At 67.7% G+C, this 45,059-nt stretch carries 45 protein-coding genes, 3 tRNA genes and 2 riboswitches (1 of these 50 running past the window's edge); of the genes, 31 read left to right on the top strand and 17 right to left on the bottom strand.

Going from position 1 to position 45,059, the window contains the following annotated elements:
- The 3 genes from DC347_RS07675 to DC347_RS21800 all read right to left on the bottom strand — a co-directional run.
- Nucleotides 1–1,431, bottom strand: a 1,431-nt coding sequence (locus DC347_RS07675; protein ID WP_240617727.1) for an HNH endonuclease signature motif containing protein, incomplete at its 3' end; no start/stop codon positions are given.
- 215 nt (nucleotides 1,432–1,646) lie between these two features.
- A complete protein-coding gene (locus tag DC347_RS07670; RefSeq protein WP_026265047.1) occupies nucleotides 1,647–2,285 on the bottom strand; it encodes a VOC family protein in 639 nt (212 codons plus the stop codon).
- Between the two features lie 101 nt (nucleotides 2,286–2,386).
- The gene (locus DC347_RS21800) at nucleotides 2,387–4,357 is read right to left on the bottom strand and encodes a S8 family serine peptidase (protein ID WP_240617726.1); all 1,971 of its coding nucleotides are present in this window, start codon (nucleotides 4,355–4,357) and stop codon (nucleotides 2,387–2,389) included.
- A 269-nt stretch (nucleotides 4,358–4,626) separates the two neighbouring features.
- A riboswitch (SAM riboswitch) is annotated at nucleotides 4,627–4,741 on the top strand.
- Between the two features lie 43 nt (nucleotides 4,742–4,784).
- Here DC347_RS21800 and DC347_RS07660 point away from each other — a divergent pair.
- The 3 genes from DC347_RS07660 (at nucleotide 4,785) to DC347_RS07650 (ending at nucleotide 8,710) form a co-directional block, all read left to right on the top strand.
- Nucleotides 4,785–6,110 (top strand): bifunctional o-acetylhomoserine/o-acetylserine sulfhydrylase, encoded by a 1,326-nt coding sequence (locus DC347_RS07660; RefSeq protein ID WP_109044959.1) that lies wholly within the window; start codon nucleotides 4,785–4,787, stop codon nucleotides 6,108–6,110.
- Nucleotides 6,111–6,209: 99 nt separating this feature from the next.
- Nucleotides 6,210–6,325: riboswitch (SAM riboswitch) on the top strand.
- 12 nt (nucleotides 6,326–6,337) lie between these two features.
- Entirely contained in the window at nucleotides 6,338–7,453 is a 1,116-nt protein-coding gene (locus tag DC347_RS07655) for a homoserine O-acetyltransferase (protein ID WP_018763400.1), read from the top strand.
- A 120-nt stretch (nucleotides 7,454–7,573) separates the two neighbouring features.
- Nucleotides 7,574–8,710 (top strand): alcohol dehydrogenase catalytic domain-containing protein, encoded by a 1,137-nt coding sequence (locus tag DC347_RS07650; protein ID WP_109044958.1) that lies wholly within the window; start codon nucleotides 7,574–7,576, stop codon nucleotides 8,708–8,710.
- Between the two features lie 20 nt (nucleotides 8,711–8,730).
- Here DC347_RS07650 and DC347_RS07645 read toward each other — a convergent pair whose 3' ends face one another.
- Entirely contained in the window at nucleotides 8,731–9,321 is a 591-nt protein-coding gene (locus DC347_RS07645; RefSeq protein WP_109044957.1) for a hypothetical protein, read from the bottom strand.
- Nucleotides 9,322–9,370: 49 nt separating this feature from the next.
- Nucleotides 9,371–10,240, bottom strand: a complete 870-nt coding sequence (locus tag DC347_RS07640; protein ID WP_018763402.1) for an SGNH/GDSL hydrolase family protein — start codon at nucleotides 10,238–10,240, stop codon at nucleotides 9,371–9,373.
- A 77-nt stretch (nucleotides 10,241–10,317) separates the two neighbouring features.
- Here DC347_RS07640 and DC347_RS07635 point away from each other — a divergent pair, with 77 nt between their 5' ends.
- The gene (locus DC347_RS07635; RefSeq protein ID WP_018763403.1) at nucleotides 10,318–10,968 is read left to right on the top strand and encodes an alpha/beta hydrolase; all 651 of its coding nucleotides are present in this window, start codon (nucleotides 10,318–10,320) and stop codon (nucleotides 10,966–10,968) included.
- Between the two features lie 31 nt (nucleotides 10,969–10,999).
- On the opposite strand, the gene DC347_RS07630 is transcribed toward DC347_RS07635, so the two are convergent.
- Complete coding sequence (locus tag DC347_RS07630) at nucleotides 11,000–11,233, bottom strand: RNA-binding S4 domain-containing protein (protein WP_018763404.1); 234 nt, start codon at nucleotides 11,231–11,233, stop codon at nucleotides 11,000–11,002.
- Nucleotides 11,234–11,265: 32 nt separating this feature from the next.
- On the opposite strand from DC347_RS07630, the gene DC347_RS07625 reads away from it, so the two are divergent.
- From DC347_RS07625 to DC347_RS07615, 3 genes are all read left to right on the top strand, one after another.
- Nucleotides 11,266–12,261: a DMT family transporter gene (locus tag DC347_RS07625; protein WP_109044956.1), complete on the top strand. Its 996-nt coding sequence runs from the start codon at nucleotides 11,266–11,268 to the stop codon at nucleotides 12,259–12,261.
- Between the two features lie 127 nt (nucleotides 12,262–12,388).
- A complete protein-coding gene (locus DC347_RS07620) occupies nucleotides 12,389–13,774 on the top strand; it encodes a glycine--tRNA ligase (protein ID WP_018763406.1) in 1,386 nt (461 codons plus the stop codon).
- A 2-nt stretch (nucleotides 13,775–13,776) separates the two neighbouring features.
- Nucleotides 13,777–14,826 carry a GNAT family N-acetyltransferase gene (locus DC347_RS07615; RefSeq protein ID WP_109044955.1) on the top strand — a complete coding sequence of 350 codons (1,050 nt, stop codon included), beginning with the start codon at nucleotides 13,777–13,779 and terminating at the stop codon, nucleotides 14,824–14,826.
- Between the two features lie 75 nt (nucleotides 14,827–14,901).
- Here the strand turns inward: DC347_RS07615 and DC347_RS07610 are convergent, their stop codons facing one another.
- Complete coding sequence (locus tag DC347_RS07610) at nucleotides 14,902–15,729, bottom strand: 1-acyl-sn-glycerol-3-phosphate acyltransferase (protein WP_109044954.1); 828 nt, start codon at nucleotides 15,727–15,729, stop codon at nucleotides 14,902–14,904.
- Nucleotides 15,730–15,740: 11 nt separating this feature from the next.
- A complete protein-coding gene (locus DC347_RS07605) occupies nucleotides 15,741–16,523 on the bottom strand; it encodes an alpha/beta hydrolase (protein ID WP_018763409.1) in 783 nt (260 codons plus the stop codon).
- A gap of 140 nt (nucleotides 16,524–16,663) precedes the next feature.
- Here DC347_RS07605 and DC347_RS07600 point away from each other — a divergent pair, with 140 nt between their 5' ends.
- From DC347_RS07600 to DC347_RS07550, 11 genes are all read left to right on the top strand, one after another.
- Entirely contained in the window at nucleotides 16,664–18,109 is a 1,446-nt protein-coding gene (locus DC347_RS07600; protein WP_109044953.1) for a YibE/F family protein, read from the top strand.
- Between the two features lie 107 nt (nucleotides 18,110–18,216).
- Complete coding sequence (gene dusB / locus DC347_RS07595; protein ID WP_018763411.1) at nucleotides 18,217–19,395, top strand: tRNA dihydrouridine synthase DusB; 1,179 nt, start codon at nucleotides 18,217–18,219, stop codon at nucleotides 19,393–19,395.
- A gap of 64 nt (nucleotides 19,396–19,459) precedes the next feature.
- A complete protein-coding gene (locus DC347_RS07590) occupies nucleotides 19,460–20,719 on the top strand; it encodes a deoxyguanosinetriphosphate triphosphohydrolase (RefSeq protein ID WP_196803370.1) in 1,260 nt (419 codons plus the stop codon).
- A gap of 123 nt (nucleotides 20,720–20,842) precedes the next feature.
- Nucleotides 20,843–21,157 carry a hypothetical protein gene (locus tag DC347_RS07585; protein WP_109044952.1) on the top strand — a complete coding sequence of 105 codons (315 nt, stop codon included), beginning with the start codon at nucleotides 20,843–20,845 and terminating at the stop codon, nucleotides 21,155–21,157.
- Between the two features lie 76 nt (nucleotides 21,158–21,233).
- Nucleotides 21,234–22,295 carry an FAD:protein FMN transferase gene (locus DC347_RS07580; RefSeq protein WP_240617725.1) on the top strand — a complete coding sequence of 354 codons (1,062 nt, stop codon included), beginning with the start codon at nucleotides 21,234–21,236 and terminating at the stop codon, nucleotides 22,293–22,295.
- Entirely contained in the window at nucleotides 22,288–22,845 is a 558-nt protein-coding gene (locus tag DC347_RS07575; protein ID WP_240617724.1) for a ferric reductase-like transmembrane domain-containing protein, read from the top strand. The genes DC347_RS07580 and DC347_RS07575 overlap by 8 nt, the downstream gene beginning before the upstream one ends.
- The gene (locus DC347_RS07570) at nucleotides 22,842–24,098 is read left to right on the top strand and encodes an NADH-ubiquinone oxidoreductase-F iron-sulfur binding region domain-containing protein (protein WP_109044950.1); all 1,257 of its coding nucleotides are present in this window, start codon (nucleotides 22,842–22,844) and stop codon (nucleotides 24,096–24,098) included. The genes DC347_RS07575 and DC347_RS07570 overlap by 4 nt, the downstream gene beginning before the upstream one ends.
- Nucleotides 24,095–24,355: a ferredoxin gene (locus tag DC347_RS07565; RefSeq protein WP_018763417.1), complete on the top strand. Its 261-nt coding sequence runs from the start codon at nucleotides 24,095–24,097 to the stop codon at nucleotides 24,353–24,355. Before DC347_RS07570 ends, DC347_RS07565 begins: the two co-directional genes overlap by 4 nt.
- A gap of 15 nt (nucleotides 24,356–24,370) precedes the next feature.
- Entirely contained in the window at nucleotides 24,371–26,305 is a 1,935-nt protein-coding gene (gene dnaG, locus DC347_RS07560; RefSeq protein WP_109044949.1) for a DNA primase, read from the top strand.
- 86 nt (nucleotides 26,306–26,391) lie between these two features.
- Nucleotides 26,392–26,464, top strand: a tRNA-Asn gene (locus tag DC347_RS07555).
- A gap of 122 nt (nucleotides 26,465–26,586) precedes the next feature.
- Nucleotides 26,587–26,659 (top strand) — tRNA-Asn (locus DC347_RS07550).
- An 85-nt stretch (nucleotides 26,660–26,744) separates the two neighbouring features.
- Here DC347_RS07550 and DC347_RS07545 read toward each other — a convergent pair.
- From DC347_RS07545 to DC347_RS07535, 3 genes are all read right to left on the bottom strand, one after another.
- Nucleotides 26,745–27,152, bottom strand: coding sequence for a hypothetical protein (locus tag DC347_RS07545; protein ID WP_018763419.1), 408 nt, complete (start codon nucleotides 27,150–27,152; stop codon nucleotides 26,745–26,747).
- 64 nt (nucleotides 27,153–27,216) lie between these two features.
- Nucleotides 27,217–27,396: a glycine zipper 2TM domain-containing protein gene (locus tag DC347_RS07540; RefSeq protein ID WP_018763420.1), complete on the bottom strand. Its 180-nt coding sequence runs from the start codon at nucleotides 27,394–27,396 to the stop codon at nucleotides 27,217–27,219.
- 37 nt (nucleotides 27,397–27,433) lie between these two features.
- Nucleotides 27,434–28,657 carry a multidrug effflux MFS transporter gene (locus DC347_RS07535; protein ID WP_026265056.1) on the bottom strand — a complete coding sequence of 408 codons (1,224 nt, stop codon included), beginning with the start codon at nucleotides 28,655–28,657 and terminating at the stop codon, nucleotides 27,434–27,436.
- A gap of 181 nt (nucleotides 28,658–28,838) precedes the next feature.
- Here DC347_RS07535 and DC347_RS07530 point away from each other — a divergent pair, with 181 nt between their 5' ends.
- The 6 genes from DC347_RS07530 (at nucleotide 28,839) to DC347_RS07505 (ending at nucleotide 34,101) form a co-directional block, all read left to right on the top strand.
- Nucleotides 28,839–29,696, top strand: a complete 858-nt coding sequence (locus DC347_RS07530) for a phage holin family protein (protein WP_026265057.1) — start codon at nucleotides 28,839–28,841, stop codon at nucleotides 29,694–29,696.
- Between the two features lie 63 nt (nucleotides 29,697–29,759).
- Nucleotides 29,760–30,383 (top strand): CDP-alcohol phosphatidyltransferase family protein, encoded by a 624-nt coding sequence (locus DC347_RS07525; RefSeq protein WP_109044948.1) that lies wholly within the window; start codon nucleotides 29,760–29,762, stop codon nucleotides 30,381–30,383.
- Nucleotides 30,383–31,291, top strand: coding sequence for a DMT family transporter (locus tag DC347_RS07520; RefSeq protein ID WP_109044947.1), 909 nt, complete (start codon nucleotides 30,383–30,385; stop codon nucleotides 31,289–31,291). Before DC347_RS07525 ends, DC347_RS07520 begins: the two co-directional genes overlap by 1 nt.
- A gap of 112 nt (nucleotides 31,292–31,403) precedes the next feature.
- The gene (locus DC347_RS07515) at nucleotides 31,404–32,600 is read left to right on the top strand and encodes a glycosyltransferase (protein WP_018763425.1); all 1,197 of its coding nucleotides are present in this window, start codon (nucleotides 31,404–31,406) and stop codon (nucleotides 32,598–32,600) included.
- 74 nt (nucleotides 32,601–32,674) lie between these two features.
- Nucleotides 32,675–32,748, top strand: a tRNA-Ile gene (locus DC347_RS07510).
- Between the two features lie 162 nt (nucleotides 32,749–32,910).
- Complete coding sequence (locus DC347_RS07505) at nucleotides 32,911–34,101, top strand: acyl-CoA dehydrogenase family protein (RefSeq protein WP_018763426.1); 1,191 nt, start codon at nucleotides 32,911–32,913, stop codon at nucleotides 34,099–34,101.
- A gap of 23 nt (nucleotides 34,102–34,124) precedes the next feature.
- Here the strand turns inward: DC347_RS07505 and DC347_RS07500 are convergent, their stop codons facing one another.
- The gene (locus tag DC347_RS07500; RefSeq protein ID WP_109044946.1) at nucleotides 34,125–34,769 is read right to left on the bottom strand and encodes a M23 family metallopeptidase; all 645 of its coding nucleotides are present in this window, start codon (nucleotides 34,767–34,769) and stop codon (nucleotides 34,125–34,127) included.
- Between the two features lie 451 nt (nucleotides 34,770–35,220).
- Here DC347_RS07500 and rpsB point away from each other — a divergent pair, with 451 nt between their 5' ends.
- From rpsB to DC347_RS07470, 6 genes are all read left to right on the top strand, one after another.
- Nucleotides 35,221–36,093, top strand: coding sequence for a 30S ribosomal protein S2 (gene rpsB / locus DC347_RS07495; protein WP_109044945.1), 873 nt, complete (start codon nucleotides 35,221–35,223; stop codon nucleotides 36,091–36,093).
- A gap of 127 nt (nucleotides 36,094–36,220) precedes the next feature.
- Complete coding sequence (tsf, locus tag DC347_RS07490) at nucleotides 36,221–37,057, top strand: translation elongation factor Ts (protein WP_018763429.1); 837 nt, start codon at nucleotides 36,221–36,223, stop codon at nucleotides 37,055–37,057.
- A gap of 145 nt (nucleotides 37,058–37,202) precedes the next feature.
- A complete protein-coding gene (gene pyrH / locus DC347_RS07485) occupies nucleotides 37,203–37,940 on the top strand; it encodes a UMP kinase (protein ID WP_018763430.1) in 738 nt (245 codons plus the stop codon).
- Nucleotides 37,941–38,066: 126 nt separating this feature from the next.
- Nucleotides 38,067–38,624, top strand: a complete 558-nt coding sequence (gene frr, locus DC347_RS07480) for a ribosome recycling factor (RefSeq protein ID WP_018763431.1) — start codon at nucleotides 38,067–38,069, stop codon at nucleotides 38,622–38,624.
- Nucleotides 38,624–39,544 carry a phosphatidate cytidylyltransferase gene (locus DC347_RS07475; RefSeq protein WP_018763432.1) on the top strand — a complete coding sequence of 307 codons (921 nt, stop codon included), beginning with the start codon at nucleotides 38,624–38,626 and terminating at the stop codon, nucleotides 39,542–39,544. The genes frr and DC347_RS07475 overlap by 1 nt, the downstream gene beginning before the upstream one ends.
- Before the next feature lie 147 nt (nucleotides 39,545–39,691).
- Nucleotides 39,692–40,276, top strand: coding sequence for a DivIVA domain-containing protein (locus DC347_RS07470; protein ID WP_018763433.1), 585 nt, complete (start codon nucleotides 39,692–39,694; stop codon nucleotides 40,274–40,276).
- 22 nt (nucleotides 40,277–40,298) lie between these two features.
- Here the strand turns inward: DC347_RS07470 and DC347_RS07465 are convergent, their stop codons facing one another.
- From DC347_RS07465 to DC347_RS07445, 5 genes are read right to left on the bottom strand one after another with little or no spacing between them, the layout of a single operon-like run.
- Nucleotides 40,299–40,988, bottom strand: coding sequence for a hypothetical protein (locus tag DC347_RS07465; protein WP_043424430.1), 690 nt, complete (start codon nucleotides 40,986–40,988; stop codon nucleotides 40,299–40,301).
- Between the two features lie 19 nt (nucleotides 40,989–41,007).
- Nucleotides 41,008–42,480: a cation acetate symporter gene (locus tag DC347_RS07460; RefSeq protein ID WP_109044944.1), complete on the bottom strand. Its 1,473-nt coding sequence runs from the start codon at nucleotides 42,478–42,480 to the stop codon at nucleotides 41,008–41,010.
- A gap of 34 nt (nucleotides 42,481–42,514) precedes the next feature.
- Nucleotides 42,515–42,886 carry a membrane protein gene (locus DC347_RS07455; RefSeq protein ID WP_018763436.1) on the bottom strand — a complete coding sequence of 124 codons (372 nt, stop codon included), beginning with the start codon at nucleotides 42,884–42,886 and terminating at the stop codon, nucleotides 42,515–42,517.
- The gene (locus DC347_RS07450) at nucleotides 42,883–43,599 is read right to left on the bottom strand and encodes a LytTR family DNA-binding domain-containing protein (protein ID WP_018763437.1); all 717 of its coding nucleotides are present in this window, start codon (nucleotides 43,597–43,599) and stop codon (nucleotides 42,883–42,885) included. Before DC347_RS07450 ends, DC347_RS07455 begins: the two co-directional genes overlap by 4 nt.
- A 33-nt stretch (nucleotides 43,600–43,632) precedes the next feature.
- Complete coding sequence (locus tag DC347_RS07445; protein ID WP_109044970.1) at nucleotides 43,633–44,814, bottom strand: sensor histidine kinase; 1,182 nt, start codon at nucleotides 44,812–44,814, stop codon at nucleotides 43,633–43,635.
- Between the two features lie 207 nt (nucleotides 44,815–45,021).
- Between DC347_RS07445 and DC347_RS07440 the strand changes: the two genes are divergently transcribed.
- On the top strand, nucleotides 45,022–45,059 hold the beginning of the coding sequence (locus DC347_RS07440; RefSeq protein ID WP_018763439.1) for a DUF485 domain-containing protein. 343 nt of this gene lie beyond the right edge of the window; the window shows 38 of its 381 coding nt (coding positions 1–38); it begins with the start codon at nucleotides 45,022–45,024; its stop codon lies off the right edge, out of view.

Here is a 45,059-nt window from a genome sequence, read left to right as displayed (position 1 = left end):
GGGGTCGTGTTGTTCGGGTTTGTAGTGGCGGCCGGTGGGTGAGGTCCAGCCGGGTGGTTTGTTTTTGGTGGCTGGGTCGGGGGTCCAGGTGCTGTGGTGTTTGAGGCGGTGGTGTCGGGGGCAGAGTTGGGCCAGGTTGTGGGTTCCGGTGGTGCCGCCGTGGTGCCAGGGGTTGAGGTGGTCGGTGTCGTTGTCGGGGGTGTGGTTGGTGCAGCCGGGGAAGGTGCATTTGGTGTCCCGCAGCCGGAGCCATTGTTTGATGGTCTCCGGGAGCCGGTAGCGGGTACGGCCGATGTCCAGGGGTGCCCCGTCGCGGGGGTCGACCAGGACCCGGTAGAACGATTCCGCCCCGCCGGCGACGAGCTTCCGCGCCATGGATGCCGGGACCGGCCCGAATCCGTCCAGCACCGCCGGCTCATCGGTGAGGCCGAGCAGCGAGAACACCGGGACCGTGACCAGGACATCCGCCCGCGGCGTGGGGATCTTGCCGATGTCAGTGGAAGCACATCCCCGACCTGCGTCATTACCGGAACCCGCAGCAGCGGCGGCGGGTTCGGTGTCGGCGGCCGCGGCGGTGTGCTTGGTGGTGGGCTGCAGCCCGGCGCCGAGGAGCAGTGACGCGGCGACGTCGGCGCGGAGCTGGGTGAGGGTGCGGGGCTCGTCGGGGGTTTGGAGGCCGCGGGCGGTGGCGGTGCTGCGGTTCCAGATCGCGCACGCGGTGTCCCCGGGCAGGTAGAGCGAGAGCCAGGCCATCCCGTCGCGGTCCGGGGCGTAATCCATCCGCCGGTCCGCCACCCCCTTGGCGTGGCGTTTTTCCAGGGTTTCGGGGTGGTGGCGTTCCCGCCAGGCCCGGACCTTCGCCCGGAACCGGGACGGGACAAGGTCACCGGGGGCCGCGCCGCGGGCGGGGTTGGGTGCGTCGGGGTCGAAGAAGTGCGCCACCAACCCGTCCGCCCCTGCAGGGGTGAGGCCTTCGGTTTCGTCGGCCACGATCCGGGCGTGCTGCCACGACATCGCACCCGTCGACAGGGCCTCGACCACAGGCGGCAGGGAGCAGACCCGGCGGGACTGCTCCACCAGCGCCCCGGAAACCCCCGAGCTGATGGTCAGGATCCCGGCGATCTCCTCCACCACGGACATCTCCGCGAACGTGCGCTCCTCCACCGGGGCGTCCGGCGGAAGCAGAGCATGCTGGATCTCAAAGGCATCCGCCACGTCCCGCGCCTTCACCGCCGCCAGCTGGGCCTCCAACCGGGCCACCACCTCCAGCCGCCCCAGACATGACTCATACCGCCGCTGCAACACATCCACTTCAGCACCAACATCGGCGCCGGAACAAAGCGCAGCATCCTCCCGAACCAGCCCGCTGAGCGCAGCGACAGAGGCAGAGACACCCTCCATCACCACCGCCAGATCCGCACCGATTCCCATAAAGAAATCATCCAACCAGGGTCCGACATTTATGGAGGAGGCTTGTGGTTCAGCGCCCTTCCGCATAATTCAGCGATCCTCCCCGGGAACGCTTAAATGAATTCGGCCGCCATCGGGTGGTGACGCCGTTGTCACCACCCGATGGCGGCCGAAGCTTTTTGGGCGCACGCCCCTAAGGCCCTCTCCGGAACTAAGCCGGAGAGCGCAAGGGATGGTCAGATGGTGACGGCCCCGTTGGCGGTTTCAAATGTGACGGACAGGATGCCGGGAGTGCCGTGCGGCGCTACCCACTCGACCGCAACGTCTTCAAGCGGTTTCTCCACCGGCTCGCCCAGCCACTCGGTCACCCGCGACGCGGAGCCGGCAATGGTCAGGCAGCTCATCTTGAGGTTGCTCTCGTAGGCATTGGAGGGGTGCAGGGACGGGTCGCCTTCCCATTTGAGCATGTAGGGGACCTGGGGGTCTGCAATAAGGCCCAGGATGCCTATCTGCTTCCACACGAGTTCGCGGCCATCCGGGAACTTGCGGTTGCCGTTTACGGCAGCTCGGCCCAGGCGTTCCTCGAACGGGGCAAGGTCGTCCACTTCGACGCACCAGCCCATCCAGCCGCCGCCCGCAGCGGAACGGGCACGAACTGCCTGTCCGAACGGTGCTTTGTCCGAAGCCGGGTGGTCCAGGACCTCCACAACTTCGAGGTATTTGTGCCCGGCAAGGGGGATGATCATATTCCGGGTGCCGAACCGGGGGTGGACCCCGCCCTTCACTGCCTCAACGCCGAGGGCAGTTGAAATACGTTCGGTAGTGGCCGCGAGGCCATCGTGTTCACAGGCGTAAGAGACGTGATCCATGCGCATGGCAACATCTTGGCACTTTGTGATCGGGCTCTCAGCTAAGGGTGCCCTTACTTGGATTTGCGTCCCTGGCAGTGGTTGAAGAAGCCCCCGGCAGGTCGGGTTCAGCTTGCGATGTAGTAGCCGAAGGTGTCGGCGATGAGTTGGACGGTGCCGGCGGAGTTGTTGGTCAGGGCGATGGTTCCGTCGGCGGCGACGGGGGTGATGACCAGGTTGGGGGTGGTTTGGTCGGTGTTGAAGTTGAGGTTGGAGGTTCCGGGGGTGGGGGTGCCGCCGGCGTGGACGGTGATGTTGCCGAAGCTGGTGGGTGAGGTGACGGTGACGTTGACGGCGACGGCGGAGACTCCGGTGGTGGGGATGCCGCCGTGGCCGGTGACGGGGACGCGGATGGTGGCTCCGGGTGCGACGGGGCCGCTGGCTCCGCCGGTGCCGTAGCGGGTGTCCAGCTGCCGGAAGGGCGCCTGCGACGAGAAGGTGCCAGGGTCTACCGGGGCACCTGCGATGTAGTAGCCGAAGGTGTCGGCGATGAGTTGGACGGTGCCGGCGGAGTTGTTGGTCAGGGCGATGGTTCCGTCGGCGGCGACGGGGGTGATGACCAGGTTGGGGGTGGTTTGGTCGGTGTTGAAGTTCAGGTTGGAGGTTCCGGGGGTGGGGGTGCCGCCGGCGTGGACGGTGATGTTGCCGAAGCTGGTGGGTGAGGTGGCGGTGACGTTGACGGCGACGGCGGAGACTCCGGTGGTGGGGATGCCGCCGTGGCCGGTGACGGAGACGCGGATGGTGGCTCCGGGTGCGACGGGGCCGCTGGCTCCGCCGGTGCCGTAGCGGGTGTCCAGCTGCCGGAAGGGCGCCTGCGACGAGAATGCCCCCGGCAGGCGCGGGCTGGCAGGCACGTGCAGCAGTTTGTTTGGCGTTCCGGCGCCGGCACCGGCGATGGTTCCCGGAACAGCCGTCGACAGGACGGTGTCCGTGACCTGCGCAGGCGTGAAGAGCGGGTGCCGGGAGAGGATGAGGGCTGCCGTGCCGGCAACGTGCGGTGAGGCCATGGAGGTCCCGCTCAGCGATGCCGTGGCCGTCGACGACGTGTTCCAGGTGGAGGTAACGCCCACCCCCGGGGCGTAAAGGTCCACGCACTGGCCGTAGTTGGAGAACGAGGCCTGGTGGTCCGAGGAGTCGCTCGCGGCCACCGTCAAGGCGGACGGGACCCGGGCGGGCGAGGACGTGCAGGCATCCGTGGCCGAATTCCCGGCCGCGACGACGACGGAAATTCCATCGTCGACGACATTCTGGACTGCGGTGTCAAGGAGGCTGCTGACCGGTCCGCCAAGGCTCATGTTCACCACGGCCGGAGTTCCTGCGGCATGGTCCCCGGCAATCCAGTCGAGTCCGGCGATGATGTCCGAGTAGTAGCCGGACCCGTCGCAGGCCAAGGTCCGCACGGGCACGATCGTGGCGGATTTGGCCACGCCGTAGACGGTTCCGGCGATGATCCCCGAAACGTGGGTGCCGTGTCCGTTGCAGTCACTTGTCCCGCCGCCGTCGGAAAGTGCCGTCCATCCCGCGGCAACCCGTCCGCCGAAATCCACGTTCGAGGGGAGAACTCCGGTGTCAACCACATAGGCGCGGACACCGAGGCCGGAAGCGTCATACGTGTAGGCGCCGGACAGTGGCAACGCCTGCTGGTCCAGCCGGTCAAGACCCCAGGGCGCGGGTTTTTCCGTGGCGGAAATCGTCGATACCGCATCGGGTTCCACGGCTGTTGCCTTGCCGGACCGCAGCAGTGCGGCGGCTTGCGCCGCCGTGGCTTTGATCGCCGCTCCGTGCAGGGCCTTGCTGAACGTGTGGTCGACGGCGACCCCCTGGGAACGAAGGTCGCGCGCCGCCGTTGGGACGTCAGTTCCCGCCGGGAACTGGACCAGGTAGCGGCCATTGGGGCTGTCGGGAGCGGACGAGGGAGCGGCGGCGGGCGCGGTGGCTGCCGCTGGCGGCGCCGAGGCTTGCACTGGTGTACCGCTTGAGCAGAAGGCGACGGCGGACAACAGTGCGGCGGCAAGGGCCAGGCGCAAAGACTGGGGCAACGGAATCGAATTCCTTTGTGCGTGGTTGGGGGCGACGGGATAACGTCGTCCGGCTTCCACGGTATCCGGGCCAGGACGGCTGGCGGCCAAACCTCGGGCGATCCTTCGCATTATTTGTGGAACCTTGGAAAACCTCCACATCGGACTGCCATCGCGCCCGGATCCGTCCCCCGCCCGTCGGCTGAGACCCCCACGGCCCGCACACAGCGGCAAGACCATGTTCGTCACAATGCTGTCCCGGCCGGAGTGATGTTCCTACACTGGGCGCAGGTCATGAGTGCCAGCGTTAAGCCCCGGCTCGCTGGCCGGCAACCCTCCATCCGCGGTGGGGTGCCCCGGGTGAGGACCAGGCTGTCCGGCAATTGCCGGAAGCAAGCGCGGCCCGTGGTGCTCCCAGCATGCCGGGCCCATGTCATAGGAGACTGAGATGTCCAACGGATGGTCCTTCGAAACCCGCCAGATCCATGCAGGCCAGGAGCCTGACAGCGCCACCGGGGCCCGCGCCCTTCCCATCTACCAGACCACGTCCTTCGTGTTCCCGAGCGCCGAGAGCGCAGCCAACCGTTTTGCGCTGGCCGAACTGGCGCCGATCTACACCCGCATCGGCAACCCCACCCAGGACGCGGTGGAGCAGCGGATCGCCAGCCTCGAAGGTGGCCTGGCCGCTTTGCTGCTGAGCTCGGGGCAGGCCGCGGAAACCTTCGCCGTCCTGAATATCGCCGAGGCCGGGGACCACATCGTGGCCAGCCCCAGCCTGTACGGCGGCACCTACAACCTGTTCGCCCACACCCTGAAGAAGTTCGGCATCACGGTCACCTTCGTGGAAGATCCGGACAACCTGGATCAGTGGCGGAATGCCGTTCAGCCCAACACCAAACTGTTCTTTGGCGAGGTGGTATCCAACCCGCGCCAGGACGTCTTGGACATCGAAGGCATCTCCCAGGTGGCCCACGACGCCGGCGTTCCCCTGATCGTGGACAACACCCTGTCCACGCCCTACCTGATCCGGCCGCTGGAGTGGGGTGCGGACATCGTGATCCACTCCGCCACCAAGTACCTGGGCGGTCATGGCTCGGCGATTGCCGGCGTCATCGTCGACTCCGGCAAGTTCGATTTCGGCAAGGACCCCGGCCGGTTCCCCGGTTTCAACACCCCGGATCCCACCTACAACGGGCTGGTCTACGCCCGGGACCTTGGCGAGGGCGGCGCACTGGGCGCCAACCTTTCCTACATCCTCAAAGCCCGTGTCCAGTTGCTGCGCGACCTTGGCTCGGCGGTTTCGCCCTTCAACGCCTTCCTGATTTCGCAGGGCCTGGAAACGCTGAGCCTGCGGGTGGAACGGCACGTTTCCAACGCCACGGAGGTGGCGCGCTGGCTGGAGGGAAGGGACGACGTCGAATCGGTCGCCTACGCGGGGCTGCCGTCCAGCCCCTGGTACGAACGGGGCCGCAAGTACGGGCCCAAGGGGACCGGCGCCGTCGTCGCTTTCAACCTGGCCGGGGGCGCGGAGGCGGGCAAGCGCTTCGTCGACGCCCTGGAACTGCACTCGCACGTGGCCAACATCGGCGACGTCCGTTCGCTTGTCATCCACCCGGCGTCGACCACCCACAGCCAGCTCTCGCCCGAGCAGCAGGTGGTGGCCGGCGTCAATCCGGGGCTGGTCCGCTTGTCGGTTGGCTTGGAGCACATCGACGACATCCTGGCCGACCTGGAGGCCGGTTTCCGCGCGGCCAAGGGCGGCGCCGACGCCTGACCGCCGGCACGCCGGGGCGCTGCCGGCCGGCAGCGCCGGGAAGTCACAACCAGTCACACTCTTGGCCTGGACCGGGGGGTGTTTCGTACACTCGAACCAGGTCATGAGTGCCAGTGACAGCCCCGGCTTGCTGGCCGGCAACCCTCCTTCCGCGGTGGGGTGCCCCGGGTGAAGACCTGGCCTGCCGGTCAAATGACGGCAGGCAAGCGCGTAGAAGAGGTCTTGCCATGACGGTTACCGTCGCCCGTACCACCATTCCCGAACACGGAGTTGTCCGCTACGCCTCCATCGGAGGACTCGAGCTCGAGGGCGGCGGCTACCTGCCGGATGTCACCCTGGCGTACGAGACCTGGGGCACGCTGAACGCGGACGGCAGCAACGCCATCCTGATCGAGCACGCCCTGACGGGCAGCACCCACGTGACCCGGGGCGACACCGACGAAGAGGGCTGGTGGGAACAGCTGGCCGGTCCTGGGGCGCCCGTCGATACGGACAGGTTCTTCGTGGTGTCCGTCAACATTGTGGGCGGCTGCTACGGGTCCACGGGCCCGTCGTCGGCCGCCCCCGACGGAGCACCCTGGGGCTCACGCTTCCCCCTGGTCACCCTGCGGGACAGCACTGTTGCCGAGGCCCGGCTGGCGGACCAGCTGGGCATCGGGAGCTGGTACGCCGTCCTTGGCGGTTCCATGGGGGGTGCCCGCGCCCTGGAGTGGGCGGTGACCTACCCTGACCGGGTGCAGCGCTGCGCCGTCATCTCGGTCGGCGCTGCCAGCACGGCTGAACAGATCGCTTTCGCCCAGGCCCAGACCCTGGCCATCCGCCAGGATCCGAACTTCAACGGCGGCGACTACTACGGCGGACCGTGTCCGGAAGACGGACTGGCCCTGGCACGGCGGATCGCCCACATCACGTACCGGTCCGCCGCGGAACTGGAAGGGCGCTTCGGCCGGGAACCCCAGGCCCCCGAGTCGCCCCTGCACGGCGGACTGCTGGCAAACCGCGGACGCTACCAGGTGGAAAGCTATCTGGACCACCAGGGCAGGAAGCTCGTCCGCCGGTTCGACGCCAACAGCTATATCGCCCTCACCGAGGCATTGATGAGCCACGATGTCTGCCGTGGCCGCGGGCCGCTGGCCGAGACCCTGGCCTCCGCCACCGCCCGGTTCTTCGTTGCCGCCGTGGACTCCGACCGGCTCTACTTCCCGTCCCAGTCCCGCGAATTGGCCCAGGCCCTGCCGGGTGAGGTTGACGTGCATATGATCTCGGCACCGATAGGCCATGACGGCTTCCTGACCGAGATCGGACAGCTGGGGAACCAGCTCCGGACGACGTTCCTGGCCTAGCTGCGCCCGTCCCGGCAGCGGCCGGCTGCTGCCCTGCGGTGCTTCCGGTGCACGCTGCCGGTGGACGCCGCGGTGCCACAGTGCGGCAGGCCCGGGGTGGAAGTACGGCATGATCGTGTCATGAAAGCCGCCGTCCTGTATTCGACCGTTCCCGCCGCCGGACAGGCATCGGGAAACCCCACCTACGCTGACGCGAAACCGTTGGTCGTTCAGGAGCTGGACCAAGCACAGCCGCGCGCCGGTGAGCTTGGGGTTGCCATCACCTATTCGAGCCTGTGCCATTCGGACCTGTCCGTGGTGGACGGCTCCAGGGTCCGGCCGCTTCCGATGGCATTGGGCCACGAAGCGGTGGGACGGGTGGTGTCCGTGGGCGACGGGGTAGCCGATGTGTCCGTGGGAGACCACGTGGTGCTCGTTTTCGTGCCCAGTTGCGGCCATTGCCGGGCCTGCCGGGCCGGGAGGCCCGCGCTTTGCCACCGCGCTGCGGAGGTCAACGGCTCCGGTGACCTGCTGCATGGGCCGGCCTTGCTGCGCACGCCGGCGGGGGAGCGCATCAACCACCATTTGGGCGTCTCGGCGTTTGCGGATTACGCCGTGGTGGCGCGGGAGTCGGTGGTGGTGATTGACGACGACGTCCCGGACACCGTCGCGGCGATGTTTGGTTGCGCCGTGCTCACCGGAATGGGGGCCGTGCTCAATACGGCAGGCGTCAGTCCGGGACAGTCCGTGGCTGTCTTCGGCATCGGCGCAGTAGGCTTATCGGCCGTCATGGCGGCCCGCCTCGCCGGGGCCGCCGGAGTGATTGCCATCGATCCGAATCCGGGCAAGCACCCCTTGGCCCTGGAGGCCGGTGCCACGGCGGTGGGAACGCCTGCGGATGCGGCCCGTCTTGTGGCCGAGGCTGCCGGTGACGGGGTGGATGTGGCCGTCGAAGCAGTCGGCTTGGCCGGCGTGATCGCAACGTGCCTTGATCTGGTGACGCGGGGCGGCGCGGTTGTCTCGGTGGGACTGCCCCATCCGTCTGCTGAACTGTCCGTTCCGGCACTGCAGTTCGCAGGCGCGGGCAAACGGCTCCTCGGCTCCTACATGGGCGACGCGGTTCCCCGCCGAGACATCCCGGCGTACCTGGGCTACTGGCGGGAAGGCAGGCTTCCGGTGGAACTGCTGCACACCGATACCCGGCCGCTGGCGGACGTCAATGAAGGCCTGGATGCGCTGGCGTCCGGGCAGGTGGTCAGGCGGCTCTTCCGGGCTTGAGGCGTGGCGGCGGCTGGGGCTCAGCCGTTCATGATGTCGCTGCGGCGCTTCATGTAGTCCTCCATGGACATTTCGCCGTTGCTGTACTGCTGGTCCAGTTCTGCGAGCTTCCGGGCACGGAATCCCTGGGGCGCTCCCGGCGGGGGAACGGCCGGGCCTGGAGGCGGGCCGGCCGGCGTGTGGCCGGTACCCTGCTGCTGGCCGGGGAACTGCTGGCCCAGACCCTGCTGGCCCAGACCCTGCTGGCCCGGGAACTGCTGGAACGGCGGTTCCTGGGGCGCGCCGTAGCGGGGGTCCGGCATGGGGGGCTGCCCGTACTGGTAGGGCTGTGGCTGTGATTCACCGGCCGGGGTGGGCTGGCGGAAGCCGCCGGAGTAGTAGTCCTGCTGGGTGTAGCCGTCGCGGGGCTGGTTGCTCTGCGGCCCCGCGGACCCGGGAAACTGGCCGGACCCGGGGAACCCGCCCGGCCCGTACTGTCCCGGAAACTGGCCAGGGTACTGGCCCGGCAAGCCTTGGTCCCGGTCCCGCCGTGCCATGGACCGCCGGTACATCCGCATGGCCATGGGGACAACGAAGGACAGGATGATGATCCACAAAAACAAGCTGCTCACGGTGCCGCGCCTCTCAAAGGTTGTCCCTCCAGCGTAACCCCGTGCGGTCCTACCGGCGGCTGGGTTCCGAGGTTCCCAGCGGACCCTCGCCGGACCCCAACGGAACGCCCGGGCCAAAGACGGGACCCGGCGTCGGCCGTTTCGCCGTGACGCCGTCACCGGAGGACTGGTGCCGGAGCCGGCGCAGGACCCAGGGCACGAAGTATTCGCGCGCCCACACCAAGTCCCCGGTCCTTGCCTCGCGCCAGGTCCGGGGCGGCAGATCCTTGGGCTGGAGGGGTTCCAGCGAATGTTCAACGTTAAGAGAATCCAGCACCATGGCCGCGATGGTGTGGTGCCCCAACGGGGAGAAGTGCAGCCTGTCCTGGTCCCACATCTGCGGATCGCTCAGTTGCCGGAGGGACCACATGTCGGCGATGACGGCGTCGTGCCGGGCCGCGACAGTCCGCAGGTTCTCGTTATAAATGGCCACCTTGCTCCGGATCCTGCCCAGGACCGAGGAGCCTGTGTCCGGACCGTTGAACAGGACCACGGTGGCGCCGCCCATGGACAGGATCTGGACCACGGAATCGAGCTTTTCGGCCAGTGCGTCGGGGTCGCCGCCCGGGCGGATGAGGTCGTTGCCGCCTGCTGACAAGGTGACCAGGTCCGGCTTCAGGGCCAGGGCCGGGGCCAGCTGCTGGTCCACGATCTGCTGCAGGAGCCGGCCCCTGACGGCGAGGTTGGCGTAGGCGAAGTCCGGCTTGGTGCGGCCCAGTTCTTCGGCCACCCGGTCGGCCCAGCCGCGGTGGCCTCCGGGGCTTGCGGGCTCGGGGTCGCCGATGCCCTCGGTAAAGGAATCGCCCATCGCCACGTACCGGCTCCAGGGGTGGGAACCGGGGTGCACGGACGGGGTCTGGATGGCACTTGCGTCAGTCACTGTCCTATCCTGCCTTCCGCTTCAATGGCTACGCCAACGTAGGTTGTTACTTTCGGGTAACTGTAAGAATGGAAACCATGACTGACGCCGAAGTATTTCCCGCTCCCGTTGTCCTGTGGTCCCACCCCGAAGACCAGCGTGCCGGCAAACCGCTGCTGGTGCTGCTCCATGGCTACGGCGCCAACGAACAGGACCTGTTCAGCCTTGCCGGGATGCTTCCGGGGGACTTTGCGGTGGCATCCGTCCGAGCGCCGATCGCCATGGGCCCGGGCTTCACCTGGTTCCCGCTGACGGCGTCCATCGACTACTCCCTGGACCGGGTCAAGGCGGCGTCGGCCTACGTCCAGGAATGGATCGACACCATCAGGGAAGGCCACCCCTCCGTCTCCCTGCTGGGCTTCTCCATGGGCATGGCCATGGCCACCACCCTCCTGCGGCAGCGTCCCACGGACTTCGCTGCCGTCGTCGGGCTCTCGGGCTTCGTGGTGGACGCCGCGGGCGACCCCACCTTCAAGGATGCCGAACTGGACGGAACCATCCCCATGTTCTGGGGCCGGGACCAGCAGGACCCGGTGATCACCCAGGACAAGATCGAGTTCACCATGGGGTGGGTGCGCAAGCACGTCAAGCTCACCAAGGTGCTCTACACGGGCATGTGGCACGGCATCAACCAGCAGGAGATCGGCCACGTGGGGGAGTTCCTCACCCACGAGGTGCTCAATAAGTAGGCGTCCGACGACGGCGCCGCGGCCGTGGCGGTCAGCCCGCCTCCGGCGCGACCACCTTCACGGTGTGCCCGTTCACGGTGACGGTGTCGCCGTGGTGCAGCTGGCGGCCGCGGCGGTCGTCGATTTCGCCGTTGACTTTCACCAGCCCGTTCTTGATGAGCTCCGTTGCCTCCACGCCGTCCTCCACGAGGTTGGCAAGCTTCAACAGCTGGCCCAGCCGGATCATGCTGTCGCGGATGGGGACGTCGTCAATGGGGTTGCTCATACAGCAATAATGCCTGAACTAAGGTAGATCCAATGACCTCCCCTCCACGCCTGCCCGTCCTCGCAGGCCTGCCCCTGGCGGTGGGCGCCGGCCTGGCCATCCCCGTCCAAGGCCGCATCAACGGGGCCCTCGGCGCCCGCCTCAACGACGGAATCGCCGCTGCCGTGGTCAGTTTCAGCACCGGCCTGCTGGTGATGATCCTGATCTCGCTGGTCCTGCCGCGGGGCCGGGCCGGGCTGGCGGCCATCCTCCCGGCCGTCCGTACCCGGGCTTTTCCCCGCATCTACGTGCTGGCCGGCGCCATCGGCGCGCTGTTCGTCTTCGCCCAGTCCTTTACCGTGGGCCTCCTCGGGGTGGCCCTCTTCACCGTCGCCACCGTCACGGGACAGACCGTGAGCGGGCTGCTGGTGGACCGGCTGGGGATCGGCCCGGCCGGGAAGAAGTCCGTCACGGGAATCCGCATCATCGGTTGCGTCCTGACCATCGCCGCCGTCGCCTGGGCAGTGTCGCCGCGGTTCAGCGGGGGAGGCGCCGGTACCGGCGCCGACCCGGCTGCGTTGCTCGTTCCGCTGCTCCTGCCGGTGGCCGCAGGCTTCCTGATGAGCTTCCAGCAGGCCATGAACGGCACCGCCACCGTCCACTACGGCACCCCCATCGCCGCCACCCTGGTCAACTTCGTGGCCGGCACCATCGTGCTGTGGGCGGCGTTCGCCGTGAAGCTCGCGGTGGCCGGGCCGGGCAATCCGTTGCCCGCCGACTGGTGGTACTACCTGGGCGGTCCCATGGGCTGCGTGTTCATCGGCCTGGGTGCCCTGCTGGTCCGCAGCCTCGGCGTCCTGGTCACCGGGCTCGGCATGATCGCGGGCCAACTCCTGGGGTCCCTGGCACTGGACCTGGTGCTGCCCGCGCCTGGCACCGTCGTCGCCCCTGCCACGGTCCTTGGGACCCTGCTCACCCTCGGCGCCATCATCCTGGCAACCTTGCCCTGGCCGCGGGGCGCGCTCCGGGGGCGCCGGCCGGTAGGCTAGTACACGCAGCTTTTGACGCATCTTCCCCCATCCGCCCACCCGGTGCCCGGTGTGCCCTGCACGCCGCAGCCGGGGTTTGCACACCGCGGACCGCACCCAGCGGCCCTGTAGAAATTGGAGTTACCCCATGGCAGCAAAATCCGTCCTCGACCAGGTCATTTCCCTCTCCAAGCGGAGGGGCTTCGTGTTCCAGGCCGGTGAGATCTACGGAGGTTCGCGTTCTGCCTGGGACTACGGCCCCTTGGGCGCTGAGCTGAAGGAAAACATCAAGCGCCAGTGGTGGCAGTCCATGGTCCGCGGCCGCGAGGACGTGGTGGGCCTTGACTCCTCCGTGATCCTGCCCCGCCAGGTGTGGGAGGCCTCCGGCCACGTCGAGGTCTTTTCCGACCCCCTGGTGGAATGCCTCTCCTGCCACAAGCGGTACCGCGCCGACCACCTCGAGGAAGAGTACGAGGAGAAGAAGGGGCGCCCGGCGGAAAATGGCCTGAAGGACATTGCCTGCGCCAACTGCGGCACCCGCGGCCAGTGGACCGAGCCACAGGAGTTCTCCGGCCTGCTCAAGACCTACCTCGGCCCGGTCGCCAGCGAGGAAGGCCTGCACTACCTGCGCCCCGAAACCGCCCAGGGCATCTTCGTGAACTTCAACAACGTCCTCACCACGTCGCGGAAGAAGCCGCCGTTCGGCATCGGCCAGATCGGCAAGTCCTTCCGCAACGAGATCACGCCCGGCAACTTCATCTTCCGCACGCGCGAGTTCGAGCAGATGGAAATGGAGTTCTTCGTCGAGCCCGGCACGGATGAAGAGTGGCACAAGTACTGGATGAACGAGCGCATGGCCTGGTACACCGGCCTGGGCATCCGCGACGAGAACCTGCGCTTCTTCGAGCACCCCAAGGAGAAGCTGAGCCACTACTCCAAGGGCACCACGGACATCGAGTACCGCTTCGGGTTCCAGGGCTCGGAGTGGGGCGAACTGGAAGGCATCGCCAACCGGACCGATTTTGACCTCTCCACCCACGCGAAGGCCTCCGGCACGGACCTGAGCTACTTCAACCAGGCCACCAATGAGCGCTACACCCCCTACGTGATCGAGCCCGCGGCCGGCCTGACCCGTTCCTTCATGGCGTTCCTGGTGGACGCCTACACCGAGGACGAGGCCCCCAACGCCAAGGGCGGCGTGGACGTGCGCACCGTGCTGAAGCTTGACCCGCGCCTGGCCCCCGTCAAGGCCGCCGTGCTGCCGTTGAGCCGCAATGAGGACCTGTCACCGAAGGCGAAGGCACTTGGCGCCCAGCTGCGCAAGAACTGGAACATCGACTTTGACGACGCCGGTGCAATCGGCCGCCGGTACCGCCGCCAGGATGAGATCGGCACCCCGTTCTGCATCACCGTGGACTTCGATACCCTCGAGGACCAGGCCGTCACCATCCGCGAGCGGGACACCATGGGCCAGGAACGTGTTTCCCTGGACAAGGTGGAGGGTTACCTGGCCGCACGGCTGATCGGCGCCTGAGCATGGCCATCGAATACCGCCCATGGCGCGATGGTGACGACCTTGCGCTGCTGGAAATCTGGGGTGACCCGGACACCGGTGAGGCCCGCCAGTTCCGCGGCGCCCTGGCACTGTCCTCCAACGGCCGGGACGGCACGCCGTGGCGCCGCTGCATCGTGGCCGAGGACGTTATTGACGGCGTCGGCATCCCGGTAGCCGCCGGCGTCGTCTACGAGGCGTCCCTGCACCCGGAACGCCTCTGGACCTACATTGAGGTGGCCCGGGACCATCGCCGCGCCGGCATCGGCGCCAGCCTGCTGACCATGCTGCGCCGCGAAGCCGAAAACGCGCCGTCGGGTGTCACCAGGCTGCGCGCCAAGGTGGAGCCCGGCACCGCCGGGGCCTCCTTCGCCGAAGCGTTCGGGCTGGAACCCATCCAGCGCTCGCGCCTGGTGGTCGTCGAGCCGGGCGCCCTCCGGCTGCCCGTCTTCCCGGCCAAGGACGGGGACGGTGCGGCCGGCGGCGAGAACGCAGGCTCCGACGTCGTCATGGACCTGGCCACCGGCTCGGTGGAGCTCACCGACGTGGTGGGACGCTACTACACCGCCATCCATGACTGGGATTCACCCGGGGTCCTCTCCGTGGGACAGGTGCAGAAACTGTTCCTGGACGAGCTCACCGGCGCGCACGGCGCCATCGTGCTGCGGGCCGAACCGGAATCGGCTTTCGGGGCCGGCGTGGCGCCGAGCAAGAAGGGCCGCATCCGGGCCTTCGCCGTCAGCTACGCGGCCCCCGCCGGGCCTGATGCCGCACCGGCCCACCTGCAAACCCCTGGTGCAGAGACAACGGGCGCCGACATACCGACGGACGTTTTCGTGGGACATGAGCCGGCATTGTCCGCCGCGGACGCTGCCGAGGCCGTGCGCGACATGCTCGCCCTCATCGCGTACCAGCACCCGGTGATGCTGGAACTGGACGACTCGATGACCGCGCTGCGCGCCGCCGTCGAACCCCTCCTGGAGTCCGGCAAGGCCCGCCTCGCCGCGGCGGAAACCCTGGTGGTCTCCGACTGACCGGGGCCGGCCGGCCAACCCGGCAGCCAAGGCAGCGCCAGGTTTTGCCGTGACCTTCACGGCAAGACCTGGCGCTTACTTCGTTTGGCGGGAACCACGACGCCGGCCCGCGGCGGCGTCTGCGGCGTCCAGGCGCTGCCGCTCGGCGTCCGAAGGAGCGCCGCCGCCCAAGTGCGCCGGCATCCACCACGCCCCGTGCTCCGGCTGCAGCGGAAAGCCTGCAATGCACCGGTCGATCCCGGCCTGGAGCGTGCCGCGCAGCGCCTCCGTGGCCTCCTCAACGTCAACGTCATGCGGAAAGACGATCGGCGCTCCCACTTCGAGGCGCACCGGTGCCCGCCAGCTGTGCCGAAGGGAAAATCCGTGGCCGCGGGTCATCACCCGGTGGGCACCCCAGACCGAAACCGGAATGACCGGGACCCCGGCTTCCGCAGCCATCCGCACGGCACCGGTCCTGCATTCGCGAACCGTGAAGCTGCGGCTCACCCCGGCCTCCGGGAAGACCGCGAGGTACTCGCCGGCCCGCAGCTTGGCCACCGCGGCATCGTAGGCGTCTGAACGGTCCGCATAGCCCACCACCACATGGCCGCTGGCGCTGATGGCGGGGCCGGCCAACCAGTGGTCTGCGGCGCCTTGATGGACGAGGAACCGCAGCTGGGCACGCGTATGCCGCCACAGGAGCAGCTCGACTACCGCGAAGTCCACGTAGCCGAAGTGCGTGATGGCGAAGACCGCTCCCTTTCCGGGGGACGCCCGGCGGGAAGGGCCGGTGGCCGGTTCCTTCGCGGGAAGGTTTTCCAGGCCGGTCGCCTGGATGTCCAGCCGGAGGACCCAGCGCAGGAACTGCCCGGTACGGACGATGACCCGGTAGAAGGTGTCGTTGGACGGGGGACGCCAAGGCATCGGGACGGCGCCTAGAGGGTGACGTGCACGGACGATTCCGGCAGCAGCTGCGTAAAAGAACGCGGCGGCCGGACAGGGGCGCCCGTGCTCTCCGCGAAGGACTTAATGACAAACCCGGAGGCCAGCGTCTGCCACACCCGGATCTTTCGGAGCATGAAGTGCCCCACACCCTTCAGGGACACATACTGCATGCTTGACGCTTCCGCGGTGGCGCGGCGGGCGAACGCCAGCGACTGCCGGGGGCTGGTCATGTGGTCCGTGGTTCCGTGCACGATCAGCACCTTCCGTCCGGCAACCCGGGCTGAAGGGGTCTCCGGGCTTAGCCATGGCGCAAGGGCCACCACGGCTTCAACCTGCGGATGGTCTGCGGCGCAGACGGCTGTCAGGCCGCCCATCGAGTGGCCCAGCAGGAAGATCGGTACGCCGGGGTGCTGTTCCTCGATCTGCCGTAGCGCCCACCGTGCGTCCTGCAGCGGGGTCATGTCCGGGCCATTCCAGCCGCGGACGCTGTTGCGCAGGGACCAGACCGCCAGCCCGTGTTTCCTTCCCATGCGGTGCAGGTCCCGGGCAAAGGGGACCATCCTGGCCGGGCTCAGGTGCCGGGCCTCCACGGGTGCGCGGCTGTGCGCCCTCCCGCCGTGCAGGACCAGGACCACTCCCTTGGTGGCACCGGATGCCGCAAGGACGCTCAGTACGGGACGGTGCTGTGGATCCGAAGGCGCGCGCCCGGCCTGTTCCCCGCCACTTTTTCCCGTCCCGCGGGTATCGGTTCCACGTGTCCCACCGTTGTCCATGCCTGGTTCCTCCCCATCCGATGGTCCATTTATAAACCCTATGGCGCCGCACGTAGAGTACAAGCCATGAGGTTGTACTGCTGATGGGCGCCGGTCACTCCCACACTTCCGAGAGCCATTCGGAGCCGACACCGCAAGCGATGGCTGCCCGCAGCAAGGCGAACCGCATCCTGGCCGCGGTCCTGATCCCGCTGGCGCTGCTGACCCTGGCCGGGATGGCCGCGCTGTGGCCCTCCGGCAGCAAGGAAGGAATCACCCTCGCCAACCCGTACTCCACGGCCCCCGGCGTGACATTCGATACGGGAACCATCCAAAGCGTGGTGGCCGAGAACTGCATGCAGGGGACCAGCCAGCAATCAAGCCAGCCGGGGGCCGGCCAGCAATCCGGCCAGCCGGAGGCCGGCCAGCAGTCCAGCCAGCAGGGGACGGGCCAGGATTCCACCGGACAGCCTCCCCGCCAGGGCTCGGACTGCACGTTCGCGTTCACGGAGCCGGATAAGGGCGGGAGCCCGGTCAAGGTGGTGATCAACCCGGATGTGGCCTCTTCGCACGGGGTCAAGCCCGGGGACCAGATCCGGTACCTGAACCTCTCGAAGGTCCAAGGGGCCACCGGGTCGCAGGGTTCGCCGGCCTACGTCTTTGTGGACTTCGTCCGCACCCTGCCGATTGTCCTGCTCGCCGTGCTCTATGCCGCGGTGGTCATCGCTGTCGCCCGGTGGCGCGGTCTCCGCGCCCTGGTCGGACTCGTGGGCGCCTATTTTGTCCTGGCCAACTTCCTGCTCCCGGGCCTGGTGGAGGGCAAGCCTCCGCTGCTCCTGACCCTGGTGGGCTCCACCGTGATCATGATCGGTGTGCTCTACTTTGCCCACGGATTCTCGGCGAGGACGTCCACGGCATTGTTGGGCACCATTTTCGGGCTCGGCATCACGGCGCTGTTGGCCGCCTGGGCCACGGACGCCGCCAACCTCGCCGGCGTCGGCAGCCATGACGCCGCCACCTTGGTGAACACCTCGGCGAACATCTCAATCTCCGGCGTGATCCTGTGCGGGCTCATCATTTCGGGACTGGGCGTCCTGAACGACGTCACCATCACCCAGTCCTCTGCTGTGTGGGAGCTCTACGAACTGGCGCCGGGCACCAGCGCCCGGAAACTCTTCACCTCCGCCATGCGGATCGGCCGAGACCACATCGCCTCCACCGTGTACACCATCGCCTTCGCCTACGCGGGGGCCGCGCTGCCCATCCTGATCATCGTCATGCTCTACGACCGGCCCCTGATGGATACCCTCACCAGTTCGGAACTGTCCGAGGAAGTCATCCGCACGCTGGTGGGCTCCATCGGCCTGGTCCTGGCCATCCCGGTCACCACCCTGATCGCCGTGCTCGTGGTCAAGGCCACCGGCATCAGGGCAGTTGAGGGCCATGCCGGGGTCGGGGCGCACGACGACGGCCACGTCCACGCCGGAGACGTGGCGGATACCGGGGCGCTCGCCGCAGCCGTGCTGGGGGAGCGCAGCCGGCGGGCCGGCGTCGAACCAGCTGCGGAAACCGCCACCCGCCGGGGCCGGAGGGCGGACCGCGGCTGACGGGGTGCGCGGCGACTTGCCTGCGGGGCGGGCCGGAAAGCCCCGCCGGAGAGGCCTGGTGCCACGGCGGAAACCTTCGATTTGCCCGGCTTTGCAACAATGGACAGGTGACTGTTGCAGCAACCCCTCCCGCCCCCAAGCTGGAACTCCCGCCCCTGAAGCTGGGACCCATCACCGTTGACACTCCGGTGATCCTGGCCCCCATGGCCGGCATCACCAACTCCGCCTTCCGCAGGCTCTGCCGTGAATACGGCGGCGGCATGTACGTGGCGGAGATGGTCACCTCCCGCGCACTGGTGGAACGGACCCCTGAATCACTCCGCATCATTTCGCATGACGACGACGAGAAAGTCCGTTCCGTCCAGCTGTACGGTGTGGATCCGGGCACCGTCGGCGCCGCCGTGCGGATGCTCGTGGAGGAAGACCGGGCGGACCACATCGACCTCAACTTCGGCTGCCCGGTCCCCAAGGTGACCCGGCGCGGCGGCGGCTCGGCCTTGCCCTGGAAGATCGACCTCTTCACCGCGATCGTGCAGACCGCCGTCAAGGAAGCCGGCAAGGGTAACGTTCCGCTGACCATCAAGATGCGCAAGGGCATTGACGATGACCACCTGACGTACCTCGATGCCGGCCGCATCGCCCGCGACTCCGGGGTTGCCGCCGTCGCGCTGCACGGCCGCACGGCCGCCCAGTTCTACTCCGGCAAGGCGGACTGGTCCGCCATCGCGCGCCTCCGCGAGGCCCTGCCGGACATCCCGGTGCTGGGCAACGGCGATATCTGGTCAGCAGAGGACGCCGTCAGGATGGTCCGCGAAACCGGCGTGGACGGCGTGGTGGTGGGCCGCGGCTGCCAAGGGCGCCCGTGGCTGTTCGGCGACCTTCAGGCGGCATTCGAAGGCAGTGATGTCCGGCACCGGCCCAACCTGCGCCAGGTGGCCGAGGGTGTCTACCGGCACGCCGAACTGATGGTGGAGACTTTCGGTGACGAGGGCAAGGCGCTGCGTGAAATCCGGAAGCATATCGCCTGGTACTTCAAGGGCTACGTGGTGGGCGGTGAGCTGCGCACCAGGCTGGCCCTGGTCACCAGCCTTGAGGTGCTCCGGGATACCCTCGCGGAGTTGGACCTGGACTCGCCCTACCCCGGGGTTGACGCCGAGGGCCCGCGCGGACGTGCCGGCTCCCCGAAACGTCCTGCCCTGCCCAAGGACTGGCTCGATTCCCGCGCCCTGAACGCCGACCAGTCCCGGGACATCGCTGCTGCCGAGCTGGATGTCTCCGGTGGCTGAGGCTTCCCTGAGCACCCCGGTCGCCGGCACTCCGGCGTCCGGCACGCCTACCGCGGCGCTCGCCTTGCCCGGCTACGAGCTGCACGATTCCGCCCGCTGGGTGGAGGAACCGCCCAAGAACACGTACCGCTCCGATTTCGAGCGGGACCGCGCCCGGGTCCTGCACTCCTCGGCCCTGCGCCGGCTGGGCGCCAAAACCCAGGTGGTGGCCCCTGACACGGACGACTTCGTCCGCACCCGGCTCACGCACAGCCTGGAAGTGGCGCAGGTGGGCCGGGAACTCGGCCGGGCTTTGGGCTGCGACCCCGACGTGGTGGACACGGCCTGCTTGAGCCACGATCTCGGCCACCCGCCGTTCGGCCACAACGGCGAATCGGCGCTGAACGAGGTGGCGCACGCCATCGGCGGGTTCGAAGGCAACGCCCAGACGCTCCGCCTGCTCACCCGGCTCGAACCCAAAGTGCTCACGGCTGACGGCCGCCCGGCAGGGCTGAACCTCACCCGCGCAAGCCTCGATGCCGCGTCTAAATATCCGTGGTCTGCCCTGGAAGCCCCGGTGATCCACGGCCAGCGGACCAGCAAGTTCGGCGCCTACGAGGACGATCTCCCCATCTTCAACTGGATCCGCGAGGGTGCCCCGGAGCGCCGGTCCTGCCTGGAAGCCCAGGTGATGGACCTCGCGGACGACATTTCCTACTCGGTGCACGACGTGGAGGACGCGATCGTTGCCGGCCACTTCCAGTTGCGCTGGCTGGACAACCCGGACCACCGGGCCCGCGTGGTGGGGTACGCGAAGCAGTGGTACCTGCCGCACAACGATCCTGCGGCGATCGACGCCGCGCTGGCCCGGCTCGAGGCCACGGACGTGTGGGTGCGCGAGGCGGACGGCAGCCGCAAGTCGATGGCAGCCCTGAAGAACATGACCAGCCAGCTGATCGGCAGGTTCTGCCAGAGCGCCCTGGAAACCACCCGTGCCGTCTACGGCCCCGAAAACCTCACCCGGTACAGCGCCGAGCTCATGGTGCCGGATGAGACGGTGATGGAGATCGCGGTCATGAAGGGCCTCGCCACCACGTTCGTGATGACCACTGAACACCGGCAGCCCATCTACGAGCGCCAGCGCGAAGTGCTGCACGCCCTGGTCACTGCCCTGAGCGCCACGGGGGACAGGCACCTGGAACCGATGTTTGCCGCCGACTGGCGGGACGCTGCCGACGACGGGGCACGGCTGCGGGTGGTCATCGACCAGGTGGCGTCCCTGACGGATGGTTCGGCGCTTGCCATGTACGAGCGCCTGGTGGGGAGCCTGCCTTCGCTCTGGTAGCCCCGCGAGGCCGTGGCGGATCCTGCCAACACCCGACCGATCAACAGCTTGCTCTAAGAGTTTCCACAGGAACGAGGGGCAAGATAGGGGAAAAGGCAGGCCGTTAAAGCACGGGAGCAGGTCATGAGTACTCGCAGCAGGGGCAAGCGCCTCGCCACCGGGATTACCGTGGCGGTGGGCGTGGGCAGCGTCGCCGTTGCGGGCGTCAGCGCGGCCGCCGTGTACGCCGCCACGCCTTCCGTCATCGCCAGGACCACTCTCGGGACGGACAACAGCACCCAAGGCACCACGCCGAAACCGAGCGGTTCCACCGGTTCGGGCAACGACATTTACGGGAGCCGGCAGGACGGCACGCGCCGTTCCAAGAGCTACGGAAGCACCACGCCGGTCCAACCCGGCAACGGCGGCACGGTCCACGGCAGGTCTTCGGGATCCTGAAATGAACGGTCCTGACGCGCACGGTGCCCGCATGGGCCGGTCCGGCCCGGCCGGCACTGGGGCGGCGGAACGCGGTATGGCGGCCCAATCAACCTGGACAGTCTGGGAGCTTGAGGCCTCCGTTACCGTTACGGACGCCGGCGCCCTGGCTGGCGCGGAACGGATCGTCCGCGACGTGGTGGCCGCCGTCGACGCCGCCTGCAGCCGTTTCCGCAACGACTCGGAACTTGTGATCCTCCAACCCCGGATGGCGCAGGGCGTCACCGTCAGCCCGATGCTCCGGCTGCTCCTGCAACGGGCCCTGGACGCGGCGGCCATGACCGGCGGCGACGTCGACCCCACCCTCGGAGCGGACCTGGCCGCACTGGGCCACGGCCCGGACCAACAGGGTATGACGGGGCTCCGCAGCGTGCCGGTGCCGGCACTGGCGAACGGAGCGGCGCGAACTCCTGCGCCGCCGTCGGCCGCATCCCCTGACATGCCCGCGACGCGGGCACCCGGATGGACCAGGCTCGGCCTCGACTCCACCACCCTGACCCTGCCTGCCGAACTCCGGCTTGACCTCGGTGCCACGGCCAAGGCGGTCGCGGCGGACCTCGCCGCCGACGAAGTGCACCAGCGGCTCGGCTGCGGGGTCCTCGTAGGGCTCGGCGGAGACCTGGCCAGCGCAGGGCCCGGACCCCTCGTGGATGGCCAACCCGGCCAGTGGCAAATACTGGTCCAGGACCTGCCCGCCGACCCCGCCCAGCACATCTCCCTCGCGTCCGGGTATGCCCTCGCCACGTCCAGCACGCAAAAGCGCCGCTGGACGCACCGGGGAACCGACGTCCACCACATCCTTGACCCGCGCTTCGGGCTCCCGGCCGAGCCCGTCTGGCGGTCCGTGACAGTGGCCGCACCCACATGCCTGGATGCCAACGCCTGCAGCACGGCCGCCATTGTCCGCGGCCACGCCGCCGTGGACTGGTTCCGGGCCGAAAATATCGTGGCCCGGCTCGTGGACCGCCACGGCCGGATTGTCACCACCGGCGGCTGGCCCACCGATAGCCAAGTCCCCCGCGGCGCCGGGTCCAATCCTGCAGACCCACCCCGCCAAGCAGCCCGCCCCGGCGCTGCGGTGGGTGGCCGCCATGGATGAGGCAATGTGGGCTTTCGGGCGGGTGAGCGGCTTCATCTCCCTTGCCCTGTTCACCGCGTCCGTACTGCTGGGAATCCTCAACAGGTCCGGCCGTCCCCTGATGGTGCTGCCGCGGTTTTCCATCAGCCTCCTGCACCGGAACATCGCCCTGCTCGCCACCGTCTTCCTGGGGCTCCACGTGGGCTCACTGCTGCTGGACTCCTTTGCCAAGCTGAAGCCGGTGGACGTCGTGGTGCCCTTCCTGGGCTCCTTCCAACCGTTCTGGCAGGGTTTGGGGACGGTGGCCCTTGACCTGGTCCTGGCCGTGGTTGTCACCGGGTTGCTGCGGCACCGGATCGGACAACGGACCTTCAAGGCGGTCCACTGGCTGACCTATGGCGTCTGGCCGGTGGCGATGGCGCACGCCCTCGGAAACGGTACCGACGTCTCGAGCGGCTGGTTCCTGCTGCTTGCCGCGGCGTCCGCCGTCGCCGTGGCCGCGGCGCTGTTGTGGCGGCTGTCACCGACATTTCTTGAAACCTCCGCTGCCAGGCAAGGAAACCTCCCGTGAGCCACGCCGGAGACACCTCCCAGCCGGCGCCCCCGGATGCGGCACGGCAGGAACCGCGCCTCCTCGCGGCCGGCCCGGATGCCGGCTGGGACCAGCACCTGGATACCTTCGGCCCCCTGGACGCAGACGCGGCCGCACCGGGGCTGCTTGACGCGCTCGCGGCGTCGGGGCTGACCGGCCGGGGCGGGGCAGCGTTCGAAACCTGGCGCAAGGTGACCGCCACGGCGGAGTCCGGCCGCAAGGGCCTGTTTGCGGCCCGGCCGGTGGTGATCGCCAACGGCGCCGAGGGCGAACCACTCAGCTTCAAAGGCCGGACCCTCCTTAGCCATGCACCGCACCTGGTCATCGACGGCCTGCTCACCCTGGCGGCTGCGTTGGGCGGCGCCGGCACCTACGTGTACGCGCCGGCAGCAGGCCTGCCCCGTGTCCGGCAGGCCCTCGCGGGGCGTCCCGGCACCAAGCGGGTCCGGGTGGTGGAGGCGCCGGAAACGTTCATCTCGGGCGAGTCGAGCGCGGTGGTCAACATGATTGCCACCGGAAATGCGGTGCCGGTTGACCAACGCCGGCGCCTGAGCGAATCGGGACTGAATGGCCGCCCCACGCTGGTGGTCAATGTCGAAACCCTGGCACAGGTTGCCCTGATCGCCCGCTACGGGGCGCAGTGGTTCCGCCAAGCGGGAACTGCGACGGATCCGGGAACCCGGCTCGTGTCAGTATCCGGTCCGGCCCCGGTCCGCGACGTGGTGCTGGAGGTGCCGGGCGGGGTGGAACTTTCCGCCGTCCTCAAGGAAGCGGGGATGGACCCGGCTCCCTTGTCCGCCGTCCTGGTGGGCGGCTACCACGGCCGCTGGGTACGGCCTGCTGCCCATGTGCTCTCGCCGGAGGGGCCGGTGGGCGGGACGGTGCCTCCCGGAGCAGGCGTGATCCATGCGCTGGATCCGCACGCCTGCGGGATCGGGGCGACCGCCCGGATCCTCACCTACCTCGCCAATGAATCGGCCAGGCAATGCGGACCCTGCATGTTCGGCCTGCCGGCCATGGCGTCCGTCCTCAACCGGATCGCTGGCGGGGAACGCAACCCCCGCCTCGCCTCCGAACTGGACCGACTGGGACGGCTGGTGTCCGGCCGCGGCGCCTGCCGGCATCCTGAGGGGACCACTGGGCTGGTCAGCAGCGCCCTGGAGGTGTTCGCCGCGGACTTCCGTGCGCACCTCGCCGGATACTGTGTTCCCCTGGGGGGAGTGGCGGCATGACGGCCATTCTGCACATCGACTGGACCAGCTGCGACGGCCGCGGCCTGTGCACAGAACTGCTTCCCGGCGTACTGGACCGTGATGACTGGGGATACCCCGTGGCACGCGGGAAGTCCGGCCGCGAACGGACGGACATTCCGCTGCGGGACGCGGACCGGGAAGCCGCGCAGGAGGCCGTGTCCCTCTGCCCCAAGCTGGCCTTGAGCCTCCAGGAACGCATGGAGCCGGCACGTGAAAGCCGTAAGCCGGGACGGTGACACTAAGATTGCTGTGTGGCTGGGCTGATTAAACGTGAAGATATCGACGAAGTACGCCAGCGCACGGACATCAAGGAAGTGGTTGACGGCTACGTCACGCTCAAAGGCGCCGGGCTGGGAACGTGGAAGGGCCTGTGCCCCTTCCACGACGAGCGTTCGCCGTCCTTCACCGTCCGCCCCCAGGTAGGCCGCTACCACTGCTTTGGCTGCGGCGAGGACGGTGACGTCATCGCCTTCGTCCAAAAGCAGGACCACAGCTCCTTCCACGAGGCGGTAGAAAAACTGGCCGCCCGGATCGGCTACGAGCTGCGCTACGGGGATGGCGGAAGCGGGCCCAACCGGGAGGAAGTGGGCCGGCGGCAGCGTTTGCTGGACGCCCACAAAATTGCCGACGAGTTTTTCCGCGCCCAGTTGCTCACGCCTGGTGCCGCCGAGGCCCGGAACTTCCTGCACGGACGGGGCTTTGACCGGGCAGCCGCCGAGCACTTCGGCTGCGGGTATGCCCCCCAAGGCTGGGATGCGTTGCTGAAGCACCTCCGGGGCCGCGGCTTCACCGACGCCGAGCTGAAGCTCACCGGCATGTTCTCGGAGGGCAACCGCGGCATCTACGACCGCTTCCGCGGCCGCCTCATCTGGCCCATCAAGGACATCGCCGGCGACACCATCGGCTTCGGCGCCCGCAAGCTCTACGAGGATGACCAGGGCCCCAAGTACCTCAACACCCCGGAAACCACGCTCTACAAGAAGTCCCAGGTCCTCTACGGAATCGACCTCGCCAAGCGCAGCATCGCCAAGGACCGCCAGCTGGTGGTGGTGGAGGGCTACACGGACGTGATGGCCTGCCACCTTGCAGGAATTACGACGGCGGTGGCCACCTGTGGAACGGCGTTCGGCACCGAGCACATCAAGATTGCCCGGCGGCTTTTGTCCGACGACGGCACCGGGGGAGAAGTGGTGTTCACGTTCGATGGGGACGCCGCGGGACAGAAAGCGGCCCTCCGCGCTTTCGAGGAAGACCAGCGCTTCACGGCCCAGACCTACGTGGCGGTGGAACCCACGGGCGCCGACCCCTGCGACCTCCGCCTGAGCAGGGGAGACGAAGCAGTGCACGCCCTCATCCAGTCCCGCCGGCCGCTGTTTGAATTCGCCATCCGCACCACCTTGAAGCAGTTCAACCTGGATACCGTTGAGGGCCGCGTACAGGGCCTGAAAGCCTCAGTGCCCGTGGTGGCCGCCATTCGTGACGCCTCCACCCGGACCGGCTACTGCCAGGCGCTGACCGGCTGGCTCGGGATGCCGGACCCCAACGAAGTCCTCCGCCTGGTCACGGCCGCCGTGAAGCGGGGGGACACCGGACGTCCGGCGGCCTCCGGCCACCCGCAGGCCGGCAAGGCCGCCCAGCCGGGCGCCGCCCAACCCGGCGGCCCCGGCGTTGCTGCCGGGCCGTCGTCGGGCGCGGTCCCTTCCTACCACCGGCCGGACCCCCGGGATCCCGTGGCCTCGATGGAACGCCAGGCCCTGGAGGTGGCACTCCAGCAGCCGTCCCTGCTGGCCGGCGCCGTTTGGGACCGCTTCGCAGACGCCCGGTTCGCCACGCCCGCCTTCCAGGCGGTCCACGACGCCATGCGCGCCACCGGTCCGGGGCAGGCGGCCGGTGATCCGGTGCGCTGGGTGGAACACGTGATGCACGAAGTTCCCGAACCCCTCCGGCCGCTGGTCTCGGAACTGGCTGTGGTGCCGCTGCCTGCCCACACGGAGGAGGCCGTGCTGAAGTATTGCCGCGACATCCTGTCCCGCTTGTTCGAGCTGCAGATCACCCGGGTCAAGGCGGACAAGATGGGGCAGCTGCAACGGCTCGATCCGGCCGCGGATCCGGAAACCTACCAGCGGCTCAACCGTGAACTGATGATGCTGGAAATGGAACGCCGGGCCCTGCGCGCCGAGGCGTAGCGGGGCCCGTACCGGGGTGGCCGGGCTGGACGGCTTCCCGATTTCGTTTCCGCCGCAAGTGTTTGCTAGGCTAATACCCGCTTCATTCCTCCTTAGCTCAATTGGCAGAGCATTCGACTGTTAATCGAAGGGTTGCTGGTTCAAGTCCAGCAGGAGGAGCGCACAGTCCCCGTTCCGGCCTCCGGAACGGGGACTTTTCTTTGCCCACAGGCTGTTTGGGCCCGGAAAACCGCCGATTTCCCTTGGGCCGGAATCCTTTGCTAATGTCATACCTGCTTCATTCCTCCTTAGCTCAATTGGCAGAGCATTCGACTGTTAATCGAAGGGTTGCTGGTTCAAGTCCAGCAGGAGGAGCGCAACGGAAAATCCCTGTTCCTCCAGCCGGCGGAACAGGGATTTTTTTGTCTTCGCGGGCAAAGCCTTGGACGCGCCCGGCAGATCAGACGAAGTCCATTTCCACCTGCAGGAATCTTTCGGCCTCCGCGATGGCTGCGTTGAAGGCCTCGTTTTCCGTGGGCGACCTGCGGGGTTCGCGCGGGTTCCATTCGTGCGGGGCCGAGTGGATGCGGACAAAGCCGGCATCCGGCGGGGCGTAGAAAATACCGAACCGCTGGACCGGCCACTCCGGCGAGGTTTCCGGAGCCACCAGCAGGGCTGCATTGAAGGCGGGATTGAACCACTGGGCGATGGGCCGGCGGCGGTCCTCGGTGAACAGCCCCGCGGCGTACAGCGCCGCTGACTGCTGCCCGGCCTGGGCACACAGTCGCTCCCACCACAGTGGCAGGATCCGGGCGTCGCACCGTTGCCATGTGGCCGGAAGTGGCGGTTGGTTCTGCCAGCTGGGCACGGGAATATTTTATCGCGGGAAGGCCCGGGAAGGCAGGTGGCGCGTCCGCAGCCGGGCCCGGCAGTCAGCGGCGTTTCCGGGACCCCGGGTTGATCCGGTACAGCAGTGCTGCGCCGGCCAGCGTGCCCAGGATGATGCCCCAGGCCGGGTTGCCCACGGCCCGGCCGGCAAAATAGCCGACGACGGCGCCGAGCACGGCGCCCAGGAAGAGTCCCCGTCCGTTGCGGTGCGGTTTCCGGCTCATCGGCGGCCTTCCTGGTGGACGTTCGGTGGATCGGCGGTTAGTGGATTGAGGGTACCGTGCGCGGGCGGACAACCAGCCACAAGGCCCCGATGGCAAGCAGGATGCATGCGGCCTGCACCGAACCCATCGGCGCCGCGCTGGTAATGCCCAGCCAGCCCACCACGGGGGAAATCAGCCCGGCCATGAGGAACGTGGCCGCACCAAGGAGCGACGCCGCCGTCCCCGCCTGGGCTGCGTGGCCGGCCAGTGCCAGCACTTGGACGCAGGGGAACATGAAGCCTGTCCCCAGGATGTAGAACCACAGCGGGACCATCACTCCCCACAGCCCCAGGCCCATGCGGTCGAACACGACGATCAGCACGGCCATCAGGAACATCCAGGCCGTGGCGCACGCCAGGATCCACTGTGGCGGGACAACCCGGATCAGGCGCGCACTGGTTTGGACGCCGGCAACGATGCCCAGGGAGTTGATGCCAAAGAGCAACCCGTACTGCTGGGCGGAGAAGCCGAACACGTCCTGGAACAGGAAGGGCGACGCCGACAGGTAGGTGAACAGGCCGCCAAAGTTGAATCCGGCCACCATCAGCAGCCCCACGAAGATCCGGTCGCTGAAGAGCGCCTTGTACCGCTGCCGGGCAGTCATGCCGCTCTTGCCGCGCTTCTCCGGCGGAAGCGTCTCGCGCACCAGCAGCAGGGCGGCCACGATGACAAGGGTTCCGTAGGAGGCAAGGAACACGAATATTCCGGGCCAGGGCATGACCAGCAGCAGCTGCGAGCCGATCACCGGTGCCAGGATGGGGGCCAGGCCGTTGACCAGCGCCATCCGCGAAAACATCCGTACCATGGCATACCCGGAAAACAGGTCGCGCACCATGGCCATGGCCACCACGCCGCCGCCGGCAGCGCCGACACCCATCAGGACACGGAAGATCCCCAAGGTGGTGATGTCCGCGGACAAGGCCGCACCCACGGACGCTGCGATATGGAGGGCGGTGGCAAGGATCAAGGGTGTCCGGCGGCCAAACTTGTCGCTGAACGGCCCCACCACCAGCTGCCCGAACGCAAAGCCCACGGTGGTGCCGGCCAGCGTCAACTGAACCTGCGCCTCCGTCACGCCCAGGCTTGCCTCCAGCGCAGGAAAAGCGGGCAGGTAAAGGTCGATCGTGAACGGACCCAAGGCCGTCAGGGCGCCCAGGAGGAGGATGTACAGAAGCTTCCGGCGGCGGGTCAGCAGGTCGCCGGGATTGGGGGCATTGGTCACGATCACCAATCCTAGGCCCGGCGGGGGACGTTTTTTCAGCGTTGTAGGCCGCGCCGCCCGGCAAGCCCCGGAGTTCGCCCTGAACCTGAATGATAGTTTGGGTGGCGTGGACTGTGCGGCTGCACATTTCCGCAGGACAACGCAGGCAGTATCGACCCAGACGACCAGTAAGGCGGAACCGATGAGCGGACGTCACAGCGGGCGTACCAGTCCCGGATTGCGCATCACCGCGCTGCCGGGAACGGCACGACTCCTTTTCCGGTTGGCCCCACGCCAGCTCAACGACGAGATCGCCTTCGCCAAGATCGAACTCAAGCGCAAGGGCATCCAGGTTGGGGTGGCCGCAGCGTTCTTCGCCATCGCCCTGGTCTTCGTGGCGTTCCTGGTAGTTGGCCTGATCGTCGCCGCCATCATGGGGCTGGCCACCATCATGCCTGCCTGGCTGGCAGCACTCCTGGTGTCCGCCGCCTTCCTGGTCATCGCTTTGGTCGGCGGCCTTGTAGGCCTTGCGAGGTTCAAGAAAGCCATGCCGCTGGTGCCTGAAGAAACCATCCGCGGCATTAAGTACGATCTCGGCGTCGCCCGCGAAGGGTCCGCCTTCAATCCCGCGGTCCTGGATCCGGACAGCCCGGAAGCAAAGGCAGCGAAGGCTGCAAAGGCCGAAGCCGCCGCCAAGGCCAAGGCCGAGAAGGAAGCCAAGGCCGCCCAGCACGATCAGGAGTTCCCGCACGCTTCCGAGCCCGAGCTGGTTCGCCGGCTCAGCCAGCGCCGGCACCACCTCGCCGAGGTCCGGGATGAACTCGGCACGGAGCTGGACCTCAAGACGCAGGCCCGCTACCTGCTGGCCGCCGCCCAGGTCAAAGCCCGTGAGGCCCAGCTGCTCGCCGCCCGCGGCGCGGACGCGGCATCGCAGCGGTTCGCCGCCGTCGCCGACTCCGCGGACCTGGGCCGCCGCTGGAAGCCGCTGGCAGCCCTCGCAGCGGCCGGTACGGTGCTGGTGGTCCTGCTCCGGCGGCTCCTGCGCGCCAACCAAGCCTGAACAGGTCCGTAACGCACAACCGATAGACCGCGCCGCGGCGCAACAGCAAGGAGAGGGGGACGGGTGAGGTTCATTGGCGCAGGCGCCCGCCCCGGCCGCCCCCAGGTGGACCACGACCGCGTGTTCACCATCCCCAACCTGCTTACCGTGGTGCGGTTCATGGGGGTTCCGCTCTTCATTTGGCTCGTCCTGGCCCAGCGGGAATACGGAGCCGGCGTGGCCGTCCTGGCGGTCATGGCGGGTACGGACTGGATTGACGGCTACATTGCCCGCCGTTTCGACCAAGCTTCCAAACTCGGCCGTGTCCTGGACCCCATTGCTGACCGGCTGGCCCTGCTTGCCGTGGCGGTCACCCTGGTGATCGCCGGCGTCGTGCACTGGCTCTACCTCGCCGCGCTGGTGATTCCCGACGCCATTCTGCTGGTCCTCACGCTCTCCCTTTTCCATGGCCATCCCGACCTCCCCGTCAGTGTTGTGGGCAAGGTCAGGACCGGCCTGCTCCTGCTGGGAACGCCGCTGCTGCTCCTGTCCAGGGTGGACACCGTCGCCGCGGGCCTGCTCCTCGCTGCCGCCTGGGTGGTCCTGGTCCTGGGCCTGGTGGGCCACTGGATTGCCGCCTACAACTACTTCTGGGCCATGCTGCGCAAGGGCCGGGAAACGGAACAACACAACGGCGGTCACGGCTGATGGTGTGGTTCGCCGTCGCGCTGGCGGTCCTGGGTGCCTTCTGCCTGGCCCTCGGTGCCCAGCGCCAGGGGAGTGCCGTCAAAGCCGATACCGGCGGGCTCGCGCTGAGCTCCAACGGTTTCCTCCGGCTGCTGCGCAACCCGCGCTGGATGTTCGGGCTCCTGCTGCTGTGCCTGGGCATGGCCATGAATGCCGTGGCCCTCGTATCAGCCCCGCTGACCGTGGTCCAGCCCATTGGTGCCATTGCCCTGGTGATCACCACGGTGGTTAACGCCCGGGACCAGGACCTCACCATCAACCGCGCCACGGCGGTCTCCATCGCCGCATGCGTCACGGGATCGGCGCTCTTCGTCCTCCTTGCCGTGAACGTGACGCAGGAAAGCCACCACGTCAGCCTTGCAGACGAGCTGACCATCGTGCTGCTCCTCGCCCTCGCGGTGGGCCTGTTCGGTACGCTGGCGGTGACGTTCAGGCACCGCATGAACGCGTTCGTCTACATCCTTGGCGCCGGTATCCTGTTCGGCTTCGTTGCGGTCCTGACCCGGATCATCGGCAAGCACCTCCTGGACCCCAACGGGCTTTTCCTGCTGAACGTGCAGTGGTACTCGGTGGTGGCCATCATCGCTGCCGGCGGCCTGGGCTCCTGGTTTGTCCAGAGCGCTTACTCCACCGGCCCTCCGGACCTGGTGATCGCCGGACTCACGGTGATCGACCCCATGGTGGGCATCGCCATCGGCATCATCATCCTGGGCGAACTGCGCCCCGACGTCCACGCCGTCATGGCCATCGCAATGGGAACGGCGGCGTGCCTTGCTATCGTTGGGGTTATCGCCCTTTCCCGGCACCACCCGGAGGTCACCAAGCGCAAGAAGGACGCGCGCAGGGCCGCCGGCAAACCGAACCAGTAGCCCGTCACCGCACACATCAAGCAAACCACGAGGCCGTGCGCCACCTGCGCCGGCGGCCAACCGTGCTGTCAGTTCCACGCTGCCCGCACCGTGACCATCAGGAGTACTCCACATGACCACGCCAGCCGACCAGCGCCCCCTGACCATCCTGATCGCGGCGGACACCTACCCGCCGGACGTCAACGGCGCCGCCCAGTTCGGATACCGGCTGGCCAAGGGCATGACCGCCCGGGGCCACAACGTCCATGTCCTGGCGTCCCGCGACAGCAAGGGAAAGAGCTTCACCGAATTCCGTGCGGAAGCAACCGTGCACCGGCTCCGCTCGCACCGGGCGTTCACCCACGAGACCTTCCGCATCTGCTTCCCGTGGGAAATCAAGAAGGAAATCAGCCTGCTTTTCGACCGGGTCAAACCGGACGTGGTGCACATCCAGAGCCACTACATGATCGGCGAGCACGTCCTCTATGAGGCCGTGAAACGCGGCATCAGGGTAGTGGCCACCAACCACTTCATGCCGGAAAACCTCAACCCCTTCCTGCCGTTCCCGCAGTGGTTCAAGGACATCGTCGGCCGGGTTTCCTGGAAGGACATGGGCAAGGTCATGGGCCAGGCCGACGTCGTCACCACGCCCACGCCGCTGGCCGCCAGGGCCATGCATGAGCACGCCTTCCTGCGCAAAGTCCTGCCGCTGTCCAACGGCATCGACTCCGCCGCCTATGAGCTGAAGCCCGGCGAGCGTATTGAGCCGCATGCCCACCCCACGGTGCTCTTCGCCGGCCGCCTGGCCGAAGAAAAGCACGTTGACGTGCTCATCGAAGCCATCGGTAAGACTCCGCCGGAACTGAATGTGCACCTGGAGATCGTGGGCGGCGGCGAAGTACGGCCCGCCCTCGAGGACCTGGTCCTGCGGCTGGGACTTGGCGGCCGGGTGAAATTCCTGGGGCTTGCCAGCGACGAGGAACTGCGAAGGGCCTACATCGCGGCCGACCTCTTCTGCATGCCCGGAACTGCTGAATTGCAGTCGCTGGTGACCCTTGAGGCGATGTCCGCTTCCACCCCCGTGGTCCTTGCCGACGCCATGGCCCTTCCGCATCTGGTGCGCGACGGCGAAAACGGCTACCTGTTTACGCCCAACGACAGTGACGATCTCGCCAAGAAGATCACCCAGGTCCTGGAACTGCCCGAGGAGGAACGGCGCGCCATGGGCAGGGCCAGCCGGGAGATGGTGGAGCCCCACAGTATCCAGGGGACCCTGCAGACCTTCGAGGACCTGTACCGCGGTGCCACCTACGAGGACAAAGTGGTCTGAACCCTTTCCCGGGTTTGCTAGAGTGTTTCTGCCCTGCCGGAGCGCGGCCTTCAGGCCCGCTCCCGGGGTGGTTGGGGGCTATAGCTCAGCTGGTTAGAGCGCGGGACTCATAATCCTAAGGTCCTCGGTTCAAGTCCGAGTAGCCCTACCGCCACACGAAGACCGCGGCCGACAATCCCTGTCGGCCGCGGTCTTCGTGGTTAAGGCCGGGTGTTCTTGGTTAACTGGACACCCTCGGGTAAGTTACTGATCAGTAACATCCTGGCCGCCACCGCGGCCCGGTCAGCGCTGATCACCAAAGAAGGTACCCATGCCCGCCTCTGCAGCCGATCCCCGTGAGCTTCCCTACGCCGACGGCGACTTTTTCGCCTTTGAGCAACTCCTCTCGGACAAGGAACGCGACCGGCTGGCCGAAGTCAGGGACTTTCTGGCGCGCGAGGTCCGGCCGATCGCCGTGGACTGCTGGAACCGCGCCGAGTTCCCGATGGACCTGGTGTCCAAGCTCGCCGACGTGGACCTGGTCAGCCCCGTCCGGCGGCAGGGTTACTCCAACCTCTTCGCAGGAATGCTGCATGCCGAGGCCACCCGGGCCGACGCCTCCATCGCCACCTTCCTGGGGGTGCACGACGGGCTGTTCACCGGGTCCATCGAACTGCTGGCGTCCCCGGAACAGCAGGCCGAGTGGCTGCCGGATATTTATGCATTGAAGAAGATCGGCGCCTTCGGCCTGACCGAACCGCTGGGCGGCAGCGACGTTGCCGGCGGAACCCGCACCACCGCACGCAAAGACGGTGACCGGTGGATCCTGAACGGGGCCAAGCGCTGGATCGGCAACGCCACCTTCTCGGACTGGGTGGTGGTGTACGCCCGGGATGAGGCGGACAACCAGGTCAAGGGCTTCATGGTGGACACTTCGTTGGCCGGCTTCAGCGCCACAAAGATCGAAAACAAGATATCCCTGCGCACCGTCCAGAACGCCGACATTGTCCTGGATAACGTTGCCGTTCCCGGAGACTTCAAGCTCGCGAACGCCAACAGCTTCCGCGACGTCAACAAAGTCCTGAAGGTCACCCGCCTGGCCGTTGCCTGGCAGGCCGTGGGACTCCAGTTGGCAGCGTTCGACGTTGCTCGGCGCTACGCAGTGGAACGTCAGCAGTTCGGCCGGCCGCTGGCCTCCTTCCAGCTCGTCCAGGACCAGCTGGTGCGGATCCTCGGCAACGCGGTCAGCTCCATGGGCATGATGGTCCGGTTGTCGCAATTGGAGGACGCGGGAGTGGCGAAGGACGAGCAGTCCGCCTTGGCCAAGGCCTTCACCACCGCGCGCATGCGCGAGAGCGTGGCGCTGGGTCGAGGCATCCTTGGCGGCAACGGCATCGTGACCGATTTCGAGATGGCCAAGATCTTCGCCGACGCAGAGGCCATCTACTCCTACGAGGGGACCGCCGAGATCAACACCCTGGTCACGGGCCGGGCCATCACGGGCATCTCGGCCATCGTCTGATCCGCCGCCCGGCCGCGTTCCGGTCAGGGTGCGCCGGCCAGTGGGAGCAGGATGGACGGGCGCAGGTCCAGGACGAACTGGAGCGGATTGACATACTGCTCCCCGTCCCTGACGCCCCAGTGCAGGCACGCCGCCAAGGGGCAGTGGCCGGGGACCACTGTGCCGACCACCTCGCCTGCCGCCACCGGCGTCCCAACGGCCAGCGGGCTGTCCACGGGTTCGAAACTGCTCCGCAGGCCATCACCGTGGTCGATGGTGGTCACGGGCCGGTCCACCACGACTCCGACGAAACTCACCGTCCCCGCCGCAGGGGACACCACGTCGGCGCCGGGCGCGGCGCCGCCAAGGTCGACGCCGCGGTGACCGCTGAGCCAAGGGAGCGGCGGGGGAGAGAAATACCGGAGCACCGGCGGCTTCGGGGCAAGGGGCCAGCGCCAGGCTGCCGTGGCACCAGGCCCGGCAGCCGCCGTCGTGCCCCCGGCCCGCTGGAGTGGTGCCGCGCCGGACCCGGCGGAGCTGCCGGCCTCAACCGGGCCGCCTGCCGTCGCGGAGGCGCCGGCTTCAGCCGGACCGACTGCCGAAACCGGACCGACTGCCGACGGCGGCCCTGCCGATGCCATGGATGCCGGCAGCATCAGCACTGCTGCCAGGAGGATTGATCGTTTCATGGCACCAGCGTGCCCGGGCGTTCCGCAGGCCGGGAGGGGGCAGTCCGGCTATGTGGATAAGCCGGCCCGGGCCCTGCCGGGACGGTCCGGCGCGCAGGGGTCCCTGTAGTACACTTGATGGAGCAGTTTGCTGCGCCCTCAACGCATCCCGTCCCAGTGGTTCACCCCCGCGGTGCCTTCCCCTGTCCGGATTGCGTCGGCACATCTCATTCAGGAGTGTGGGGGAACAGCGGCTGACTACGCGCATCCGGGCCTCCGGGACCCAACGCCACGGCGTTGGCCTTGGAGGACCGGTCTTCCCGCGGTCAGGGCTTTGGTCCTGATGGGACGGCCGGAGGATGCCAGGAGCAAGGCCCGTCCGGGCCACGCTGATCAACCGTCAACTATTGGCAGGGTAAGAAGCCTTCGGGGTTTCTCATGAATGACCTGCCGGAAAATAAGGAGCGTCGGAATGCCCGTCGTAACCATGCGCCAGCTGCTTGACAGCGGCGTCCACTTTGGACACCAGACCCGCCGTTGGAACCCGAAGATGAAGCGCTTCATCTTCACCGAGCGCAACGGTATCTACATCATCGACCTGCAGCAGTCGCTGTCCTACATCGACCGCGCCTACGAGTTCGTCAAGGCCACTGTTGCCCACGGCGGCACCGTGCTGTTCGTCGGTACCAAGAAGCAGGCCCAGGAAGCAATCGCAGAGCAGGCAACCCGCGTGGGCCAGCCCTACGTGAACCAGCGGTGGCTCGGCGGTATGCTGACCAACTTCCAGACTGTCGCCAAGCGTATCCAGCGCATGAAGGAACTCGAAGAGATCGACTTCGACGACGTCGCCGGTTCCGCCTACACCAAGAAGGAGCTCCTGCTCCTCAAGCGTGAACTGACCAAGCTCGAGTCCAACCTCGGCGGCATCCGCAACCTGACCAAGGCGCCGTCCGTGCTCTGGGTTGTCGACACCAAGAAGGAACACCTCGCCGTTGACGAGGCCAAGAAGCTGAACATCCCGGTTGTTGCCATCCTGGACACCAACTGCGATCCCGACGAAGTCGACTTCCCGATCCCGGGCAACGACGACGCCATCCGCTCCGTGAACCTCCTGACCCGCGTTGTCGCCGACGCCGTCGCCGAGGGCCTCATCGCCCGCAACAACCGCGGCACCGGCACCACCGACGCTCCGGAAGAGCCCCTCGCCGAGTGGGAGCGCGAGCTCCTCGAAGGCAACAAGGCGGAAGCCGCTGCCGCTCCGGCCGAAAACGCTGAAGCTCCGGCCGCCGAAGCTCCCGCTGCCGAGGCTCCCGCTGCCGAGGCTCCCGCCGAAGACGCCAAGTAACACACGTCAATCCGGATTCTCCGCGCTGTCCGCAGCCGGAGCTGCTGACAGGATGGCAGCCCACACCCGTGGGCTGCCGTCCTGTCGGTCCGTACACCACCAAACATTTCTAGACAGAGGGGTTCACATGGCGAACTACACTGCCGCTGACATCAAGGCCCTGCGCGAGCGCACCGGCGCCGGCATGATGGACGTCAAGAAGGCTCTTGACGAAGCCAACGGTGACGCCGAGAAGGCCATCGAGATCATCCGCATCAAGGGCCTGAAGGGCGCTACCAAGCGTGAAGGCCGCTCCACCGCCGAAGGCCTGGTGGCCGCAAAGGTCAGCAACGGCGTCGGCGTCATGATCGAGGTCAACTGCGAGACCGACTTCGTTGCCAAGGCTGACAAGTTCATCCAGCTGGCCGACAAGGTCCTGGCCGTCGCCGTCGAGTCCGGCGCTGCCGACCTCGAAACCCTGCTCGCCACCGATGTCGACGGCAAGCCGCTGTCCGAGGTCGTCGTCGAAGAGGGTGCCATCCTGGGCGAGAAGGTTGTGGTTCGCCGCATCTCCCGCATCGAGGGTGCAACGGTCGACGCTTACCTGCACAAGACCTCCAAGGACCTCCCGGCCCAGGTCGGCGTCCTGTTCGCCGTTGACGGTGAAGGCGAAGCCGCAGCCACGGCTGCCCACGACGTCGCCGTCCACATCGCCGCGATGGCTCCGAACTACCTCACCCGTGAGGACGTTCCGGCCGATCTCGTTGAGTCCGAGCGCCGCATCGCCGAGGAGACCGCCAAGGCAGAAGGCAAGCCTGAAGCAGCCCTCACCAAGATCGTTGAAGGCCGCGTGACGGGCTTCTACAAGGGCGAGGTCCTGGTTGACCAGGCATTCGCCAAGGACGCCAAGAAGTCCGTGGCACAGATCCTCGAAGAGGCCGGTGTCAAGGGAACTGCGTTCACGCGTTTCCGCGTCGGCTCCTAGTCGAAACTGCAAGGGGTGGCCACTTCGGTGGCCGCCCCTTTTGCATGCGCCCAATCCGCTGGAAACGCAGCGGCAAGCGCGGCCGGTTCCGAGCACGGGACCCGGCAGGATACCCTTTTTTCAGAATCACCAACGGGAAGGCATCATGGAAGCCGTCAACACTGACATGCATTCAGAGAAGAGCAAGCGGCGGGTCCTCCTGAAGCTCTCCGGCGAGGTCTTCGGCGGCGGGAAACTGGGTGTCGACCCCGAAACCGTCCGCGACGTCGCCAAGCAGATCGCAGCGGCCGTCCCGCAGGTTGAGGTGGCCATCGTGGTAGGTGGCGGCAACTTCTTCCGCGGCGCAGAGTTGTCCCAGAGCGGCATGGACCGCTCACGCGCCGACTACATGGGCATGCTGGGGACCGTCATGAACTGCCTCGCCCTGCAGGACTTCCTGGAGCAGGCCGGAGTGGAAACCCGCGTCCAGAGCGCCATCACCATGGGCCAGGTGGCCGAGGCCTACATCCCACGCCGCGCTATCCGCCACATGGAAAAGGGTCGCGTGGTCATCTTTGGCGCCGGCGCCGGCCTGCCCTACTTCTCCACCGACACGGTGGCCGCCCAGCGGGCCCTGGAAGTCCACGCCGACGTCGTCCTGATGGCCAAGAGCGGAGTGGACGCCGTCTACACGGCAGACCCCAAGAAGGACCCGAGCGCCGAACGCCTCGAAACCCTCAGCTACGACGATGCGCTGCGCCGTGACATCCGGGTCATGGACCAGACTGCCATGACCATGTGCAAGGACAACGACCTCTCGATGGTCGTCTTCGGCATGGAGGGTGAAGGCAACGTCACCCGCGCCATCCTCGGCGAGAAGCTGGGCACGCTGGTCACCGCCTAGCTCCGGCTAGGATGATTTCAGGACAGTTCCGTCCCCGCCTGCGACGGCGGGGACGGAGACAGCAACAGAGAACCACGTGAGTGCAACCGGCGCGATCGGACTGCACCAGAACCGTCAGGAGAGACCGTGATCGAAGAAACCTTGCTCGAAGCCGAAGAAAAGATGGACAAGGCGGTAGAGGTAGCCAAGGAAGACTTCGCGTCCGTCCGCACCGGCCGCGCCAACCCCGGCCTCTACAACAAGGTCCTGGTGGAGTACTACGGGTCGCCCACGCCGCTGCAGCAGCTCGCCTCGTTCGCCATCCCGGACGCCCGCACCATCCTGATCACCCCGTTCGACAAGACCGCCCTCCGGGACATCGAACGCGCCTTGAGCGACTCCGAGGTTGGCGCCAATCCGTCCAACGACGGCAACGTCATCCGGATCACCATTCCTGAGCTGACCAAGGAACGTCGCAAGGAATACGTCAAGATCGTCAAGACCAAGGGCGAGGACGCGAAGATCTCCATCCGCAACATCCGGCGCAAGGCCAAGGAAACGCTGGACCGCCTGGTCAAGGACGGCGAAGCCGGCGAGGACGAAGGCAGCCGGGCCGAGAAGGAACTGGACAGCCTCACCAAGGCCCACGTGGACGGCATCGACGAACTGCTCAAGCGCAAGGAAGCAGAGCTGCTCGAAGTCTGATGGGCCAGGCAGATCAGGCCCCCGCTTCACGGGCCCGCACACGGGGGAAGCAGCCCAGGAGCAACCCGACGCCGAAAGCCGGGCGGAACCTGCCCGCCGCCGTCGTGGTGGGCCTGGCCATGCTGCTGGGCGTGCTGGGCGGCCTGCTGTTCCTCCCGCTGGCGTTCGTAGCGATTGTTACCGCCTTCGCCGTCTTCGGCGTCTGGGAAATCTACCGTGCGCTGGAGGCCAACGGAACCAGGATGCCCATCGTGCCGGTCATGACGGGCACGGTGGCCCTGCCGTTCGCCGCCTACTTCGGCGGCATTGAGAGCCAGCTGTTCGCCCTCCTGCTCAGCGCCGTGGCCGTCCTGCTGTGGCGGTCGATCGAAAGCGCCGCAGGATCGGCCAACAGCATCTTCGCCGGCGTCTTCACGCTGGGTTGGGTTCCGTTCTTCATCAGCTTCGCGGCCCTCCCGCTGCACGCGGCCGGAACCATCCCGCTGGGGCTGTGGCCAGGCGGCCTGGCGCCCATCGGCGCCTGGGAAATTGCAGTCATGCTGCTGCTGGTGGTCTCGAACGACACCTTCGGCTACCTGGTGGGAGCGTCCATCGGGAAGCACCCCATGGCGCCCAAGATCAGCCCCAAGAAGTCCTGGGAGGGCTTCGCCGGATCGGCAGCGGGCGCCATGCTGATCGGCGTCCTGGCCGCCATCTTCGTACTGGACAAGCCGTGGTGGGTAGGCGTGGTCCTCGCGGTGGGAACGGTGGCCGCCGCCACCGCCGGGGACCTGGCCGAGTCCATGGTCAAGCGTGAACTTGGCGTCAAGGACATGAGCAGCATCCTGCCCGGCCACGGCGGCGTGATGGACCGGCTGGACTCCATCGTCTTCGCCTCGCCCGTGGCCTTCATCCTGTACGGACTCGTGGCCGGGGCCTGAGGGATGCCCCCGGCGCGGGGCAGCCAACGAGAAACTGGCCCCACGCGGGGCGCCCGTGACACACAACGGGGCCGGAGGGTTGCACCTGCCCCGGCACCTTAAACTGGTGCGGAAGCACTACGGCTGAAGAGCATTGAAGGAATCAAAGTGGCATTGGACATTCATCGGCAGATCCCTGCGTCCTTTGAGCGCGTGCAGCGCAGTGAGTACGGCTACAACGCCAAGCAGGTGGACCAGTTCCTGCAGCGGGCCCGGGTCTCCTTGGAAACCCCCGAGTCCGCAAGCGAGCCCGTCAACAGCTCCGACGTCAGGGCCGTGTCATTCGACCCCGTCAAGGGAGGCTACTCCGCCGTTGTGGTGGACGCCGCGCTGGACCGGCTTGAGGACGCGTTCGCCCGCCGCGAGCGCGATGAACTGATTGCCGCCCGCGGCGAGGAGGCTTGGCTGCGTGAAATCGGAAGCCTTTCGGGCATCCTCCGCGGACGGCTGCACCGGCCGGACGGCGAGCGCTTCCGCCGGCCCACCAAGAAGAAAGCCCGAAGCTACAACACGGCCGACGTCGACCGGTTGTGCAGCGAACTCGTTGCCTACCTGGAGCAGGACAAGCCGCTGAGCGTCGACAGCGTCCGGCGTGCGGTCTTCCGTCCGGCCGTGGGCCGCGACGGCTACGAAGAATCCCAGGTGGACGCGTTCCTGGACCGGGTGGTCGAACTCATGGCGGCCATCGACTAACGAACCGCTCCCGGGAGGCCGCTTAGTCCCCGGCCGGAGGGGTGGGGGAGAGCGGGCTGAACCGCCGCCACACCTCGCGGTAGCTGCGGTAGCCGCGCACGGCGGACACTGCCAGGAACCCGGCACCGCACACAGCTCCCGCCACCGTCGCGGCCGCGATGCCCGCGCCCGCCAGCGACACCAGCAGCCCGGCAAAGATGGCAATCAAGGCGGCGTTCGCCGTCGTCATGAAGATCATGCTGCTCCCGGCCACGTGGCTGAACGTGCCTCGGTGGCCGAAGAAATAGTACGTCTGGACGGAGCCAGCCTCGTCGTCATGGTATGACGCCATCAGATAGGGGGCCACGCCCGGGTCGAGGTCGACATACGCGGCCCGCAGGCGGTTCATGGCCGTGACGTACATCAGGTCCTCGTGGGCCACGTTCATGACCCGGAGCTGGGTCAGCAGCCCAATCGCGGTGTCGATGAACAGCACCACCACGGCCAAGAGCACGAAGGCTTCCGAGAATCCCGTCGCCTGGCCCACCAAGGCAACACTGACAACGCTCGCGGAAGTGAACGTCAGGAACATGCTGATCCGCGTCAGGACCTCGCTTTGGGCGGTGCTCCGGGATGCCAGCAGGCCCCAGTGTTCCGTGGCGAGCAGCTGCGCCCGAACGGAGGAAGGGACTGCGCCTTCCCGGCGGGACGGCCCGCCGTCCTCGATGGACATGGCGTTATTGTCCACCCGATCACCGTCCGGTTGCCAGCGGCCTTTCCGGGGTATGCAGGCGCGTCATGGTCCGCGGCATCGTTGCGGGAATACGGTGGGCCGTGGCCCGGGAGACCAGGACCATGACGGCAAAGGCCGTGGGTACGCTCCAGGCGGCAGGCTGGGCCAGCCACGCCGGAGTCTGCCCGGAACCGGCCAGCGCCAGCGAGCCGGCGATCATCGCCCCGCCGCAAAGCACGCCGCCGGTCACCATGCCGGCGATCGCCCCTGTGTCCGTCAGGCCACGCCACCAGATGCCCAGAAGGAGGACCGGGCACACCGTCGAGGCAGTAAACGCGAACACCAGTCCCACGCTTCCGGCCAGGGCCAGGGAATCGGTCATGAAGGCAAAGCCCAGCGGCACGACGGCGGATACGACGGCGGCGAGCCGGAAGCCGCGGACGCTTCCGCCCAGGACGTCCTGGCTGATGACGCCGGCCAGGGAGACCACCAGTCCCGAGGTGGTGGAGAGGAACGCGGCGAAGGCCCCGGCCACCACCAGGGCGGAGAGCAGGCTGCCCGCCGTGCCGCCCAGGAATTCACCGGGCAGCCGCAGGACCATGGCGTCCGGCTGGCCCGAACGTGCCAGGTCCGGGGCGAACATCCGCGCCACCAGGCCGTATGCGGTGGGAAACAGGTAGAACACGGACAGCAACCCCAGGACGATCAGCGTGGTGCGCCTCGCGGTGTGTCCGTCCGGGTTGGTGTAGAAACGCACCAGGACGTGCGGCAGCCCCAGCGTTCCGAAAAGCAACGCCACCAGCAGGGAAATATTCTGGTACGGGCCTGCGGGGGCCGCCCCGGTGGGGTTGACGGCGGCCGGGGCCAGCGGTTGCGTGCCCTGGCCGGCCAGCACGAACACAATGAACAGGATGGGCACGGCCAGCGCCGTGAGCTTGAGCCAGTACTGGAATGCCTGTACGAACGTGATGGACCGCATGCCGCCGGCTGCCACGGTCAGGCACACCACCACCACGACGGCCACCGAGCCGACCCAGGACGGCAGGCCCGTGGTGATGCGGATGGCCAGGGCCGCGCCATGGAGTTGCGGCACGATGTACAGCCAGCCGACCATGACCACCACCAGGCTGGTCACCCTGCGGACGGTCCGCGACGCCAGCCTGGATTCCGTGAAGTCCGGGATGGTGTACGCCCCGGACCGGCGCAGTGGCGCGGCGACGAAAAGCAGCAGCATCAGGTAGCCCGCCGTGTACCCCACGGGGAACCACAGGGCGTCGGTCCCGGACAACAGGATCAGCCCGGCCACGCCAAGGAAGCTGGCGGCGGACAGGTATTCGCCGCCGATCGCGGACGCGTTCCACCATGGCCGCACCGTCCGGGAAGCGACGTAGAAATCCCCGGTGGTGCGCGAGATGCGCAGCCCGTAGAACCCGATGATCGCCGTGGCGAGGGACACCACCGCGACCGCTGTGATGGCGACCCCGGCGTTCACTGCGGCACCACCGGGGCGCCCCGTGCCGCCGGGTTCATTGTTCGCCGGCCAGGTCGCGGTAGCGAGCCTCATTGCGGGCCGCGCTCCTGACATACAGCCACGCGCTCAAGCCGATGACCGGGTAGATGCCGAGGCCCAGCAGGAGCCAGTCGAACGGGATACCGGCGATCTTGGTGTCGGCAAGGCCGGGAACCGCGACCAGCACCAGGGGGAACGCGGCCAGGATGAGCAGGAAGCCGCCGGCGACAACCAGTGCCAGCCGCAGCTGCGAGCGGATCAGGGAACGCACGAATACCTGGCCAACCTCGGTGTCCTGGGCGGCTTCGCGTGATTCCAGCGGGCGCGGTCCGCCGCGGCCGGGGCCGCCGGGGGAGGCGTGCGGGGCGGTAACCCGGACCCTGGTCATGCGTGCGGCCTGATCCGGGTTGCTTCCAGCTTCTCCCGCACCGTGGGCAGGTGGCGCCGGCTGATGGGCAGCCCGGCCCCGGCCACGGTCACGCGGGGCCCGTCGGCCGCCAGCTTCATGGAGGACACGTGTTTCAGCGCCACCAGGTAGGAGCGGTGCGTCCGGATGAATCCCGCATCCGCCCACTGTTGTTCCAGGTCGGCCAGGGGCACCCGGATCAGGTAGCTGGCGTCGGCGGTGTGCAGGCGGGCATAGTCGCCCTGCGCCTGGACATACGTGACGTCGTCCCGCCGGATCATCCTGGTGGTCCCGCCCTGGTCCACCGTGATCATCTCCGGCGCGCTGCCGCCGTCGCGCAGTTCACTGATCCGGCCCACGGAGCGCGCCAGGCGTTCGGTGCGGACGGGCTTGAGCAGGTAGTCGACGGCGGCCAGTTCAAACGCTGCCAGGGCATGGTCCTCGTCGGCGGTAACGAACACAACCGCCGGGGGATTGCTGCTCCGGGCGATGAAGCCGGCGATGTCCAGGCCGGACACGGCGGGCATGTGAATGTCCAGGAACACGGCGTCGATGCCGCCGCCCGCCAGGGCTGCGAGGGCTTCCGCGCCGGACGTTGCCCGCAGCACCTTGCCGATGCGCTCATCCCTGCCCAGCAGGAAAGCCAGTTCCTCAACGGCGGGCAGCTCATCATCAACGACGAGGACGTTAATCATGCTCCTAGGGTACTTCCAGCAGCGGGAGCCGCTTCACGCGTCATGTCCGGGCTGGGACTTGGGTACGCGCATGGTGATCAGGGTTCCCTCGCCCGGCGCCGTTTCCACCACCAGCCCGTGGTCGTTGCCGTAAACCTGCCGGAGCCGGGCATCCACGTTCCGCAGCCCCACGTGGTCCCCGTCGGTGTGGCCTGCCAGCACGGACCGGAGCTGTTCCGGATCCATCCCCACGCCGTCGTCCTCGATGGTGACTTCGGCGAAGGCGCCGGCGTCCTCTGCGGTGATGGTGATGTGTCCGGGCCCCGCTTTGGCCTCAAGGCCGTGCCGGACGGCATTCTCCACCAGCGGCTGCAGGCTCAGGAAGGGGATGACGGTGCTGAGGACCTCGGGGGCTACGCGCAGGCTGACCTGGACGCGTTCGCCAAACCGGGCCCGTTCCAGCAGCAGGTAGCGGTCAATGCACCGGAGTTCCTCTGCAAGGGTGGTGAAGTCGCCGTGCCGCCGGAACGAGTACCGGGTGAAGTCGGCAAACTCCACCACGAGCTCCCTGGCCCGCTCGGGATCCGTGTTGATGAACGAGGCGATGGCGTTCAGCGAGTTGTAGATGAAGTGCGGGCTGATCTGCGCTCGAAGCGCCCGCACTTCCGCCTCCATCAACAGTGTGCGGGATGCGTCCAGCTCCGCGAGTTCCACCTGCACCGCAACCCAGTCGGCCACTTCCCCCGTTGCACGGACGAGGCCCGCGCCGGCCGTGGGGGCGAACGCCGCCACCGCGCCCACCACGCGGGTGCCGGCCCGCACCGGGGCGATAACTGCGGCCAGGGGCCCGCCGGTTCCCTCCGCGCCTGCAGGTAGCACGGCCGCCCGGCCTGATTCCATGGCGCCGGCGGCGAGCTGCATCAGCCGCGCCCGGATTTCCTCAGCGCCGCCATCCCAGGCCAGGACGCCGGACGTGTCGGTTATGGCCAATGCGTCGCAGCCCAGCAGGGAACGAAGCTGGCGGGCGGCCTTCGCGGCTCCTGACGGGTTCAGCCCGCGGCGCAGGTGCTGGCCTGCCTGGGAGGCGGCGTGCAGCGTGCGGTAGGTGGCCCGCTCGGCGTCGGTGCCCAGCTCCCTGAAGGAACGGAGCACCTTCAGGCCCACGCCGACGACGACGGCAATGGCCATGGCGATCAGCGCCACTGCCGCGGCGGTCAGGAGGGGGGAGTCCGGCATGGTGCCCAGCGTAGCGGCGGGTGCCGTTTGCCGCAGCATCGCAGCCGTTGAGCGACCCCGCGCCGCGTAGTTCTGGAATACCGCGCCGGACAGGCCGCAGAGTGATTGCAGTCACATCTGCGGTTTCCCTGGCAGAGTTCCCGGGCAGTTTCCTGCCGCGGGCCCTGCCGCCCGGTGTGTACCCGCATGACTCAATGAGGAGGAACGATGGGTAACGAGGCCCATACTCCGGACGCAGCGGCGTC

The sequence above is a fragment of the Pseudarthrobacter sp. AG30 genome (assembly GCF_003116525.1).
Taxonomy (GTDB): domain Bacteria; phylum Actinomycetota; class Actinomycetes; order Actinomycetales; family Micrococcaceae; genus Arthrobacter.
The sequence above is the reverse complement of the archived record's forward strand: the minus strand, read 5'-3'. Positions and strand labels throughout refer to the sequence as shown.

Bases quoted from the DNA above. Each gene is read 5' to 3' on its own strand.
- DC347_RS07670 (WP_026265047.1), bottom strand. From the start codon at position 2,285: ATGCGCATGGATCACGTCTCTTACGCCTGTGAACACGATGGCCTCGCG.
- DC347_RS07660 (WP_109044959.1), top strand. From the start codon at position 4,785: ATGTCCAACGGATGGTCCTTCGAAACCCGCCAGATCCATGCAGGCCAG.
- DC347_RS07655 (WP_018763400.1), top strand. From the start codon at position 6,338: ATGACGGTTACCGTCGCCCGTACCACCATTCCCGAACACGGAGTTGTC.
- DC347_RS07650 (WP_109044958.1), top strand. From the start codon at position 7,574: ATGAAAGCCGCCGTCCTGTATTCGACCGTTCCCGCCGCCGGACAGGCA.
- DC347_RS07635 (WP_018763403.1), top strand. From the start codon at position 10,318: ATGACTGACGCCGAAGTATTTCCCGCTCCCGTTGTCCTGTGGTCCCAC.
- DC347_RS07630 (WP_018763404.1), bottom strand. From the start codon at position 11,233: ATGAGCAACCCCATTGACGACGTCCCCATCCGCGACAGCATGATCCGG.
- DC347_RS07625 (WP_109044956.1), top strand. From the start codon at position 11,266: ATGACCTCCCCTCCACGCCTGCCCGTCCTCGCAGGCCTGCCCCTGGCG.
- DC347_RS07620 (WP_018763406.1), top strand. From the start codon at position 12,389: ATGGCAGCAAAATCCGTCCTCGACCAGGTCATTTCCCTCTCCAAGCGG.
- DC347_RS07615 (WP_109044955.1), top strand. From the start codon at position 13,777: ATGGCCATCGAATACCGCCCATGGCGCGATGGTGACGACCTTGCGCTG.
- DC347_RS07610 (WP_109044954.1), bottom strand. From the start codon at position 15,729: ATGCCTTGGCGTCCCCCGTCCAACGACACCTTCTACCGGGTCATCGTC.
- DC347_RS07605 (WP_018763409.1), bottom strand. From the start codon at position 16,523: ATGGACAACGGTGGGACACGTGGAACCGATACCCGCGGGACGGGAAAA.
- DC347_RS07600 (WP_109044953.1), top strand. From the start codon at position 16,664: ATGGCTGCCCGCAGCAAGGCGAACCGCATCCTGGCCGCGGTCCTGATC.
- DC347_RS07585 (WP_109044952.1), top strand. From the start codon at position 20,843: ATGAGTACTCGCAGCAGGGGCAAGCGCCTCGCCACCGGGATTACCGTG.
- DC347_RS07580 (WP_240617725.1), top strand. From the start codon at position 21,234: ATGGCGGCCCAATCAACCTGGACAGTCTGGGAGCTTGAGGCCTCCGTT.
- DC347_RS07575 (WP_240617724.1), top strand. From the start codon at position 22,288: ATGGATGAGGCAATGTGGGCTTTCGGGCGGGTGAGCGGCTTCATCTCC.
- DC347_RS07565 (WP_018763417.1), top strand. From the start codon at position 24,095: ATGACGGCCATTCTGCACATCGACTGGACCAGCTGCGACGGCCGCGGC.
- DC347_RS07540 (WP_018763420.1), bottom strand. From the start codon at position 27,396: ATGAGCCGGAAACCGCACCGCAACGGACGGGGACTCTTCCTGGGCGCC.
- DC347_RS07530 (WP_026265057.1), top strand. From the start codon at position 28,839: ATGAGCGGACGTCACAGCGGGCGTACCAGTCCCGGATTGCGCATCACC.
- DC347_RS07520 (WP_109044947.1), top strand. From the start codon at position 30,383: ATGGTGTGGTTCGCCGTCGCGCTGGCGGTCCTGGGTGCCTTCTGCCTG.
- DC347_RS07515 (WP_018763425.1), top strand. From the start codon at position 31,404: ATGACCACGCCAGCCGACCAGCGCCCCCTGACCATCCTGATCGCGGCG.
- DC347_RS07505 (WP_018763426.1), top strand. From the start codon at position 32,911: ATGCCCGCCTCTGCAGCCGATCCCCGTGAGCTTCCCTACGCCGACGGC.
- DC347_RS07500 (WP_109044946.1), bottom strand. From the start codon at position 34,769: ATGAAACGATCAATCCTCCTGGCAGCAGTGCTGATGCTGCCGGCATCC.
- rpsB (WP_109044945.1), top strand. From the start codon at position 35,221: ATGCCCGTCGTAACCATGCGCCAGCTGCTTGACAGCGGCGTCCACTTT.
- tsf (WP_018763429.1), top strand. From the start codon at position 36,221: ATGGCGAACTACACTGCCGCTGACATCAAGGCCCTGCGCGAGCGCACC.
- pyrH (WP_018763430.1), top strand. From the start codon at position 37,203: ATGGAAGCCGTCAACACTGACATGCATTCAGAGAAGAGCAAGCGGCGG.
- DC347_RS07475 (WP_018763432.1), top strand. From the start codon at position 38,624: ATGGGCCAGGCAGATCAGGCCCCCGCTTCACGGGCCCGCACACGGGGG.
- DC347_RS07465 (WP_043424430.1), bottom strand. From the start codon at position 40,988: ATGTCCATCGAGGACGGCGGGCCGTCCCGCCGGGAAGGCGCAGTCCCT.
- DC347_RS07455 (WP_018763436.1), bottom strand. From the start codon at position 42,886: ATGACCAGGGTCCGGGTTACCGCCCCGCACGCCTCCCCCGGCGGCCCC.
- DC347_RS07450 (WP_018763437.1), bottom strand. From the start codon at position 43,599: ATGATTAACGTCCTCGTCGTTGATGATGAGCTGCCCGCCGTTGAGGAA.
- DC347_RS07445 (WP_109044970.1), bottom strand. From the start codon at position 44,814: ATGCCGGACTCCCCCCTCCTGACCGCCGCGGCAGTGGCGCTGATCGCC.